Below are 41,313 nucleotides of genomic sequence, written 5' to 3'. Positions count from 1 at the left end.
CCTTCGGCACCACGGTCGGCGCCGTCAGCGCGAGTGCGGTCGGAGTCCCCTCCTCTCCGCCCCCCCCCCCCGCCCCCCCCCGCGCCCCCCCCCCCGCGCCACCCCGCCCCCCCGCCCCCCGCCCCCCCCCCCCCCCCCCCCCCCCCCCCCCCCCCCCGGGGCCGGCCCCCCCCCCCCCGGGCCCCCCCCCCCCCCGGGGCAGGACCGGCCCTGGACCGATCACCGTCGGCGTGAGCCGATACCCTGACCCCTGTCGCAGGCCGGTCGTACCGCCGCGGCAGGGGTCCGCCAGGCCCGCGGGCCTGGCCCACCACGCACGGACGAGACCGAACGTCACGGTCGCGGCGCCACGGCCGCGCCGAGGGGGAGCAGAGGACCATGAGCGAGCACGGCAACGCGGCGGTCGAGGGCTCCTCCCTGGGCAACGGCCGCTATGTGCTGCAGCGGCTGCTGGGCGAGGGCGGCATGGCCTCGGTGCACCTCGCGTACGACAGCGTGCTGGACCGGCAGGTCGCGCTGAAGAGCATGCACAGCGAGCTGGGCCGGGACGACTCGTTCAAGGAGCGGTTCCGCCGCGAGGCGCAGGCGGTGGCCCGGCTGGAGCACCCGAACATCGTCACGGTGTACGACAGTGGCGAGGACGTCGCGCCGGACGGCTCCAGCACCCCGTACATCGTCATGCAGCTGGTCGACGGCAAGGGCCTGCGCGAGGCGATCAACGAGGCGGTCGCCCAGTATGGCGCGATGCCGACCGAGGAGTCCCTGCGGGTCATCGTCGGCGTGCTGAACGCGCTGGAGGCCTCGCACGACATGGCCCTGGTGCACCGCGACATCAAGCCCGGCAACGTCATGTTCGACCGCAAGGGCAATGTCAAGGTCATGGACTTCGGCATCGCCCGGGCACTGGAACCGGGCGTCACGTCGATGACGCAGACCGGCATGGTGGTCGGCACCCCGCAGTACCTGTCGCCCGAGCAGGCGCTCGGCAAGCCGGTGGACGCCCGCTCCGACCTGTACTCGGTCGGCGTGATGCTCTTCGAGATGCTCACCGGGCAGCTGGTCTTCGACGGCGACTCGGCGTTCTCGATCGCCTACAAGCACGTCCAGGAGGAGCCGCCGGCGCCGTCCACCCTCAACCGGTCGGTCACCCCGGCGGTGGACGCCTTCGTCACCCAGGCGCTGCGCAAGGACCCGGCGCACCGGTTCCAGAGCGCGGCGGCGATGCGGGACGAGGCGGAGCGGCTGATCGCGGCCGCGAAGGGCGGCGGTAACGGGCACCCGTTGCAGGCCAGCACGCCGCTGGTGATCAACGAGGGGCCGCGCTCGGTCCACGCGGCGCCGCCGGCCCCGCCCACGCCGCAGCCGCAGTACCCGCAGCAGCCGCAGTACCGGACCCCGCCGCCGGCCTTCCAGCCGCCGCGTCCGCAGGGCCCGCAGACCCCGCACCCCCAGTACCTGCAGCAGGGGGCGCCGCCGCAGCCGCAGTACCAGACGCCGCCGGCCTTCCAGCCGCCGCGTCCGCAGGGCCCGCACACGCCGCACCCCCAGTACCTGCAGCAGGGGGCACCGCCGCAGCGGGCGCACACCCCGCCGCCGCAGCCGATGCCGCCGTACCAGCAGCCGAAGGCGCCCAGCGGCGGCGGCTGCTCGACGGCCGCGGTCGTCATCGGGATCATCGTCGGCGTGCTCGTGCTGGCCGGCATCATCATCGCGATCGTGGTCAACAAGGCGCAGGACGACAGGGCGCGGACCAAGACCGGGCACACCACCGGTGAGCGGCCCGCAGCGGTGCTGGTGGTGGACCTTCCGGCCGACCGGAATGGCCTGCTCTGACGCTTTCCGGCCGGTTCGGGCGTGCCACGGGTCCGCGCCGGAAGCGGTAGCGTTCGGGGATACGAAGCGACAGGGCACCGCGATCCGAGCGAACGCCCGGGGCGAGGAGCGATGGCACAGACGCAGCAGCCGGACGACGGAACGGGGGCCGGCGGCCCGCAGACCCCCGGCCGCGGCACCGCCGCGCCGTTGAGCACGGTCGGCGACGGCCGCTACCGGCTGACCCACCGGCTCGGCCGCGGCGGCATGGCCGAGGTGTTCGCGGCCGAGGACGTACGGCTGGGCCGGACCGTCGCGGTCAAGCTGCTCCGCGGTGAGCTGGCCCAGGACGACATCGCCCGGCTGCGGTTCACCCGCGAGGCGCACGCCGTCGCGGGGCTCAACCACCACTCGATCGTCGCGGTCTACGACACCGGCGAGGAGTACGCCGGGGACGAGTCCACGCCGTACATCGTGATGGAGCTGGTCGAGGGCCGGACCGTCCGCGAGCTGCTGGTGGACGAGGACGCGCCGCCGGTCGACCAGGCGCTGATCATCATCGCCGGGGTGCTGGAGGCGCTGGCCTACAGCCACCGGAGCGGCATCGTCCACCGGGACATCAAGCCCGCCAACGTGATCATCACGACCGCGGGCGCGGTCAAGGTGATGGACTTCGGCATCGCCCGGGCGCTGACCGGCACGGCCAGCACCATGACCCAGACCGGCATGGTCATGGGCACCCCGCAGTACCTCTCGCCCGAGCAGGCCCTCGGCAAGCCGGTCGACCACCGCTCCGACCTGTACGCGGCCGGCTGCATGCTGTACGAACTGCTGACGCTGCGCCCGCCGTTCACCGGTGACACCCCGCTCTCGGTGGTCTACCAGCACGTCCAGGACATGCCGGTGCCGCCCTCGCAGGCCAACGGCCGGGTGCCGGTCGGGCTGGACCAACTGGTGCTGCGCTCGCTGGCCAAGAACCCGGACGACCGGTTCCAGGACGCCGACGAGTTCCGCGCGCACCTCCAGCACGCGCTGCGCGAGATGCACGGCGCGGCCGGCGCGGGCTGGGCCGGCGCGGCGGCCGGGCTGGCCGCCGCGGGGCAGGGGAACACCGACGCCACCCAGGTGATCCGGCCCGACGCGACCGCGGCCACCGCGGCCTTCGGCGCGATCGGCCCCGGCGACCAGACCTCGGTGCTGCCCTACCAGGGGATGGGGGGCCCGGGCGGCCCGCACACCCCGGCGACGCCCTACCCGGGAGCCGGCGGCCCCTACGGCGGTGGCGGCGACGACGACGGCTCCGGCCGCCGGCGCGGCCCGTGGGGCTGGGTGGCCGGCGCCGTGGCCGTGCTGCTCGCGGCCGGGGTCGGCATGGCGTTCGCGTTCAGCGGCAATGAGCCGGGGAACTCACACGTCGTGCCGCCGACGCCGCTCCCGGCGGTCAGCACGACCGAGCCCAGCACGCCGCCCCAGAGCGGCTCCCAGAGCCCGCCCGCGTCCAACACCGGCAGCCGGCGCCCGACGCAGCCGACCGAGAACGGCAACAACAGCGGCAGCTACAACGGCGGCAACAACATGTCGCCGTCGCCGAGTTCGGGCAAGCACTCGATGACCGCGACGCCCAGCCAGCCCCCCAGCCACACGCAGCCGCCCACCACCGCGCCCGGCACGCCCAGCACGGTGCCGACCGCCCCGAGCACGGGAAGCGGCGGCAGCACGGGAGGGACCTCGCAGCCGCCGCCGAGCAAGTCGGCCCCGCCGGCGACCCAGCCGCCGGCGAGCCAGCCGCCGGCGACGCCCTGATCGGGCCGGGCTGACCCCGGTCAGTTGGCGAAGGCGTCCAGGACCTGCTCGTACTCCTGGCACCACCACGTCAGCTGGCCGGCCGAGGCGGGGTAGAGCGGGTCGGCCCGGTGGTCGGCCCGCTGGTAGCGCCACTGGAGCATCCAGAAGTCGTTCAGCCGCTCCCACCAGACCCGGTGGACGGCGGCGGCCAGGTGTTCGGCGGTGGCGGCCCCGGTGGCCCGGTAGGACTGCGAGTAGTGGCGGACCCGCACCAGGTCGAGCGTGCCGGACGTCCGATCGTTGAAGAGCAGGGTGGCGGCGCGGACGGCCTCCTCGGCGCGCGGCTGCGGGCCGAGCTTGTCCCAGTCCAGGACGGCCGCGACCGGGCCGCCGTCGGGGCCGTCGCCGTACAGCAGGTTGAGTCCGTGGAAGTCGCCGTGGGTCCAGCCGGTGGGTGGGGCGGTCTGCGGGGCGGGTCGGCGGTGGGCGTGCTCGGCGAGCAGTTCCAGCCGTTCGGCGAGCCGCCGTTCGACCAGCGCGTCCAGGTCGTCGTACGGGCGGTGGTCGCGGGCGCGGCGCCGCAGGTCGCGGGCGAGGTCGGCGCTGTCGAGGGGGTCGGCGGTGCGGTAGCCGGCGGGTTGCTCGAAGGGGGCGCACACGTCGTCGAGCGCGCCGTGCAGTCGGCCGAGCAGCGTGCCGAGCGCGTCGCACTGCGGCGGGGAGAGGTCGGTACCGTGCCGGTGTCGGCCATCCACCCAGGGGAACAGCGCGAACAGCCGGCCGCCGTAGCCGGCCACCGTGCCGGATCGTTCTGCGCAGGTCAGCGGGGGTGCGACGGGCAGCCCGAGGGCCTGGAGCCCGGCCATCGCGCGGTGGTGGGCGACGATCTTCGGGCGGCTGGCGGTGGCGGCGTCGACGTAGCACTTCAGGAAGTACGCGTCGGTCTCGGTGGTGACCCGGTACCCGCGGTTCAGCAGGCCTTCGGCGACCGGTTCGGTGGTCAGCAGCCCCCCCGCCCGGTAGCGGCCCAGGACCTCGGCGAGTGCGGCGCGCGGGACGGGCGGACTGAGAGTCCCTATCGGCGGCGCGGAGAGGTCGGGGCGGGCCGGGGAGCAGGAGAGGGTCTGGCTGAAAGTCACAGCCAGAGGTTAGGGCCCCCACGCGGGGGCCCTTGACAGGGCGTCAGATCTGTGCTCGGAGTTCTGATCAGTGCTGCTGGTCCGCCTGGTGCCGCGCCACGAAGGCCGCCGCCTGGGTGCGCCGCTCCATGCCCATCTTGGCGAGCAGACTGGAGACGTAGTTCTTCACCGTCTTCTCGGCCAGGTGCAACTCATTGCCGATCTGACGGTTGGTCATCCCCTCGCCGATCAGATCGAGGATCCGGCGCTCCTGCTTGGTGAGTTGGGCCAGCCGCTCGTCCTCCTTCTCGCCGCCGTCGCGCAGCCGGGCCAGGACCCGGCTGGTGGCGACCTGGTCGAGCAGCGACTTGCCGGCCGCGACATCCCGGACGGCGGTGATCAGGTCGGTGCCGCGGATCGCCTTCAGGACGTAGCCGGACGCGCCCGCCATGATCGAGTCGAACAGCGCCTCGTCGTCCGAGAACGAGGTCAGCATCAGGCACTTGATCTCCGGCAGCCGGGACCGGATCTCCCGGCAGACCTCGACCCCGTTGCCGTCCGGCAGTCGGACGTCGAGCACCGCGACGTCCGGGTGGACCGCCGGGATCCGGGTGAGGGCCTCGGCGGCGGTGCCCGCCTCGCCGACCACCTCGATGTCGTCCTCGACCGAGAGCAGATCGTGCACACCCCGCCGGACGACCTCGTGATCGTCGAGCAGGAATACCCTGATTCGTCCGTTATCAGTCACGTCCAAAGCCTCCCATATCACCGTACGAAAGGCCTATCGCCCCTGTCGCCGCGGTCGGGAGGCCGGGCCGGGGTGGTCCGAAACCGATACCGAGAACCCCCTTACGTACGGGCCCGCGCCCGGATAACGTGCGCTGGTGTCCTGAAGGCGCCTGAATTGAGAGCTGCGTCACGCGGTCCGTCACCCCCACCCTCCGACGGCGCGCTACCCGCGGCACCCTCGGGGTTGTAGGCCCTGAACAAGTAGGACGTCCTAGCGCAAGCGCGCCAAGGGCGGACGCTGGGTAACGTTCTCGTGAGGGACGCCGTCGGAACAGGATCACCACCTGCCCCGCAGTAGGTGCGCACACCCACGCGCGCCCCGCGAGGCGGTGACCGGACCGGTCACCGGCGACCCCGGGCGGCCGGACAGACCGAGGAGTGAACGTGACCGTCAAAAGCACGGCGAGGGCCCGCAAGAAGGCGGCTCCCGGCGTCCCTGACACCCTCCGCGCCACGGGGACGGACGCCCAGCCGGAGCTCGTACAACTGCTCACCCCGGAAGGCGAGCGGGTCGAGCACCCGGACTACCCGCTCACCATCACCCCGGAGGAACTGCGCGCCCTCTACCGCGACCTGGTGCTGGTCCGCCGGTTCGACGCCGAGGCCACCACGCTCCAGCGCCAGGGCGAGCTCGGCCTGTGGGCCTCGCTGCTCGGCCAGGAGGCCGCCCAGGTCGGCTCCGGCCGCGCCATGCGCACCGGCGACTACGCCTTCCCCACCTACCGCGAGCACGGTGTCGCCTGGTGCCGCGACGTCGACCCGCTCAACCTGCTCGGCATGTTCCGCGGCGTGAACCACGGCGGCTGGGACCCGAACGAGAAGAACTTCCACCTCTACACCATCGTGATCGGCTCGCAGGCCCTGCACGCCACCGGCTACGCGATGGGCATCGGCAAGGACGGCGCCGACGACGCGGTCATCGCCTACTTCGGCGACGGCGCCTCCAGCCAGGGCGACGTCAACGAGGCCTTCACCTTCGCCACGGTCTACAACGCGCCCGTGGTGTTCTTCTGCCAGAACAACCAGTGGGCGATCTCCGAGCCCACCACCACCCAGACCAAGATCCCGCTGTACCGCCGCGCCTCCGGCTTCGGCTTCCCCGGCGTCCGGGTCGACGGCAACGACGTACTGGCCTGCCTGGCCGTCACCCGCTGGGCGCTCGACCACGCCCGCAGCGGCAACGGCCCGGTGCTGATCGAGGCGTTCACCTACCGGATGGGCGCGCACACCACCAACGACGACCCCACCCGTTACCGGCCCACCGAGGAGACCGAGGCCTGGAAGGCCAAGGACCCGATCGCCCGGCTCCGCGCCCTCCTGGAGAAGGAGGGCCTGGCCGACGAGGAGTTCTTCGCCGCGATCGACGCCGAGAGCGAGCGGCTGGGGCTGCGGGTGCGCGAGGGCGTGCGCGGCATGCCCGACCCGGACCCGACCCTGATCTTCGACCACGTGTACAGCGAGCCGCACGCGCTGGTCGATGAGGAACGGGCCGAGTACGTCCAGTACGCGGCCTCCTTCGAGGCGGGGGAGAACCTCTGATGGCCGGTCAGCTCAGCATTGCCAAGGCGCTCAACGGGGCGCTGCGCAAGTCGCTGGAGAGCGACCCGAAGACCCTGCTGATGGGCGAGGACATCGGCAAGCTCGGCGGCGTCTTCCGGATCACCGACGGCCTGCAGAAGGACTTCGGCGAGGGCCGGGTGATCGACACCCCGCTCGCCGAGTCCGGCATCGTCGGTACCGCGATCGGCCTGGCCCTGCGCGGCTACCGCCCGGTGGTGGAGATCCAGTTCGACGGCTTCGTCTACCCGGCCTTCGACCAGATCGTCTCCCAACTGGCCAAGATGCACGCCCGCGCGCTCGGGCACGTCAAGCTCCCGGTCACCATCCGGATGCCCTACGGCGGCGGTATCGGCGCGGTCGAGCACCACAGCGAGTCGCACGAGGCGTACTTCGCGCACACCGCGGGCCTGCGCGTGGTCAGCCCGTCCAGCGCGCACGACGCGCACTGGATGCTGCGGCAGGCCATCGCCTCGGACGACCCGGTGATCTTCCTGGAGCCCAAGCGCCGGTACTGGGACAAGGGCGAGGTCGGCGACGCCGCCGACCTCGGACTGCACGACGCCCGGATCGTGCGGCCCGGCACCGACGCCACGCTGCTCGCCTACGGTCCGATGGTCAAGGTCTGCCTGGAGGCCGCCGCGACCGCCGAGGAGGACGGCCACCGGCTGGAGGTCATCGACCTGCGCTCGCTCTCCCCGGTGGACTTCACCACCCTGGAGGAGTCGGTCAAGCGCACCGGGCGGGCCGTCGTGGTGCACGAGGCGCCGGTCTTCCTGGGCATGGGCGCCGAACTGGCCGCCCGGCTCACCGAGCGGTGCTTCTACCACCTGGAAGCGCCGGTCCTGCGGGTCGGCGGCTACCATGCGCCGTACCCGCCGTCCCGCGTCGAGGAGGCCTACCTCCCCGACCTGGACCGCGTGCTCGACGCCGTCGACCGCGCACTCGCGTACTGACCCCGGGGAGCGAAGATGGCCACCGAAGTTCGCTCGCTCCGCGAGTTCAAGATGCCCGATGTGGGCGAGGGCCTGACCGAGGCCGAGATCCTCACCTGGTACGTGAAGCCGGGTGACACCGTCACCGACGGCCAGGTCTTCTGCGAGGTGGAGACCGCCAAGGCCGCCGTGGAGCTGCCGATCCCGTTCGACGGGGTCGTCGAGCGGCTCTTCTTCCCGGCGGGTGCGACGGTCGACGTCGGCACCGTGATCATTTCGGTCGCGGTCGCCGGAGAGGCCGGGGCCGCGGTTCCTGCCGCCGCGCCCGTCGCCGCCGCGCCGGCCGTCCCGGCCGAGCCCGAGCGGCGCGAGGTGCTGGTCGGCTACGGTCCGCGCACCGGTGCCACCCAGCGCCGGGCTCGGCGGACGACCACGACCACCGTCACGGCGACGCCGGCTCCGGCCGCGCCCGTCGTGCCGGCCGCACCGGTCGCACCGGCGCCGGTCGTGCCGGCCCCGTCCGCCGCGCCCGTCCTGGACGAACAGCCCACCGGGGAGCGGCCGTTGGCCAAGCCGCCGGTGCGCAAGCTGGCCAAGGACCTCGGCATCGACCTGCGTGCGGTCGTCCCGACCGGCCGGGACGGCGTGATCACCCGCGAGGACGTGCACGCCCACGCGTCGGCGCTGGCCGCCCCGGCGGTGGCGCCCGTCGAGGCCGGGTCGGTCGAGGCCGCGGTGCCGGTGCCGGTCACCGTGGCAGGCGACGTCCGGGTGCCGATCAAGGGCGTCCGCAAGGCGACCGCGCAGGCGATGGTGGCCTCGGCCTTCACCGCCCCGCACGTCACCGAGTTCGTCCAGGTCGACGTGACCCGCACGATGAAGTTCGTCCGCCGGCTCAAGGAGAGCGGCGAGTTGGGCCGGGACGTCCGGATCAGCCCGCTGCTGCTGGTCGCCAAGGCGCTGCTCACCGCGGTCAAGCGGCACCCCGAGATCAACGCGCAGTGGGACGAGGCGGCCCAGGAGATCGTCATCAAGGGCCAGGTGAACCTCGGCATCGCCGCGGCCACCCCGCGCGGCCTGATCGTCCCCAACATCAAGGACGCCGGCGGCAAGACCCTCACGGGCCTCGCCGTCTCGCTGGGCGAGCTGATCGACACCGCCCGCCAGGGCAAGACCTCGCCGGGCGACATGCAGGGCGGGACCATCACCATCACCAACGTCGGCGTCTTCGGCGTCGACACCGGCACCCCGATCCTCAACCCCGGTGAGGCCGCGATCCTCGCCGTCGGCACGATCCGGGACATGCCGTGGGTGCACAAGGGCAAGGTCGTCCCGCGCCAGGTGACCACGCTGGCGCTCTCCTTCGACCACCGCCTGGTGGACGGGGAGTTGGGCTCCAAGGTGCTGGCCGACGTGGCCGCGCTGCTGGAGCGCCCGAAGCGCCTGATCACCTGGGGCTGATGGCCCGGGAAGCCACGAACGGGAAGCCACGGAGGGGCCTTCCCCCACACCGCCGTGTGGGGGAAGGCCCCTCCGCTTCTGCCCGCCCGCCGGCTAGCGCCAGGGGCGAAGCCGGCGGACGGCGATCAGGGCGCCGCCTTGTCGGCGATCGCCAGGCCGAGGTCCGGCGCGGTCCTCGGGCTGTGGGCCCGGGTGAAGTCGACGATCGAGACGCCGAATCCGGTCCGGCCGCCGCCGGCGTCGAGCGTCGGCGTCGAGCGTCGGCGGGGTGCCGTACCGCTGGTCTCCGCAGGCCCAGGCGGTGTCGTCGGCGAGGACCTGGACACCGCCCGCGGTGGCGACGGTGGCGACGGTGCGGCGGCCGGAGCAGACGCGGTCATTCTTCGCAGGACGGCTGATAACGGACGTGCGCATGACGTGACTCCCAGGGTCATGGGTCTGGTGGTGTGTGAGCGAAGACGGCCGCCGGGCGGCTGGACGCGGCGCACACGGCGTCCTGGATCTGGGCGGTGGCCATCGGCAGCGGGCTGAGCGGCTTCGTGCTGAGCTGGTGGACCAGGACCCCGGTGATCACCGCCTGGTCCACCCCGGGCGCCGCGCTGCTGGTGACCAGCCTGGGCGCGTACCCGTACCGGGAGGCGGTGGGGGCGTTCCTGGTGAGCGCGGTGGTGGTGACGCTCTTCGGGGTGACCGGTTGGTTCGGCCGGCTGATCGCGGCGGTGCCGGCCGGGATCGTCAACGCGATGCTGGCGGGCATCCTGTTCTCGTTCGGTGCCGGGATCTTCGGCGCCGTGCACGGCGCGCCGGTGCTGGTGGTGGGCAGCCTCGCGGCCTTCCTGTTGGCCAAGCGGCTGGCCCCGCGGTACGCCGTCCCGGTGGCGCTGCTGGTGGGCGGGGTGCTGGCGGCGCTGACCGTCGGACTCCCGCTGCACCTGGGCTCGGGCGGGCCGACCCGGCCGGTGTTCACCGTGCCGGCGTTCTCCTGGGCGGCCACGGTGGGGCTGGCGCTGCCGCTCACGATCGTGGTGCTGGCCTCGCAGAACGCACCGGGCCTCGGGGTGATGCGGGCCTTCGGCTACCGGCCGGACGACCGGCTGCTGATCGGGTCGACCGGCGTGGTGTCGCTGCTGCTGGCGCCGTTCGGCTCGCCGGGGGTGAACCTGGCGGCGATCACGGCGGCGATCTGCTCCGGCCCGGAGAGCCACCCCGACCCGCGCCGCCGGTATGTCGCGGGGATGTCCTCGGGCGCGCTGTACGTGCTGGTGGGCAGCTTCGGCGGGGTGCTGGTGAGCCTGTTCACCGGCCTGCCGAAGGAACTGATCGCGGTGATCGCCGGGGTCGCCCTGCTGGCCTCGCTGCAGGGCAGCCTGGCGGCGGCGGTGGCGGACGAGCGGGGGCGGGACGCGGCGGTGGTGACCTTCCTGGCGAGCGCCTCGGGGATGAGCCTGTTCGGGATCGGCTCGGCCTTCTGGGGCCTGCTGTTCGGGCTCGGCACCCACCTGGTGCTGAACCTCCGTAGGCACTGACGAGGGGCTTGTCATTGGCTAGATTCCAGTCATTGGGATGACTGGTGTGGTGAGATTCATTCGGCCAGGTCGGTGACTTTTTCGACGCGCGGTAGGGGTGACACACCCGTCCGGGTACGTCTTCGCTCCACCACCCGGGCTACGCCGGGTGACCGGAACCCCGAGGACGCACCCGTATGCCACCTGGCAACCCTGGCCGTCTCGTTCGGAGTCTGGCCGCGCTCGTGCTGGTGTCCACCGCCGTACTCCCCGCCGCCCTGGAACTGGTCGGCCCCTCTCCGTTCGGCGTGATCGGGCCGGGCGCCCCCGCCGACCGGGCGGTCCCGCCGCACAGCGCACAGCGCGCCGACCGCCGGGCCGTCACGGCCGCCCCCACCGTCGACATACGCCGCACCGGGGACCCGGCCAACCGGATCACCCTGGTCCTGCTCGGCGACGGCTACACGGCCACCGAACAGGACCTGTTCCGACAGCAGGTCGACCGGACCTGGCACGCGCTGATGGACATCGAGCCGTTCCGCACCTACCAGGCGTTCTTCAACATACGGCGGGTCGAAGTGATCTCCCCGGTCTCCGGGATAGCCGAGACCGAGAGCCGCGGCCGCAATCCCGCCACCCCGCTCGGCATGCACTTCTGGTGCGAGGGCACCGCCCGGCTGCTCTGCGCCGACGAGGCCGCCACCGCCCGGTACGCGGGCGACAGCTCCGGGCCGCAGTACCTGATCGCCCTGGCCAACTCCAGCGAGTACGGCGGCGCCGGCGGCACCGGGGTGACCACCCTGGCCGGCGGCAGCCCGGACGCCGGGCGGATCATCCAGCACGAGATCGGGCACACCGTGGGGGACCTCGGCGACGAGTACGACAGCGCCCCGGACGACGCCGAATACCCGAACCTCGCCACCCTCGACGCCGACGACATGCGCAAGAAGCAGACCAAATGGTGGCGCTGGCTGGGCGCGGAGTCCCCGGACGGCGCCGGGACGGTCGGCGCCTACCGCAGTGCCAACGGCCTCTACCGGCCCACCCCCGACTCGGTGATGCGCACCCTGGGCAGCACCTACAACCTGCCGTCGCGCGAGGCGATCATCGAGGAGCTGTACCGCAGGATCCGGCCCACCGACGCCCCGACGCCGCCGCCCGGCGAGGTGACCGGGCACCCCCGGCTGAACGTCCGGCCGGTGCCGCTGACCGGCCCGCGACAGCTGAAGGTCGAGTGGAAGGTGGACGGCGTCCCGGTGGTGCCGCAGGGCGCCGGCGGAGCCTGGCTGGACACCGCCCAGCTGGGCCTGGCCCCGGGCCGGACCGCCACCGTCACCGCGACCGTCCGGGACACCACCGACTGGGTGCGGGACGAGGCCTTCCGGGACCGCTACATGACCCGGGCGGTGTCCTGGACGGTGACCGGCTGAGTCCGGTGATCGGCTGAGCCTGGTGATCGGCTGAGCCTGGTGACCAGCTGAGCCCGGAGACCGGCTGAGCCCCGAGACCGGCTGACGCCGGGTCCGGGGAGTCCCTGGTCCGTAGGCGATCGACCGCACCCCGCACTGGGCGTCCCATCATGGGATGACTAGTCTGGTCGCACTATGACCGTGGAGCCCGCCCGCTCAGCCGTACCCCTGTCCGTCCCCGCTCCCCGAACGGCCGCCGAGCCCCCGGCCGTCCCCGCGCCGTCCCCGCCCGGCGGGCGCGCGGCCTGGCTGGCCTGGTCCATCGGCGTCAGCGTCTACATCCTCGCGGTGATCCACCGCACCAGCCTCGGCGTGGCCGGACTGGACGCCGCCGACCGCTTCGGCATCGGCGCCTCCGCGCTCTCCACCTTCTCGATCCTCCAGGTGCTGGTCTACGCGGCCATGCAGATACCGGTCGGCCTGCTGGTCGACCGGATCGGGCCGCGCCGGGTCCTGCTGCTCGGCGTCGTCCTGCTGAGCGCCGGCCAGCTCGCCTTCGCGTTCAGCTCCTCCTTCGCCCCCGCACTGGCCTCCCGGGCGGTGCTCGGCTGCGGCGACGCGATGACCTTCATCAGCGTGCTGCGGCTCGCCGCCCGGTGGTTCCCCGCCGCCCGGAACCCGTTCGTGGCCCAGCTGACCGGCCTCGCCGGAATGGGCGGCAACCTGATCACCACCGTCGTGCTCGCGCAGGCCCTGCACCGCGAAGGCTGGACGCCCACCTTCACCGCGATCGCACTGCTCGGCGTCGCGGTCTTCGCGCTGGTCGCGCTCTTCCTCAAGGAGTCCCCGGCGGCGGCGGCCGTCCGGCCGGTCGAGCACCCGCCCGCGCCGCGGCCGAACGTCGGCCGGCAGGTCCGCGCGTGCTGGCGCGAACCGGGCACCCGGCTCGGGCTGTGGGTGCACTTCACCACCCAGTTCCCCGGCAACGCCTTCGGCCTGCTCTGGGGCCTGCCCTACCTGGTGGAGGCGCAGGGCCTCTCCCGGGCCGAGGCCGGCGGGTTGCTGACCCTGCTGGTGCTCAGCAACATGGCCTTCGGGTTCCTGTTCGGCCGGGTGCTCTCCGTCTCGGCGCGGGCCCGGATGCCGATCGTCCTCACCGTCATCACGGCCACCGCCCTCGGCTGGGCGCTGGTCCTGGCCTGGCCCGGCGGACACCCGCCGATCTGGCTGCTGTCCGCCATCATCGTGGTGATGGGCAGCAACGGCCCGGCCTCACTGGTCGGCCTCGACTACGCCCGCGCCAGCAACCCGGTGGAGCGCCTCGGCACCGCCTCCGGGATCGTCAACATGGGCGGCTTCATCGGCACGATGATCACCCTCTTCGGCATCGGCGTCCTCCTGGACGGCCTCTCCCCGGCCGGCACCGACTCCTACTCGGCCGACGCCTTCCGCTGGGCGTTCTGCTGGCAGTACGTCCCGCTGGCGGTCGGCACCGTGATGATCCTGCGCCTGCGCCGCAAGGTCGCGGCGGAGGAGAAGGGGCTCTGACCTGCGAAGGGCGTCGTAACCATCGCTTTTGGCGATGGTTTCCCGCCGCTACAGCCCGATGCCCCGGAGCACCTCGGTGATCTCTGGCGGCCGTCCGTAGAGCTGGACCCGGTCGATCACACAGAGCACCGTGCCCTCCGGCGGCATCATCGGTGTGCGAGCCGGATGCGCCCCCGGTCGGGTCGGCTGCTCGGCGGCTTCGCGCCGCATGCGGATCAGGTCCACCAGCTTCAGCTTGGGGCAGCCGGGGACGATTCGGCTGGCCCGGATTCCGACTCGTTCTTCGCCTGGGCAGGCGAAGTAGGCGCCGAACGGTGGTCCGCTGTCCTCTTCGCGGTTCGGTAGGTGGAGGACCATTTCGCCGTGCTGGCAGTGGACCGTTCCGTCCGAGTGGACGGTCAGGCCGGGCCAGTCCTCGTGGTCGATCTCGGCGACGATCCGTACCTGTTGTCCGATCGCCTCGGTCAGGGTCTCCGCCATCCGCCGCTGTTGGGTGGGGATGGCGGTGTCCCCACGGCGGATGGAGGGGAGGAGGTCTCGGGTGACCCAGTCCCTGAACGGCTGGGCGTCGGGCTTGCTCGACCTCATGATCAAGGTATACAAGCCCGCCTCGCTGATCACCCCGAGCAGCGGGTTTCCGCGCGCGTATGGTTTCCCACCTGCGGAAACGTCGTAACCATCGCTTTTGGCGATGGTTACCGACCGCAGGTCGACGGTGCGGTGCTGGTGGGTCTCCAACCTCTTGACGGCGTCGGGCGGATTACGCCGGCCCAGGACTCGGCACACGTCCGCCGTGACGAACCACGGCTCGCCGTCGATCATCACGACTCTGATCGGTTGCCCCGTGACCGGGAAGCTCGACCGGACCAGGACCATCTGCTGCTGTTCGTCGTCCATCGGGACGCACCCCCTCTTCCGGGTGATGGCTGGAGTGCCCGGAACAACGAGTTCGAACGGGTGAGGTGCTGGTGCTGGATTGACGCATGGACGCACGAGTGGTGCCGACTCGGCGCGCACTCGTGCGTGTACGCCGGGTGGTGTGCGCGAGGGGCTGGCTGGGGCGGCCGGGGTCAGATGGTGACCGCGAAGGAGGACAGGACGCGGTCGGCGAGTTCCTTGTCGCCGTCGATGGTGACCGGGCCGGGGCGGCCACGGCCGCAGGCGATCAGGGCTCCTGACTTGCGAAAACGTGATTAGTTTCGGAATTTCTGAGGGTGTGCCTCGTTTGAAGCGAGGCACACCGACGACGTAGCGCTCAGCGCTGGTATTCACGCAGTAGTTCGGCGAGCTGTGGCGCTGTGCCGTAGATGCGGTCGATGTGACCGTCATTCACTTCTGCGTGCATGAGCCCGCGATTGGGCTCGGGTTCACGGTCCGGCCTGGGCTGTGCTTCGCGCCGCATTCGGATCAGGTCCACCAGCTTCAGCTTGGGGCAGCCCGGGACGGTCCGGCTGGCCCGGATCCCGACCCGCTCTCCGCCGGGGCAGGCGAAGTAGGCGCCGAACGGTGGCCCGCTGTCTTCTTCCTGGCTCGGTAGGTGGAGGGTCATCTCCCCGTGCTGGCAGTGGACCGTCCCGTCCGAGTGCACGGTGAGCCCGGGCCAGTCCTCGTGGTCGATCTCCGCGACGATCCGCACCTGCTGCCCGATCGCCTCGGTCAGGGTCTCCGCCATCCGCCGCTGTTGGGTGGGGACGTCGGTGGCCCCACGGCGGATGGAGGGGAGGAGTTCGCCAGTGACCCACTCCTGGAATGGGCGGGCGTTGGGTTTGTTCGACCGCATGATCAGTGTGTACAGGCCAGACTCGCTGATCACGTTGCGCATCGGATTTCCGCGCTCGTAGGGTTTCTGACCTGGGGAAACACGATTAACCTTCCCAAGGGTTAGGTTAATCGTGCGCGAGTTGACGACCCGTGTGTGAGCCGGGTCGACGATCTGACGTACCCGGCTCGGGTTCAGCCTGCCGAGTGCGGCGCACACGTCCGCCGTGACGAACCACGGCTCGCCGTCGATCATCACGACTCTGATCGGTTGCCCCGTGACCGGGAAGCTCGACCGGACCAGGACCATCTGCTGCTGTTCGTCGTCCATCGGGACGCACCCCCTCTTCCGGGTGATGGCTGGAGTGCCCGGAACAACGAGTTCGAACGGGTGAGGTGCTGGTGCTGGATTGACGCATGGACGCACGAGTGGTGCCGACCCGGCGCGCACTCGTGCGTGTACGCCGGGTGGTGTGCGCGAGGGGCTGGCTGGGGCGGCCGGGGTCAGATGGTGACCGCGAAGGAGGACAGGACGCGGTCGGCGAGTTCCTTGTCGCCGTCGATGGTGACCGGGCCGGGGCGGCCACGGCCGCAGGCGAGGCGGAGGTAGGTCTCCCAGTCCATGGTGAGCTGGACGTCGGGGGCCAGGCTGATCGACTCGTCGACGGTGCCGCGGCCGGTCGAGTCGACCCGGACGGTGCGCAGGAACTCCACGCGGCCGGTGACGTCCAGGACCAGGGCCGTTCCGGCCGGGGCGCCCGCCCGGTGGGCGACGGCCTTGGGCAGCAGCTCCAGCAGGACGTCCCGGGCGATCAGGGCGGCCGGGGCGTCGAGGTTGCCGGGGGTGTCCAGGGCCCGGCGCAGGTCCTGCTCGTGCACCCAGACGTCGAAGGCCCGCAGGCGCAGCAGCTCGTGGTACGGCACGTCGCGGCTGTTCGGGCCGGCCGGCCAGCGCACCGGCTCCTGGGGCGTCTGCTTGGCGTTCCGCAGCGCCCGGGAGCGGCGGATGATCGTGTACTCCAGCTCGCTGGTCATCTCCAGCGCGGTGTGGCAGCGGCGCTTGTCGACCGGCAGTTCGACGTAGCGGGCGAAGTCGGTGGTGACGTGGCGAAGATCACGTGGCAGGGAGTGGATCGGGCGGGGGTCGCCGAGCAGTTCGGACTCGACCGCGATGATGTGCGAGACGACGTCCCGGACCGACCAGCCGGGGCATTCGGTGGCCCGGTTCCAGGAGCCCTCGGGGAGGGGGGCGACCAGCTCCGATATGGACTCGATGCTCTGGGCCCACGCCTCCGTGTAAGCCTGCACGGTCTGGTTGTCCGTCACGGGAATCTCCGGCCCTCCGTCAGCTTCCTTGCCCTCTGCGCCAGGCCTCCCCGGCCTCCCCGGTCGGCCGGGATGGTCCGGCTTCCGGGCGCACACGCTAACCGCACGTTACGCTGCCGGGAGACAGCTGGGCAGCGCTTTCGGGTGACGATCGTAGGTCTCTTGCCGTGGACGGTGGTACTGTGCGCGCTTCATTGATCCAACTCGGGGTCTCCGACGCCGAGCCGCCCGCCGAACGGCGGGCCCGGGCCGCCGCGCTGGTCCGGGCGCAGCAGGGTGCGGACCTGGTGGTCCTGCCGGAGCTGTGGCCGCTGGGCGGTTTCGCCTACGACCTGTGGTCGGACGGCGCCGAGACGCTGGACGGGCCCACTTCGGACGCGATGGCGGCGGCCGCGCGGGCGGCCGGGGTCTGGCTGCACGCCGGTTCGATCGTCGAACGCGACCCGGACGGGCCGATCTACAACACCTCGCTGCTGTTCGCCCCGGACGGCGAGCTGGTGCACACCTACCGCAAGATCCACCGCTTCGGTTTCGACAGCGGTGAGGCGGTGGTGATGGGCGCCGGGCAGGAGATCGTCACCGTGGCCACCGACTTCGCCACCCTGGGCCTGGCCACCTGCTACGACCTGCGCTTCCCGGAGCTGTTCCGGGCGCTGCTGGACGCCGGCGCGCAGCTGCTGGTGGTTCCGGCGGCCTGGCCGGCCCGGCGGCGCGAGCACTGGACGCTGCTGGCGCGGGCGCGGGCGGTGGAGGAGCAGGCGTTCGTGCTGGCCTGCAACACCGCCGGGACGCACGCCGGGGTCGAGCAGGCCGGGCACAGCATCGTGGTGGACCCGTGGGGCCGGGTGCTGGCCGAGGCCGGTACGGAGGAGCAGGTGCTGACCGTCGAGTTCGATCCGGCCGAGGTGGGCAAGGCCCGCGAGGAGTTCCCGGTGCTGCGGGACCGCCTGCTGGGGATCCCGGCGCCGGTCCAGCGCTGACCCGGGCCCCGGCCCGGGCGGGGGCGTCCCGGGGCGTCCGGGGGTGTCCCGGGGGGTTGGTTTGTACCTTCTCTGGGCGGGTTTGAGAAGATGAGCACTCGTCGTGTTCCCCGCCGCTCGTTGGCCGGTCCGCCGAGGGCGGCCTGATCGGCCCGCCCCAGGAGGTCGCGCGCATGCCCGGCAACGGCGCAGGCGACACCCGTCCCGTCATCCACCGCAACAGCCTGCGCGAGCAGATCGCCGGTGCGCTGCGCGAGGAGATGATGGCCGGCCGGCTGGCGGCCGGCCGCAACTTCACCGTCAAGGAGATCGCCGAGCTGTACGGCGTCTCGGCGACCCCGGCCCGCGAGGCGCTGGTCGACCTCGGTGCGCAGGGCCTGCTGCGGGCCGAGCACCACCGCGGGTTCACCGTGCCCGAGCTGGGCTGGGACGACTTCCTGGAGATCTTCGAGTCCCGGGTGCTGGTCACCGACAGTTACTACCGCCAGTTCTCCGCCCGCCGGGCGCTGCCGGACCTCGCCAGGCTGCCCTCGCTGCGCCGCCGGGCCGACGCGGCGGTCCGAGCCGCCCGGGCCGGGAACCTGGACGTGATGGTGGGCTGCGACCGCCGGTTCTGGCAGGAGGTCGCCGCGCTGATCGGCAACCGCCGGATCGGCGACTACCTGGACTGGCTGCGGGTGCAGTCGTGGATGTTCGCCGCGCCCTATCTGCGGGAGCTGCCCGTGCTGGCCGAGGTCTGCTGGGACCGCCACCTCGACCTGGTCGACGCCATCGGCGCGCGGGACCTGGTCGGCGCGCACCGGATCATCTGCGAGTACAACCTGTACACCGCCCGGCTGCTGGCCGGGCTGGCCGGGCGGCCGCTGGAGTCGGTGACGGTGCTGGGGCTGCTCACCGAACCCGTGGGCGGCGTACCCGTGGGCGGCGAACCCGTGGACGGCGAACCTGCGGACGGTGAGCCCGTGGACGCCGAGCCGGTGCCGCCGGCCCCGCCCGCCGAGGCCCCGTCGGCGCCGACCGAACCGGTTCCCGGCCAGGCGTCCGACCAGGCCGGGAGGGGCCGGCGCCGGCCGGGCGAGGATCTCGGCCGGGATCTCGGCCGCGAACTCGGGCTGGGCCTCGGCCTGGTGCCGCAGCCGCGCTCGGTGTCGTACGGCCGGTTCGGCCGGCGGCTGCCCGAGCCGCCCCCGGACGCACCGCAGGGACGGCCCGACCCGCGCCCCGCCCCGGGCCGGTAGGGTGGGCGGTCGTCGAACCGGGCGTCCCGTACAACGGCCGTCCGGGTACCGACCCCGCCCCCGTCGTCGTCCCGCTCTGCGGGCGACCCCGTCGCCCGGAGAGGAACTGCCGGCCATGGCCTGCGACCTCTGGCTCGTCCCGCTCGTGGACGTGCTGAGCCACAGCCCCGACAACCCCTTCCGGGACGATCTCGCCCTCTACAACGCCGTGTTGGCCTCGCGCGGGCTGCCCGAGGTGCCGGTCTACCAGTACGTCCCGGGGCTGAGCGGGGCGGTCGAGCCGATAGCCGCCTTCGACTACGACTCGCTGCACTTCCTGCGCCGCGCGTACCTGCTGGGCCTCACCGGGCTGGACATCACGCCGGTGGACTCGCTCGGGGGCGACTACGAGCAGTTGCTGGAGATGTTCGAGAGCAGCGCCGAACAGTCGCACCTGGTCTGGCACTTCGATCACGCGGGCGCCTACGTGCCGATAGAGTTCCCGGTGCCGCTGGTGGACGACGCACTGCTCGCCTCCGGCGGTCCGCTCGGCTCCAGCCACGGGCTGCTGCGCGAACTGCAGGCCGTCGCCCCGGCGCTGGGGCTCGACCCGCTCAACCCGCCGGACCCGACCCGGCCGCTCGGCCCGACCGGCCTGGAGCAGCCGTTCGGGCCGCCGCTGGACGACCTGCACCCCTTCGCCCGCGAGCGGCACGCCTGGGCGGGCCTGTACGCGGCGGCGACCCGCAGCCTCACCCAGGGCTCGATGGTCGTCTTCGCCTGAGGAGCCGGCCCGGCCGCCTCTTCGCCCGAGGCGTCCGCCCGCTGCACCTTCCCGCCCGCCACCGGCAGGCCGGGCCCTCCTTCCCGCCCGCCACCGGCAGGCCGGGCCCTCCTTCCCGCCCGCCACCGGCAGGCCGGCCCGCCCGCCACGGCAGACCCTTCCGCCCGCTACCGCAGCGGCCCCTCCGGCGGCCGCTGGCGCGGCATGGTGGGCCGGGTGCCCGGCGGCGGCAGCACCCGCACCTGGGCGCCCACCCCGCTCTCGCTGCGCCCGCCCCACGCCCCCGGGGCCTGGGTGGGCAGCTGGGTCATGGACGCGCGGAACTCCAGCATCCACTCCGAGGTCTCGGTGCGGACCATGTCCGAGACGTCCTCGCAGAACCGGCGCAGCACGCCGAGGCAGCGCTCGGCGGCCTCGCCCGCGGTGCCCTCGGTGGGGCCGAGCACCTCGCGCACGCACTCCGACGCCCAGTCGAACTGGAAGGCCTCCAGCCGGCGTTGCAGCGCCTGCGCGGTGCTGACGTCGCGCATCCAGCCGGAGGTGAGGCCGAACACCCGATCGGTGCCGTAGCAGGCGGCGGCGAGCGCCAGCCCGACGTAGCCCCAGCTGGTGCCGTGCGAGACCGCGCCGGTCAGGTCGACCAGCGGCGCGGTCACCCCGCCCACCGCGAAGCCGGCCGTGCCGAACCGCAGCACGCGGGCCCAGCGGCGCTTCCAGATCCGGTCCTTGCGGTACCACTCGATCGCCTCGACCGCCCGCTCCTCGGACCAGCGGTACAGCTCCTCCAGGCGCTCGGCGGGCTCGCCCCAGTCCCCGAGCGGAAACTGTCGAGTGCTCAGATCGGTCCGTCGGCGGGTGGACTCCTGGCGGGCGACGGTCGCGGCGGGCGGGTCCTCCTCGCCGATCTCCTTGCCCCAGGCACTCTCCTCGGGCTGCATTTCCGGCTGGCTCACCTGTGGGGCTCCCTGTGGCGGGCGGACTGCTGGGTCTGGCGGTCCATCGGCTGACGTGGCGTCTGCCGTTGGTTGTCCAACAGCACTTCTTACCGCCAAATGGCTGACCATGGGCCGCTTCCCCGGTGATCGTTACCGGATTCGGCCAGCGGAACCCGAGGTGGGAGGGATGCGGTGGTCGGCGAGATTTCACCCGTCCGAGGGAGGGCCCGGTGACCCGCCGTCCTGACCCGGGCACCCGGCGCGCACCGAGCCGGTCGGAGTTGGAGGTTCCTCCGACATCGTCGGCGTGCGGACCTCCCCGATTGGAGGATCGGACGGGACCGGAGAGCGGCCGGATCTGGCCACCGACTACCCTTGCCAAGCGTGAAGGTCCTCGTCATCGGCGGCGGCGCCCGCGAACACGCCCTGTGCCGCTCTCTGTCCCAAGATCCCGCCGTGTCCGAGCTGCACTGTGCCCCGGGCAACACCGGGATCGCGCAGGTGGCGACGGTCCACCCGGTCGACCAGCTGAACGGCGCGCAGGTCGCCGACCTGGCCGTGCGGCTCGGCGCCGCCCTGGTCGTGGTCGGCCCGGAGGCCCCGCTGGTCGCGGGCGTCTCCGACGCCGTGCGCGCGGCCGGCATCCCGGTGTTCGGCCCGTCCGCCGAAGCGGCCCAGCTGGAAGGCTCCAAGGCCTTCGCCAAGGACGTGATGGCCGCGGCCGGCGTGCCCACGGCCCGCTCCTACGTCTGCACCACCGCCGCCGAGGCCGCCGAGGCGCTGGACGCCTTCGGCGCGCCGTACGTGGTCAAGGACGACGGCCTGGCCGCCGGCAAGGGCGTGGTGGTCACCTCCGACCGCGCGGCCGCGCTGGCGCACGCCGCCTCCTGCGAGCGCGTGGTCATCGAGGAGTTCCTGGACGGCCCCGAGGTGTCGCTGTTCGCGATCACCGACGGCACCACCGTCGTCCCGCTCCAGCCCGCGCAGGACTTCAAGCGCGCGCTGGACGGCGACGAGGGCCCCAACACCGGTGGCATGGGCGCCTACTCGCCGCTGCCGTGGGCGCCCGCCGGGCTGGTCGAGGAGGTCCAGGAGAGCGTCCTGCAGCCGACCGTCGACGAGCTGCGCCGCCGGGGCACCGAGTTCTCCGGCCTGCTGTACGCGGGCCTCGCGCTCACCTCGCGCGGCACCCGGGTGATCGAGTTCAACGCCCGCTTCGGCGACCCGGAGACCCAGGTCGTGCTGGCCCGGCTGCGCACCCCGCTGGCCGCCGTCCTGCTGGCCGCCGCCACCGGCACCCTGGACCAGCTGGAGCCGCTGCGCTGGGACGAGGGTGCGGCCGTCACCGTGGTCGTCGCCTCCGAGGGCTACCCGGCCGCGCCGCGCACCGGCGACCCGATCGACGGCCTGGCCGAGGCCGAGGCCGACGGCACCGCCTTCGTCCTGCACGCCGGCACCAGGGCCGACGAGGACGGCCGGGTGCTGAGCGCCGGCGGCCGCGTCCTGTCGGTCACCGCGACCGGCACCGACCTGGTCGAGGCGCGCGACCGCGCGTACGCCGCCGTGGACCGGATCACGCTCAAGGGCGGCCAGCACCGCACCGACATCGCCCTGAAGGCGGCCACCGCCTAGCCCCCGCCCGCAGGGCGCTGCGCACCGTGGGATTTCCCCCCATGGACGCAGCGCCCTGCGGCGTTTCCGGGGCGGGAGTGACTCCGGGGGTCGGCGCACCGTTCGGCGGTCGGATTCCAGCCCATCGGGTGACAGCACCCGCATCCGGCTGACGTAACCGGGCGCCCGGCCTTATGGTGCGCTGGATCGCAGTGCGACGTGGCCGTGCGCCGGGGTCGCCGCCGGGTAGCGGCGTTCCCGCGGAGGGATGCTGGACGGCGTCCGGCCGGGCGGGTGCCCGGGTGCTTCGCACCGGACCGGTCGTGACCGTCCGGAATCCGGGCGGTGTCACCGGGACGAGTGGAAATCGGGGCGATCCGGAACACCCACCCGGGCCGGTGCGTCGAACATGGCAGAAGCGCCACACAGCATGCACTACCGGGGATCGGACGCCTCCGCTTCCCGGTCGGAACTGATCGTTTCGAGTCGGCTCAGGGCCCGTCGCCGGGCGCCCGAGGGCTCCGAAGGGGGTGCCGCACCGTATGGCCGCAGTCGACACCGCGCGCGCTCACGCCCAGGCGGTCCTGCGGGTCCGAGGTCTCGCCCTGGCCGCCGCCGTCATGCCCGCCGCCGTCGCGGTGGTCCTGCTCGCGGGCCGGTTCACCGGGCGGATCGGCGCACCCGGCTCCTCCGACGCCGCCGGGTGGGACGCCGCCCGCTGGGTGGTCTGCGTGGTCGCCGCGCTGACCCTCCTGGTGGCCGGACTGACCGCCCACGCCTACCGCCGGGCCGTCCCGCCCCGGACCCCGGCCGTCCCGCTGAAGCGCGCCGAGGCCCCCGAGCTGTACCGGCTGATCGACGAACTCGCCGACCGGCTGGACGTGCCCGCTCCCTCCGCCGTGGCCCTCACCCCGGACTGCGACAGCTGGCTGGAGGACGTGCCGCCGGTACGGCGGGCCCGCCCGTTCCGGCCGCACCCCGAGCCGCCCGGCCCGGTCCTGGTGATCGGCTCGCCCTTCCTGTGGTGGATGCGGGCCGGCGAACTGCGCGCCCTGCTCGCCCCCGTGGTGGCCGGCACCGCCGCCTCCGCCGACCCGGAGATCGCCGCCGCCCGCCGCTTCCTGCGCAGCCTGGACGCGAGCCTGGACTCCGGCCAGGGCGCGGCCCCCGGCCTCGGCGGCGGCACCCTGGCGAGCCCGCCCCGGCCGCCCCGCCGTGGCCCGGCCGCGCTCGCCGAGCGGATCACCCGCAGGATCACCCGCCGGCTGCTCGGCGCCTGCCGCGGCTACGCCGCCGAGTTGGAGCGCTCCGTCGCGAGCTGGGCCTCCGAGCAGGCCAGGACGGTCGACTACGGCCTGCGGATCGCCGCCCAGGAGCAGGTCGGCCTGGCCTACGCGGGCTGGGACCGGCTGCTCACCCGGGTCGCGCTGCCCGCCTGGCGGCTCGGCCGCCACCCCGCCCACCTCAACGCCGGCGTGGTCGCCGCCCTCACCGAGCTGTCCCGGCGCGACCGCCTGGCCGACGGCTACGGCAGCCGGCTCGGCGACCGCCCCGCCTGCGACCTGCTGGAGGAGCCCGGCACCGTCGACCGGGCGGTCTCCCGGCTCGCCGCCGAACTGTTCTTCGGCAGCCCGGCCGCCGGCGCCTGGCACGAGCTGGAGTGGACCGACTACCCGGCCGACGTGGTGGACGCCGGCTGGCGGGCCCGCGCCGCCGCCCTGCAGACCGCCCTGGACCGGCTCGCCCCGCAGGCCCGACCCGGTTCCCCGACGCTCACCCGGCTGCTGTTCCGGCTCGCCGAGGGCGACGGCGAGCGGCTGGCCTCCGCGCTCGCCGCCCAGCTGGCCCGCACCACCGCCCCGGTCCCGCTGCTCGAAACCGCCCGCAGCGGCCGCGACCTGCTGGTCGACCACGTCACCGCGATGGTCTGCTGCGCCGCCGTCGACACCGCCGGCGCCGCGCCGGGCCTGGACTGGCTGGACGGCCCGGTGCTGCTGCTGGGCGGGGTCCGCCGCACCGACCTGGCCGGGCCGGTGGCCCAGGCCGTCGAGCAGGGCCAGGACGGCCCGCTGCGGGCCTGGCTGGACGCCGCCGACGTCCGACTGGAGAAACCCGTCCGGTTGTGAGCCGGACAGGCGGCGCTCGGCGCTCCGGCGCGCGCCCCCAAACGGACCGGCGGGCGGCCGTCTCCGCAGGCCGGAGGCCCGGCCGGGGGAGGGCGCGAGATTCCCGGCACCAATTGCGACCGCAGGGTGACGGAGCGCCAGCACTCTGTGGTGTATTAGACCGCACGCACATCCGGGGGGCACGTGCCAACCGGGCGGAAGTGCACCTGGGAGGGGCGCGTGGGCACCGAACTCAACCGCCGCTGGGAGTCCGGAACGCACGCTTACAGCGTCTCCGACCCCTTCGGCCAGGGCCCGCTGCCCTGGCTGCGCAGCCCGGACCAGTACCTGGCCGGCGCCGAGGGCGCCGTCCCCTGGTACGTCTCGGTGGACGCGCCCGGCCAGCGGCCGCTGGCGGCCGGCGCCCGGCCCAAGCCGCCGGTCGGCACTCCGCAGAGCGCCAACGACGTGGACCAGCAGATCAAGGGCTTCGCCTCGGCCGGGGTGATCCGCCCGGGCGGTTCGGTGGACTTCCGGGTCACCGTCAACCCGCCCCGCGAGTTCACCGTGGACGTCTACCGGATCGGCCACTACGGCGGTGACGGCGCCAGCCACATGACGTCCAGCCCGCTGATCGCCGGGCTGGCCCAGCCCGCCCCGCTGGTGGTCGAGCGGACGGTCTCCTGCCACCACTGGTGGCACTCCTGGCGGTTGCAGATCCCGGTGCACTGGAAGCCCGGCGCGTACGTCGCCGTGCTGACCACCGCGGACATGCTGCACCGCAGCCACATCCCGTTCACCGTCCGGGACTTCGAGGACCGGGAGCACGCCGCCGAACTGCTCCTGGTGGTCCCGGACGTGACCTGGCAGGCCTACAACCTGTTCCCCGAGGACGGCCGCAGCGGCGCCAGCCTCTACCACGCCTGGGACGGCCGGGGCGGCCTGGTCGGCGAGCCGGAGGCGGCCGTCACGGTCTCCTTCGACCGCCCGCACGCCACCGCCGGGCTGCCGCTGCACGTCGGCCACGCGTACGACTTCATCCGCTGGGCCGAGCGCTACGGCTACGACCTCTCCTACGCCACCGCCACCGACCTGCACGCGGGCCTGGTCGACCCGGGGCGGCACCGGGCGCTGATCTTCCCGGGCCACGACGAGTACTGGTCCGAGCCGATGCGCCGGGCCGTCGAGCAGGCCAGGGACGACGGCACCTCGCTGGTGTTCCTGTCCGCCAACACCATGTACTGGCGGGTCGAGCTGACCGCCGCCCCCTCCGGCGAGCCCAACCGGCTGCTCAACTGCCGCAAGCGGCAGAAGGTCCGGCCGGGCAGCCCGGCCGCCGGGGTGTCCGGTTCGGCGAGCGCGCTGTGGCGGGACGCCGGCGAGCCCGAGCAGCACGTGCTGGGCCTGCAGTACTCGGGCCGGGTCGCCGCGCCCGTCCCGCTGATCGCCCGGCACACCGCGCACTGGCTCTGGGACGGCACCGGCCTGCAGGAGGGGGACGAACTGCCCGGCCTGGTCGCCGGCGAGGCCGACCGCTACTACCCGAAGGTGGCGCTGCCCGAGCACACCGAGCGGGTGCTGCTCGCGCACTCCCCGTACCAGGACCTCGCCGGCCGCACCCGCTACCAGGAGACCTCGCTGTACCGGGCGCCCAGCGGCGCGTACGTGTTCGCGGCCGGCACCTTCGCCTGGTCGCCCGCGCTGGGCCGCCCCGGCCTCACCGACGAGCGGATCCAGCGGGCCACCGCCAACCTGCTCGACCGCCTCGGCAAGAATGAGGCCTCCCTCGGCAGGATCGAGGCCTCCCTCGGCAGGAACGGGGCCTCCCTCGGCAGGAACGGGGCCTCCCTCGGCAGGAACGGGGCCTCCCTCGGCCGGAAACGGGGCCTCGGGGGTTCGTGAAAGACTGCGGGGGCAGTGACCTCCCCTTTCGCGAGCCCCACGCCCGCGAACGACCCCTGAGGACTGAGACACCGTGAGCGGATTTGTCACCAAGCCCGAGCCGGTCCAGGTGCCCGGCCTGGTCCACCTGCACACCGGCAAGGTGCGCGACCTCTACCGGACCGAGTCGGGCGAGCTGGTCATGGTCGCCAGCGACCGGATGTCCGCCCACGACTGGGTGCTGCCGAACGAGATCCCCGACAAGGGGCGCGTCCTCACCCAGCTGTCCCTGTGGTGGTTCGAGCGGATCGCCGACATCGTCCCCAACCACGTGATCTCCACCGAGGTCCCGTCCGGCGCCCCCGCCGACTGGAAGGGCCGCACACTGATCTGCCGCAGCCTGGACATGGTCCCGGTCGAGGCGGTCGCCCGCGGCTACCTGGCCGGCTCCGGCCTGGCCGAGTACCAGGAGAACCGCACGGTCTGCGGCATCGCCCTGCCGGAGGGCCTGGAGAACAGCTCCGAGCTGCCCGCCCCGATCTACACCCCGGCGCTCAAGGCCGAGGTCGGCGAGCACGACGAGAACGTCTCCTACGAGGAGACCGCCCGCCGGATCGGCGCCGACCTGGCCGCCCAGCTGCGCCAGACCACCCTGAGCGTCTACGGCCGGGCCCGGGACATCGCCCGCGACCGCGGCATCATCCTGGCCGACACCAAGTTCGAGTTCGGCCTGCTGGACGGCGAGCTGCTGATCGGCGACGAGGTGCTCACCCCGGACTCCTCCCGGTACTGGCCGGCCGACGAGTGGCAGCCGGGCCGCTCGCAGCCGTCCTTCGACAAGCAGCTGATCCGCGACTGGCTGGTCTCCCCGGCCTCCGGCTGGGACCGCTACAGCGAGCAGCCGCCGCCGGAGCTGCCGACCGAGGTGGTCGAGCAGACCCGCGCCAAGTACATCGAGGTGTACGAGCGGCTGACCGGCACCACCTGGTCCTGACGCCCACCCGCCCGCGGGCCCGGGGCTGGATCTAGGGCACGCCCTAGATCCAGCCGTGCTCGCGGGCGATCCGCACCGCCGCGTGCCGGTTCTCGGCACCCAGCTTGCCGGCCGCCGAGGACAGGTAGTTGCGGACGGTGCCGGGGGACAGCGCCGCCCGTTCGGCGATCTCGGTGATCGAGGTGCCGTCGGCGGCCAGCTCCAGGACGTCCGTCTCGCGCGGGGTGAGCGGGGTCTCGCCCGCGCTGATCGCGTCCGCGGCCAGCTCCGGGTCCACGTACCGGCCGCCGGCCCGGACGGTCCGGATGATGCCGGCCAGGTCGGCCGCCGAGACGGTCTTCGGCAGGAAGCCGCGCACCCCGACCTCCAACGCCCGCTTGAGGTAGCCGGGGCGGCCGTGGCCGGTGACGATCATGCAGCGGCAGTCCGGCAGCAGTCGGCGCAGTTCGGTGGCCACCTCGATGCCGTCCTTGCCGGGCATCTGGAGGTCCAGCACCGCGATGTCCGGGCGGTGGGCCTGCGCCATCGCCAGTGCCTCCGGGCCGGAGCCGGCCTCGGCGATCACCGTGATGTCGTCCTCCAGGGAGAGCAGCGCGGCCAGCGCGCCCCGGATCAGGTGCTCGTCGTCGGCGAGCAGGACGCGCACGGGTGCGGGGTCGTTCATCGGGCGGTCCTCCGTCGGTGGGTGCGGGTCAGAACGGGACGGCGGCGAGCACCCGGAAGGTGCCCGGTGCGGACTCCGGGACGGTCAGCTCGCCGTGGTGGGCGACCAGCCGCTCGCGCAGCCCTCGCAGTCCGGTGCCGCCGCCCTGTGAGGGGAGCGGGACGGCGGGCACCCCGTCATTCTCCAGCTCCAGTACGGCCCGGCCGTCCTCGCGGCGCAGCCGGATCAGGCAGTGGGCGGCCTCGCTGTGCCGCAGCACGTTGGTGGTGGCCTCGCGGATCACCCAGCCGAGCACCGACTGGACCGGGGGCGGCAGTTGGTCGGCGTCCTCGCCGAGGTCGATCTCGCAGGCGACGTCGGCACTGCGGAGCACCGCGCGGGCGCCGATCGCCTCGGCGTGCAGGTCGGCGGTGCGGTAGCCGCGGATGACGTCCCGGACCTCGCGCTGCGACTCCTGGGCGATCCGTTGGACCTCGGCCATCTGGTCGGCGGCCTCCGGGCGCCCGCGGCGGGCGAACTGGACGGCGAGTTCGCTCTTGAGCGCGATGGTGGTGAGGTTGCGGCCCATCACGTCGTGCAGGTCGCGGGAGAAGCGCAGCCGCTCCTCGGCGACGGCCAGCCGGGACTGGGCCTCGCGGGCGGTCTCCAGTTCCCAGATGATCGCGGTCACCCAGGCGAAGCTGCGGCAGGTGCCGACGAGGAAGACCAGGCTGATCGCCGCCCCGACCGCCAGCCCGGCCGTGGTGGCGGGGCTCATCCCGGTCAGCAGCATCGCCGGGGCGATCAGCAGGATCAGGCCGAGTCCGGCGGCGAAGACCTGGCGCAGCGGCAGGCCCACGCTGATCGGACCGATGGCGGCGCACAGCATGGCGATGGCGACCGCTGCGGTGAACGGCGTCCCGCCGGGCTGCCCGGGTTCGGCGGAGGACGGGCCCAGCAGCAGGACGGCCCAGGAGCCGGCCACCGAGAGTGCGCTGTTGACGATCAGCCAGCGCAGGTGCTCGGTGGGGCGGTGCAGGTAGTGGTCGAGCGAGGTGCGGAACGCCCGGAGGCAGAGCAGGGTGGAGGCGAGCGAGACGACCAGGGTGACCCGGACGGCGTCGACCGACTGGTCGATGTCCGCGACGGAGGAGGCGCTGAACACCAGGTTCACCGGAATGATGCACCAGGCCACCATGTAGAGCGACCAGCGGAAGTACAGCTCGGCGCGTTGGGGCTTGCCGAAGCCCTTCCATCTGCGAACCGGCCCCTGGACGGCCATCGAATCGCTCCCCGTTTCGATCAAGATCGTGTCGCTACCTTCATATCAGAGGTGGAACGGGGGTCTGGCCTTCGCACTTCCAGCGGGCGCCGTCCGGGGCGTCAGCGGCGGGACTCCCAGCGGAAGTAGCGCACCGCGCCCCAGACCGCCAGGCCGAGCCAGACGGCGCCGGTCACCAGGTGCGGGGCGGCGGTGGACCAGGTGCCGGCGAAACCGATGGCGGCGGCCGAGCCGTCGGTGCCGGTCCAGCCGATCCGGATCAGCTGGAAGGCCGGGGTGGTGGGCAGCAGGCGGCAGAAGTCGGCCAGTCCGGAGGGCATGATCTCCAGCGGGATGAGCAGGCCGGAGCCGAACTGGGAGACCAGCAGCACCGGGAGCGTGGTGATGCCGGCGGTCTCGACGGTCTTGGTGAAGGCGCTGGAGACGGCGGCCAGGGCGATGAAGACGGCGATGCTCAGGACCAGTCCGACGGCCAGCAGCAGCGGGTTCACCGGCGTGCTGAGCTTGAGGAAGGCGGCGGCGCCGACGGAGACCACGGCGCACATCATCAGGGCGAGACTCACCGAGGGCACCGCCGTGCCGGCCAGGATCTCGATGTCCCGGGCCTCGCCGGTGCGCAGCCGCTTGAGCACCAGCTCGTTGCGGCGGGCGACGTACGCGGCGGTCAGGTTGTAGTAGACGACGAAGGCGAGGATGCCGCCGATGGTGCCGGTGATCAGCAGCGTGTCGACGTCCAGTCCGGGGTGGGACTCGGCCTGCTGCTTGAGCATGTTGTGCCGGCCGGCGATCAGCAGCAGCGGCAGCAGCAGGGCGGTGAACAGGGCGGAGCGGTTGCGCAGCAGCAGGGTGGCCTCGGCGCGGCCGAGGGAGAGCAGCCGGCGGGCGGTGGTGCTCTGCGGGCCGGCGGCGGCGGTCTTGGCGGCGGTGGCGGTGGTCATCGGGCGGATCCGATCAGGCGGCGGCGGCGGGCGGTGCGGGCGGTGCGGGCGGTGCGGGCGGCGGGCGACTGCGGCGGGGCCTGGTGGGCGGCCTCGGAGGCGATGGCGAGGAAGGCCTCCTCCAGCGAGGCGCTGCGGGCGTCCAGGGAGTCGAGCGTGATCCCGTGCTGCTGGGCCCAGCCGAGCAGTTCGAAGAGGGTGTGCTGGAGGCCGCCGGTCTGCACGGTGACCTTGCGGCCGTCGACGGCGATCTCGGTGCCGGCGAGGACCGGCAGCGCGGTCCCGGTGAACTCGGGGAGTTCGAAGCTGATCCGGGAGGGCCGGCCGGCGATCACCTCGGCGACGGTGCCGGTGGTGACGACCCGGCCGCCGTGCATGATGGCCAGCCGGTCGGCGAGCTCCTCGGCCTCCTCCAGGTAGTGCGTGGTGAGCAGCACGGTGGTGCCCTGGGCGCGCAGTTCGCGGACCAGCCGCCAGACGGCGGCGCGCGCCTCCGGGTCGAGGCCGGTGCTGGGTTCGTCCAGGAAGAGCACCTCGGGGCGGCCGAGCAGGGCCATCGCGAGGTCGAGCCGGCGCCGCTCGCCGCCGGACAACTGCTTGACCCGGACGTCGCGGCGGTGGCCGAGGCCGACCAACTCCAGGGCCTCGTCGACCGGGCGGGCGCCGCTGGTCATCCCGGCCCAGCTGCGGCCGGTCTCGGCGATGGTGAGGTCGCCGGGGAAGCCGCCCTCCTGGAGCATGATGCCGATCCGCGGGCGGACGGCGGCGCGCTCCCGGTAGGGGTCGTGGCCGAGCACCCGGATGGTGCCGCCGGTGGGGGCGGCCAGGCCCTCGATGAGCTCCATGGCGGAGGTCTTGCCCGCCCCGTTGGTGCCGAGCAGGGCGAACAGCTCACCGCGGCCGACGGTCAGGTCGACGCCGCGGACGGCGTGGTAGCCGGTGGTGCCGGTGCCGTAGTGGCGGTGCAGGTCGGTGACCTCGATCACGCTGTCGCCGGGGCGGAGGGGCTGGCTCGTTTCCATGCCTCAAGCCTTCCGCCTCCCCGGCCGGGCGGGCAGTGCGCGCCGTCATGAGCCGGGGGTGGGGATCCACGGGTCGGCGATGACAAATGTCATGGGCCGGGATCGCCGTGGGGCGGGAATGCCGAAAGGCCCCCTCGATCGAGGGGGCCTTTCGCTGTGGAGCGGACGACGAGATTCGAACTCGCGACCCTCACCTTGGCAAGGTGATGCTCTACCAACTGAGCCACGTCCGCAGGTCAAACTATGGAGTTGTGCTGTGCTCGCGCACTGCGAGCGGACGACGAGATTCGAACTCGCGACCCTCACCTTGGCAAGGTGATGCTCTACCAACTGAGCCACGTCCGCACGGTGCCTGGTGGGGCACCCGCCGCCTCTTCGGATCTCTCCGTTGCGGCGACGAGGATTACTCTACAGCATCGTTCGGGGTGGTCGCCCCACCCTTCCGGTCCGGGCGGGCGGGGCGACCAGGGGTGTCCGGGGCGGTCAGTTCGCCTCGGCGAACTGCTCGTACACGTGCTTGGGGATGCGTCCGCGGGCCGGCAGTTCCATGCCGCGCGACAGGGCCCAGGCGCGGACCGCGGCCGGGTCCGGGGTGAGCGCGGTGCGGCGGAAGGACTTTCCGGTGCGGCTCTGGCGGCGGCCGGCCGCGACGAACGGAGCGAGGGCCTCCCGCAGCTTTTCCGCGTTGTCCACGGACAGGTCGATCTCGTACGACTTCCCGTCGACGCCGAAGTGGACGGTTTCCGCCGCAGCGCCGCCGTCCAGGTCGTCGGAGAGCGTGACAACTACACGCTGAGCCATGGGTGTCAATCCTCTCGGGCAATTCGGCCGCTGGTCCGCGGGGTGCGTCCGGGGGCCTGATGTGCACCACTCGCGCAAGCGCATACGGGCAGGCCTGGTGGCCCGCCGGATACGCAGCACTTGCCGCGACAGGTGGCCCTATTCTGCACCCGAAGGGGGCCGAAATCGAAGAGTCCGGCATTCTTTTCCGGATATTCACGTGTCTTCGCCGGAGTGCCGGATACCGGAGAGCGGGACGGGTCGATCTGTCCCGGAGTGCCGTATTCGGGTGTTCTTCGGGTGTTCTCGTTCCGGGGGCCGAATCCGTGGAAACCGTTCGGCCCGGGCGGGGGTTCACGGGCCTGGATCCCTTGCCGCGTAAGGGTCTCGGGTCTACGCGCGTCGCCTGCCCCGGCCAGCAATCCTGCCCGAAACCCCCGGTAGTCTGGAGCTCCCCCCGCCTCACCGAAGACACCACCGGGAGTGCCAGTGGCACGCGTCGTAGTCGACGTCATGCTCAAGCCGGAGATCCTCGACCCCCAGGGCCAGGCGGTGCAGCGTGCACTGCCCCGTCTCGGATTCACCGGGATCGCCGACGTCCGCCAGGGCAAGCGTTTCGAGCTGGAAGTGGAGGGCCCGGTCGACGACGCCGCGCTCGCCCGTATCCGCGAAGCCGCCGAGACCTTTCTCGCCAACACCGTGATCGAGGACTTCACCGTCCGCGTCGAGGAGGCGGCGAAGTGACCACCCGCGTGGGCGTCGTCACTTTCCCCGGCTCCCTCGACGACCGTGACGCCCAGCGCGCGGTCCGCCTGGCCGGCGCCGAGCCGGTCGCCCTCTGGCATCGTGACAAGGATCTCCACCAGGTCGACGCCGTCGTCCTGCCGGGCGGATTCAGTTACGGCGACTATCTGCGCTGCGGCGCGATCTCCCGGTTCTCGCCCGTGATGGACACCATCATCGAGCAGGCGAAGCTGGGAATGCCGGTCCTCGGTATCTGCAACGGCTTCCAGGTGCTCTGCGAATCGCACCTGCTGCCCGGTGCACTCACCCGCAACGACTCGCTGCACTTCGTCTGCCGCGACCAGAAGCTGCGCATCGAGAACACCGGTACCGCCTGGACCCGGGATTACTCGGCGGGCCAGGAAATCGTCGTTCCGCTGAAGAACGGCGAGGGCCGGTTCGTCGCCGAGGAGCGCGTCCTGGACCAACTGGAGGCGGAGGGCCGGGTGGTGGCCCGTTACCTGGCCCGCGGCGACGCCGCTGACGGGTACGGTAACCCGAACGGTTCGTACCGCGACATCGCCGGCATCACCAACGCCGCCGGCAATGTCGTCGGCCTGATGCCGCACCCGGAGCACGCCGTGGAGCCGCTCACCGGTCCGACCACCGACGGCCTGGGCTTCTTCACTTCCGTCCTGAAGCAGCTGGTGAACGCCTGATGAGCCTCGACACCGTCAAGAACGCCGAGCAGACCCCGGACGTCGCCCAGCCCTGGGCCGAACTCGGCCTCAAGGAGGACGAGTACACGCGCATCCGCGAGATTCTCGGCCGCCGCCCGACCGGCGCCGAACTCGCGATGTACTCGGTCATGTGGTCGGAGCACTGTTCGTACAAGAGCAGCAAGGTCCACCTGAAGCAGTTCGGCGAGAAGAAGCCCGACTCGGACGCGATGCTCGTCGGCATCGGCGAGAACGCCGGTGTGGTCGACGTCGGCCAGGGCTACGCCGTGACCTTCAAGGTCGAGTCGCACAACCACCCGTCGTACATCGAGCCCTACCAGGGCGCGGCCACCGGCATCGGCGGCATCGTGCGCGACATCCTGGCGATGGGCGCCCGCCCGGTCGCCGTGATGGACCCGCTGCGGTTCGGCGCGGCCGACCACCCGGACACCCGGCGCGTGCTGCCCGGGATCGTCGCGGGCATCGGCGGCTACGGCAACTGCCTGGGCCTGCCGAACATCGGCGGCGAGGTCGTCTTCGACTCCTGCTACCAGGGCAACCCGCTGGTCAACGCGCTGTGCGTGGGCGTCATGAAGCACGAGGACATCCACCTCGCGCAGGCCTCCGGCGCCGGCAACAAGGTCATCCTGTACGGCGCCCGCACCGGCGGCGACGGCATCGGCGGCGTCTCCGTGCTCGCCTCCGAGACCTTCGACGACAGCAAGCCGGCCAAGCGCCCGGCGGTCCAGGTCGGCGACCCGTTCCAGGAGAAGCTCCTGATCGAGTGCACCCTGGAGATCTTCCGGGAGAAGCTCGTCAAGGGCATTCAGGACCTGGGCGGCGCGGGCCTGTCCTGCGCGACCTCGGAGCTGGCGAGCGCCGGCTCCGGCGGCATGCGGGTCGAGCTGGACACCGTGCCGCTGCGCGACAACACGCTCTCGCCCGAGGAGATCCTCATGAGCGAGTCGCAGGAGCGCATGTGCGCCATCGTCGAGCCCGACAAGGTCGACCGCTTCCTGGAGATCTGCGAGAAGTGGGACGTCATCGCCACCGTCATCGGTGAGGTGACCGACGGCGAGCGCCTGGAGATCTTCTGGCACGGCGAACTCGTCGTCGACGTGCCGCCGCGCACCGTCGCCCACGAGGGCCCGACCTACCAGCGCCCGTACGCCCGCCCGAGCTGGCAGGACGCGCTGCAGGCCGACGCCCCCACCGGCGAGCGGCTGGCCCGCCCGACCACCGGCGAGGGCCTCAAGGCCGACCTGCTGAAGGTCGCCGGCTCCCCGAACCAGGCCTCCAAGTCCTGGATCACCGACCAGTACGACCGCTACGTGCTCGGCAACACCGTGCTCTCGGTCGGCGAGGACTCGGGCATGATCCGGATCGACGAGGAGACCAACCTCGGCGTCTCGGTCGCCACCGACGGCAACGGCCGCTACACCAAGCTGGACCCGTACACCGGCGCCCAGCTGGCCCTCGCCGAGGCCTACCGCAACGTCGCGGCCGGCGGCGCCAAGCCGCTCGCGATCTCCGACTGCCTCAACTTCGGCTCCCCCGAGGACCCGGACGTGATGTGGCAGTTCGCCGAGGCCACCCGCGGCCTGGCCGACGCCTGCCTGGTCCTCGGCACCCCGGTCACCGGCGGCAACGTCTCGCTGTACAACCAGACCGGTGAGGTCGCCATCCACCCGACCCCGGTGGTCGCGGTGCTCGGCGTCATCGACGACGTCACCCGGCGCACCCCGGCTGCCTTCGCCGAGGAGGGGCAGCTGCTCTACGTGCTCGGCGACACCGCGGACGAACTCGGCGGCTCGGCCTGGTCGCAGGTCGTCCACGACCACCTCGGCGGTCTGCCGCCCAAGGTCGACCTGGAGCGCGAGCGGCTGCTCGGCGACATCCTGATCGCCGCCTCGCGCGACGGCATGATCGACGCCGCGCACGACCTCTCCGACGGCGGCCTCGGCCAGGCGCTCGTGGAGAGCTGCCTCAAGGGCGGCCACGGCGCGCGGATCATCGTGCCCGAGGGCGCGGACCCGTTCGTGTTCCTGTTCTCCGAGTCGGCCGGCCGCGCCGTCGTGGCGGTGCCGCGCAGCGAGGAGCTCCGGTTCAACGACATGTGCACCGCGCGCGGCCTGCCGGCCACCCGCATCGGTGTCGTGGACGGCGAATCCCTGGACGTCCAGGGCCAGTTCACCGTCTCGCTGGCCGAGCTGAAGGACGCCCACACCGGCGTCATCGAGGCTCTGCTCGCCTGACCCGCGCGGTTCGAGGGGCGGACGGTCCGACGGGGCCGTCCGCCCCTCGGCGTGTGCGGGGCTGTCCGCCCCTCGGCGTATGTTGGGGCCATGCCTCCGAAGCCCCGTACCTACCAGCCGCAGAAGGTGCGCGCCGCGCTCGCGGCGCAGACCGGCGCGCTGCGCGACGCCGTCCGGCGGCTCTGTGAACGCCCGGACGCGGAGCAGTGGTTGGCCCGGCCGACCAGGCTGGGGGAGTGGACGGTCCGCGAGCTGATCGCGCACCTCGCCGTCCAGCTCGACTTCGTCCCCGAGCACCTCGACGATCCGCTGGAGGGGCGGGCGCCGTTGGACCTGCCGGGGTGGGTGGCCGCGGTCGGCACGGTCGCGCCGCTGCTCGACGAGCAGGCCCGGGCGCGGGCCGCGGGCGACTTCGGCGGGGGCGCGGCCTCGGTGGCGGAGGCCTTCACCCGGGCCGCGGACGCGCTGACCGGTTTGCTGGACCGGCCCGAAGTCGCCGACCCGGTACGGCGGTTCGAGATCCGGCTCGGCTCGATGACGCTCGCCGACATGCTGGTGACCAGGCTGGTGGAGACCGTCGTGCACGCCGACGACCTGGCCGCCGCGCTCGGCCTCGACGGCTTCCCGCACGACCGCCAGGCCGTCGCCGCCGTCACCCGGCTGCTGGCCGACGCCTTCGCCGACCGCGCCCCCGGCGGCGCCGTCGAGCTGCGGATCCCGCCGTACGCCGTGGTGCAGGCCGTCGAGGGGCCCCGGCACACCCGGGGCACCCCGCCGAACGTGGTCGAGACCGACCCGCTGACCTGGATCCGGCTGGCCACCGGCCGGGCCGACTGGGCGGCCGCGGTGGACGCCGCGGCGGTCTCCGCCTCCGGCGAGCGCAGCGATCTGCGGGAGTACCTGCCGGTGCTCGGGTAGCCGCGTCCCAGGGGGCGTCCTACGGCACCGACGGCCCGCTGAGGTAGGTGCCGTTCTCCGAGTACGGCCAGGCGTTCGGCCCGCAGCCCTTGAGCCCGTAGATCTGCTGCATCATCGCGGGCGCCGGCTTGCCCGGGCCGGGGCAGCCCTCGTGCCCGTGGCCTATCCGGTGGCCGACCTCGTGGTTGATGATCAGTGCCCGGTACTCGTCGAGCGGGCCGCTGAACTGTGGTGAACCGGTGTTCCAGCGCTTGGAGTTGACGAGCACCTGGTTGCCGACGTTGCAGTTCACCTCACCGTGGGTGTCCAGGCCGGAGGCGCCGCAGATCCGGTCCACGGTGGCCGGCGAGGCGATCTTCACGGTGAAGTCGTACCCGCCGCCGGCGACCAGCTGGAAGCCGTTCCTGCGGTCGTTGGTCCAGCCGCGCTTGTCGCCGAGGAAGCCGTGGATCTGGGTGGCGGCGGCCGAGGCGTCGATGCCTATGCCGTCCTCGACCTCCACCCGGTAGCGGCGCACGGTGCCGCGTCCGACCGGCTGGGCGGTGGCGGCGGCGACGCTGAAGGTGCCCGCGCCCTTGGCCGGGCCGGGGTCGGGCGAGGTGGGGGTGGATGCCGGGGGCGGGGCGGGTGGCTCGCTCGGGGTGTCGGCCGGGGTCGGCGACGGCGTCGGGGTGGCGGGCGCGGGGGTCTGCTCGGTCGGCGGGGCGATCCGGGCCTGGGCGGTCGGCCCGGCGTCGGGCGCGTCGGAGGAGCGGGTCAGCACGACCGCCGTGCCGCCCAGCACCGCCACCGCCGTGACCAGCGCCGCGAGCATGCCACGCCCGAGTCGGCGCCGCGGCCGTCGGCGTCGGCGGCCGCCGCGGGCATCGCTGCTCCTGGCGGCGGATCTGGCTGCGGGCATGATCGACACCCTGGCACGGCGAACGGGTGAATGTCCACGTACCGGGTATGCAGGCGCTCGGCGGCCGGTGCCGATCCAGGGACGGCGGTTGACCCTGGCGTCTCGGGTGGCAGACTGCCTGCATGGCGATTCACCGGAATCTTCTCGACGGCCCCGACCCGACCCTTCTGCCGGAGGACGAGCAGCCCTACCGCATGCTGGCGGAGGAATCGGCCTCACCCACCCAGGTGGCCGCCGACTTCCCGACCTTCTGCCTCGCCTGGGCGATGCTCGCCGACGACGCCTACGCGGCCGGCCGCTACGTCGAGTCCTACGCCTACGCCCGTACCGGCTACCACCGCGGCCTGGACGCGCTGCGCCGCAGCGGCTGGAAGGGCCACGGCCCGGTGCCGTGGGAGCACCGCGGCAACCGCGGCTTCCTGCGCTGCCTGGCGGCGCTCGCCCGGGCGGCCGGCGCGATCAAGGAGACCGAGGAGGAGGCCCGCTGCTGGCAGTTCCTGAAGGACAGCAGCGCGGAGGCCTACGCGGAGCTGAAGCAGTAGACCCGCACAGGTGCTGGAGCGTTAGACCCGCACGGCTGTCGAAGCAGCAGACCCACACACGGGTGCGCCCCCCGGTGAAGTCCACCGGGGGGCGCACCCGCGTTCACGCGGTGGCCGGGTTCGAGCCCGGCCACCGGGCTCACTTCAGGCGGTTGCCGGCCGAGCGCAGCTGCTGCGCGGCCTCGACCACGCGCGAGGCCATGCCCGCCTCGGCGAGCTTGCCCCAGGTGCGCGGGTCGTAGGTGTTCTTCTTGCCGACCTCGCCGTCGACCTTCAGCACACCGTCGTAGTTGCGGAACATGTGGTCCACGACCGGGCGGGTGAAGGCGTACTGGGTGTCGGTGTCCAGGTTCATCTTCACGACGCCGTTCTCCAGCGCGGTGGCGATCTCCGCCGCGGTCGAGCCCGAACCTCCGTGGAAGACGAAGTCGAACGGGTCGGTCTTGCCGTACTGCTTGCCGATCGCGTCCTGCAGCTCGCGCAGCAGCTCCGGCTTCAGCACGACGTTGCCCGGCTTGTAGACGCCGTGCACGTTGCCGAACGAGGCGGCCAGCAGGTAGCGGCCCTTCTCGCCCAGGCCCAGCGCCTCGGCGGTGCGCACGGCGTCGTTGACGGTGGTGTACAGCTCGTCGTTGATCTCGTGCGTGACGCCGTCCTCCTCGCCGCCGGTCGGGGTGATCTCGACCTCAAGGATGATCTTGGCGGCGGCGGCCTGGGCCAGCAGCTCCTGGGCGATCGCCAGGTTGTCGGCGAGGGTCTCGGCCGAGCCGTCCCACATGTGCGACTGGAACAGCGGGTTCTGGCCCTTGGCCACGCGCTCGGCGGAGACCGCCAGCAGCGGGCGGACGTAGCCGTCCAGCTTGTCCTTCGGGCAGTGGTCGGTGTGCAGCGCGACGGTGATGTCGTACTTGGCGGCGACGATGTGCGCGAACTCGGCCAGCGCCACGGCGCCGGTCACCATGTCCTTGTTGTGCTGGCCGCCCAGGAACTCCGCGCCACCGGTCGAGATCTGGATGATGCCGTCGCTCTCGGCCTCGGCGAAACCACGCAGTGCGGCGTGCAGGGTCTGCGACGAGGTGACGTTGATGGCCGGGTAGGCGAACTTGCCCGCCTTGGCCCGGTCCAGCATCTCGTTGTAGACCTCGGGAGTTGCGATGGGCATGCGATCCGCTCCTGTCGGGTTGCGGCGTACGGACGGTGCTGTCCGACGCTGTGTACGCCTTCGGTACGACTCCGTGCCGGCCGCCGACGCGCGGCGCTGCGGTGTGGCTCTCCGGCACCAAGGTTCGAGGCGACCTCCGCGGTACGGCGATGAGGGTGGTGTGCCGCTGCGGACCGGACGCCCGTGCCATCCTCCCAGACTCGTGCCCGCAGGTCAGCAGGAGCCCGCCAGTCGGACCGTCGCCGCCGCCGGTGCGGACGACCCCCTCCTGCAACGTTCGGCGGACACCGGATACACCCGCCAGGCGAAGCCTCCGTACAGAACGGCCCGCTATCCTGCGGCCGTGGACTACAACCAGCTGGCCGTCAACCTGCTCGACGCCAAATCACTGATCTCGTCCCTCGGCGCCATCGGGCTGATCGCGATCATCTTCGCGGAGACCGGCCTGCTGGTCGGCTTCTTCTTCCCGGGGGACTCACTGCTGATCATCGCCGGCGTCGCGGCCTCGAACGCCGCCTCGTCGGTGCTCGGCGACGGCGCCAAGCTGCCGATCGCCGCCCTGCTCATCGGCGCCCCGGTGGCCGCGATCGCCGGTGCCCAGCTCGGGCACCTGATCGGGGTCAAGGTCGGGCCGAAGATGTTCGACAAGCCCGAGTCGAAGATCTTCCGCCGCGAGTACGTGATGAAGGCGGAGGAGTACTTCAACAAGTTCGGGCCCGGCAAGGCCGTGGTGCTGGCCCGCTTCATGCCGATCGTCCGGACCTTCCTCAACCCGGTCGCCGGCACCCTGGAGATGCCCGCCCGGACGTTCTTCCTGTGGAACGTCATCGGCGGCGTGCTCTGGACCGAGTCCATGCTGCTGATCGGCTACTTCTTCGGCGACGCGCTCGCCCCGGTGATCGACAAGTACCTGATCCCGGCGGTGCTGCTGATCGTCCTGCTCTCGATCTCGCCGATCCTGATCGAGGTCCTGCGCGAGCGCAAGAAGCGGAAGGCCGGCGGCGCCGTGGAGAGCGTCGAGGCCGACGTCGCGCAGACCGGCGGCCGCCACCGGCGGGGCTGAGCGTCCGGGCTGCCGGGCTCCCCGCAGCACGCGCGAAGGGGCCGGGTCCCGTCTCACGTTTCACGTGAAACGGGACCCGGCCCCTCGTGCCGTCAGATCCGGCCGGGCTCAGAGGCCCAGGTCGTCCAGGGTGTAGGCGGTCACGTACGGCAGGCCCTGCGCCTCGACCGCGGCCGCGCCGCCGCGCTCCACGATCACCGCGACGCCGACGACCTCGGCGCCCGCCTCGCGCAGCGCCTCGACGGCGGTCAGCACCGAGCCACCGGTGGTGGAGGTGTCCTCGACCGCCAGCACCCGGCGGCCCTTGACCTCCGGGCCCTCGATCCGGCGCTGCAGGCCGTGCGCCTTGCCCGCCTTGCGGACCACGAAGGCGTCCAGCTCACGCCCGCGCGCGGCGGCGGCGTGCAGCATCGCGGCGGCCACCGGGTCGGCGCCCAGGGTCAGACCGCCGACGGCGTCGTACTCCAGGTGCGAGGTCGCGTCCAGCATCACCCGACCGACCAGCGGGGCGGCCTGGCCGTCCAGCGTGATCCGGCGCAGGTCGACGTAGTAGTCGGCCTCCTTGCCGGAGGAAAGGGTGACCTTGCCGTGTACGACGGCCTTGTCCTTGATCTGTGCCAGCAGGGCGTCGCGGTCGTTGCTCATGAGCGTCCAGTCTAGGCCCTCTCCCACGGGTCAGCGGCGACGCAAGGCCCTGACCAGCACCACGGCGCCACCCAGCAGCGCGACTCCGCCGCCGATCACCCACGGCACCGCGCTGCGGCCGCCCGCACCCGGCACCACGATCCCGCCGGCCTCGCCGCCCCAACGGGACGCCGCCCGGGCCCGGGCACTACGGGCCGGCAGCGCCGGGGC

The 41,313-nt window shown here is 72.8% G+C and carries 37 protein-coding genes and 2 tRNA genes (1 of these 39 only partly in view); 21 read left to right on the top strand and 18 right to left on the bottom strand.

The window, feature by feature from the left end; translation table 11 throughout:
* Positions 1 to 378 precede the first annotated feature (378 nt).
* Both ACIPLC_RS03390 and ACIPLC_RS03385 read left to right on the top strand, forming a co-directional pair.
* Positions 379 to 1,833, top strand: a complete 1,455-nt coding sequence (locus ACIPLC_RS03390) for a protein kinase (protein ID WP_400470599.1) — start codon at positions 379 to 381, stop codon at positions 1,831 to 1,833.
* A 111-nt stretch (positions 1,834 to 1,944) separates the two neighbouring features.
* On the top strand, positions 1,945 to 3,615 hold the full coding sequence (locus tag ACIPLC_RS03385; protein WP_400470597.1) for a protein kinase: 1,671 nt from the start codon (positions 1,945 to 1,947) through the stop codon (positions 3,613 to 3,615).
* A 20-nt stretch (positions 3,616 to 3,635) separates the two neighbouring features.
* Here ACIPLC_RS03385 and ACIPLC_RS03380 read toward each other — a convergent pair whose 3' ends face one another.
* Both ACIPLC_RS03380 and ACIPLC_RS03375 read right to left on the bottom strand, forming a co-directional pair.
* A complete protein-coding gene (locus ACIPLC_RS03380; RefSeq protein ID WP_400470595.1) occupies positions 3,636 to 4,736 on the bottom strand; it encodes a phosphotransferase in 1,101 nt (366 codons plus the stop codon).
* Positions 4,737 to 4,803: 67 nt separating this feature from the next.
* Positions 4,804 to 5,463 carry a response regulator gene (locus ACIPLC_RS03375; RefSeq protein WP_400470593.1) on the bottom strand — a complete coding sequence of 220 codons (660 nt, stop codon included), beginning with the start codon at positions 5,461 to 5,463 and terminating at the stop codon, positions 4,804 to 4,806.
* 425 nt (positions 5,464 to 5,888) lie between these two features.
* Here ACIPLC_RS03375 and pdhA point away from each other — a divergent pair, with 425 nt between their 5' ends.
* Genes pdhA through ACIPLC_RS03360 form a run of 3 tightly spaced genes read left to right on the top strand, consistent with a single transcriptional unit; the run spans position 5,889 to position 9,457 of the window.
* Complete coding sequence (gene pdhA / locus ACIPLC_RS03370) at positions 5,889 to 7,043, top strand: pyruvate dehydrogenase (acetyl-transferring) E1 component subunit alpha (RefSeq protein WP_400470591.1); 1,155 nt, start codon at positions 5,889 to 5,891, stop codon at positions 7,041 to 7,043.
* Positions 7,043 to 8,017, top strand: a complete 975-nt coding sequence (locus ACIPLC_RS03365) for an alpha-ketoacid dehydrogenase subunit beta (protein WP_400470589.1) — start codon at positions 7,043 to 7,045, stop codon at positions 8,015 to 8,017. The genes pdhA and ACIPLC_RS03365 overlap by 1 nt, the downstream gene beginning before the upstream one ends.
* Positions 8,018 to 8,032: 15 nt before the next feature.
* A complete protein-coding gene (locus ACIPLC_RS03360; RefSeq protein ID WP_400470588.1) occupies positions 8,033 to 9,457 on the top strand; it encodes a dihydrolipoamide acetyltransferase family protein in 1,425 nt (474 codons plus the stop codon).
* Positions 9,458 to 9,582: 125 nt separating this feature from the next.
* Here the strand turns inward: ACIPLC_RS03360 and ACIPLC_RS03355 are convergent, their stop codons facing one another.
* Positions 9,583 to 9,783 (bottom strand): hypothetical protein, encoded by a 201-nt coding sequence (locus ACIPLC_RS03355; RefSeq protein ID WP_400470586.1) that lies wholly within the window; start codon positions 9,781 to 9,783, stop codon positions 9,583 to 9,585.
* A 147-nt stretch (positions 9,784 to 9,930) separates the two neighbouring features.
* Here ACIPLC_RS03355 and ACIPLC_RS03350 point away from each other — a divergent pair, with 147 nt between their 5' ends.
* The 3 genes from ACIPLC_RS03350 (at position 9,931) to ACIPLC_RS03340 (ending at position 13,919) form a co-directional block, all read left to right on the top strand.
* Positions 9,931 to 10,983 carry a benzoate/H(+) symporter BenE family transporter gene (locus ACIPLC_RS03350; protein ID WP_400470642.1) on the top strand — a complete coding sequence of 351 codons (1,053 nt, stop codon included), beginning with the start codon at positions 9,931 to 9,933 and terminating at the stop codon, positions 10,981 to 10,983.
* A 230-nt stretch (positions 10,984 to 11,213) separates the two neighbouring features.
* Positions 11,214 to 12,392, top strand: a complete 1,179-nt coding sequence (locus tag ACIPLC_RS03345) for a M64 family metallopeptidase (protein WP_400470584.1) — start codon at positions 11,214 to 11,216, stop codon at positions 12,390 to 12,392.
* A 174-nt stretch (positions 12,393 to 12,566) separates the two neighbouring features.
* Positions 12,567 to 13,919 (top strand): nitrate/nitrite transporter, encoded by a 1,353-nt coding sequence (locus ACIPLC_RS03340; RefSeq protein ID WP_400470582.1) that lies wholly within the window; start codon positions 12,567 to 12,569, stop codon positions 13,917 to 13,919.
* Positions 13,920 to 13,967: 48 nt separating this feature from the next.
* On the opposite strand, the gene ACIPLC_RS03335 is transcribed toward ACIPLC_RS03340, so the two are convergent.
* The 3 genes from ACIPLC_RS03335 to ACIPLC_RS03325 all read right to left on the bottom strand — a co-directional run bounded on the left by ACIPLC_RS03335 (position 13,968) and on the right by ACIPLC_RS03325 (position 17,003).
* A complete protein-coding gene (locus ACIPLC_RS03335) occupies positions 13,968 to 14,816 on the bottom strand; it encodes a Bro-N domain-containing protein (RefSeq protein WP_400470580.1) in 849 nt (282 codons plus the stop codon).
* A 358-nt stretch (positions 14,817 to 15,174) separates the two neighbouring features.
* On the bottom strand, positions 15,175 to 16,008 hold the full coding sequence (locus ACIPLC_RS03330) for a Bro-N domain-containing protein (protein WP_400470578.1): 834 nt from the start codon (positions 16,006 to 16,008) through the stop codon (positions 15,175 to 15,177).
* A gap of 173 nt (positions 16,009 to 16,181) precedes the next feature.
* A complete protein-coding gene (locus ACIPLC_RS03325; protein ID WP_400470576.1) occupies positions 16,182 to 17,003 on the bottom strand; it encodes a maleylpyruvate isomerase family mycothiol-dependent enzyme in 822 nt (273 codons plus the stop codon).
* A 182-nt stretch (positions 17,004 to 17,185) separates the two neighbouring features.
* Here ACIPLC_RS03325 and ACIPLC_RS03320 point away from each other — a divergent pair, with 182 nt between their 5' ends.
* The 3 genes from ACIPLC_RS03320 (at position 17,186) to ACIPLC_RS03310 (ending at position 19,984) form a co-directional block, all read left to right on the top strand.
* Positions 17,186 to 17,983, top strand: a complete 798-nt coding sequence (locus ACIPLC_RS03320) for a carbon-nitrogen family hydrolase (RefSeq protein ID WP_400470574.1) — start codon at positions 17,186 to 17,188, stop codon at positions 17,981 to 17,983.
* A gap of 173 nt (positions 17,984 to 18,156) precedes the next feature.
* Positions 18,157 to 19,221, top strand: coding sequence for a GntR family transcriptional regulator (locus tag ACIPLC_RS03315; RefSeq protein WP_400470572.1), 1,065 nt, complete (start codon positions 18,157 to 18,159; stop codon positions 19,219 to 19,221).
* Between the two features lie 115 nt (positions 19,222 to 19,336).
* Positions 19,337 to 19,984, top strand: coding sequence for a hypothetical protein (locus tag ACIPLC_RS03310; protein ID WP_400470569.1), 648 nt, complete (start codon positions 19,337 to 19,339; stop codon positions 19,982 to 19,984).
* 167 nt (positions 19,985 to 20,151) lie between these two features.
* Here the strand turns inward: ACIPLC_RS03310 and ACIPLC_RS03305 are convergent, their stop codons facing one another.
* On the bottom strand, positions 20,152 to 20,937 hold the full coding sequence (locus tag ACIPLC_RS03305) for an SLATT domain-containing protein (protein WP_400470566.1): 786 nt from the start codon (positions 20,935 to 20,937) through the stop codon (positions 20,152 to 20,154).
* Positions 20,938 to 21,303: 366 nt separating this feature from the next.
* Here ACIPLC_RS03305 and purD point away from each other — a divergent pair, with 366 nt between their 5' ends.
* The 4 genes from purD (at position 21,304) to ACIPLC_RS03285 (ending at position 27,510) form a co-directional block, all read left to right on the top strand.
* Positions 21,304 to 22,551 carry a phosphoribosylamine--glycine ligase gene (gene purD, locus ACIPLC_RS03300; RefSeq protein WP_400470563.1) on the top strand — a complete coding sequence of 416 codons (1,248 nt, stop codon included), beginning with the start codon at positions 21,304 to 21,306 and terminating at the stop codon, positions 22,549 to 22,551.
* A 521-nt stretch (positions 22,552 to 23,072) separates the two neighbouring features.
* Positions 23,073 to 24,656, top strand: a complete 1,584-nt coding sequence (locus ACIPLC_RS03295; RefSeq protein ID WP_400470560.1) for a hypothetical protein — start codon at positions 23,073 to 23,075, stop codon at positions 24,654 to 24,656.
* A gap of 219 nt (positions 24,657 to 24,875) precedes the next feature.
* The gene (locus ACIPLC_RS03290; protein WP_400470557.1) at positions 24,876 to 26,537 is read left to right on the top strand and encodes a N,N-dimethylformamidase beta subunit family domain-containing protein; all 1,662 of its coding nucleotides are present in this window, start codon (positions 24,876 to 24,878) and stop codon (positions 26,535 to 26,537) included.
* Between the two features lie 73 nt (positions 26,538 to 26,610).
* Positions 26,611 to 27,510 carry a phosphoribosylaminoimidazolesuccinocarboxamide synthase gene (locus tag ACIPLC_RS03285; RefSeq protein ID WP_400470554.1) on the top strand — a complete coding sequence of 300 codons (900 nt, stop codon included), beginning with the start codon at positions 26,611 to 26,613 and terminating at the stop codon, positions 27,508 to 27,510.
* Positions 27,511 to 27,553: 43 nt separating this feature from the next.
* On the opposite strand, the gene ACIPLC_RS03280 is transcribed toward ACIPLC_RS03285, so the two are convergent.
* The 7 genes from ACIPLC_RS03280 to ACIPLC_RS03250 form a co-directional block, all read right to left on the bottom strand.
* Complete coding sequence (locus tag ACIPLC_RS03280) at positions 27,554 to 28,174, bottom strand: response regulator (protein ID WP_400470551.1); 621 nt, start codon at positions 28,172 to 28,174, stop codon at positions 27,554 to 27,556.
* 28 nt (positions 28,175 to 28,202) lie between these two features.
* A complete protein-coding gene (locus tag ACIPLC_RS03275; RefSeq protein ID WP_400470548.1) occupies positions 28,203 to 29,435 on the bottom strand; it encodes a sensor histidine kinase in 1,233 nt (410 codons plus the stop codon).
* A gap of 101 nt (positions 29,436 to 29,536) precedes the next feature.
* The gene (locus ACIPLC_RS03270; protein WP_400470545.1) at positions 29,537 to 30,373 is read right to left on the bottom strand and encodes an ABC transporter permease; all 837 of its coding nucleotides are present in this window, start codon (positions 30,371 to 30,373) and stop codon (positions 29,537 to 29,539) included.
* Entirely contained in the window at positions 30,370 to 31,395 is a 1,026-nt protein-coding gene (locus tag ACIPLC_RS03265; protein ID WP_400470543.1) for an ABC transporter ATP-binding protein, read from the bottom strand. The genes ACIPLC_RS03270 and ACIPLC_RS03265 overlap by 4 nt, the downstream gene beginning before the upstream one ends.
* Positions 31,396 to 31,552: 157 nt before the next feature.
* Positions 31,553 to 31,628: transfer RNA gene (locus tag ACIPLC_RS03260), tRNA-Gly, on the bottom strand.
* A gap of 39 nt (positions 31,629 to 31,667) precedes the next feature.
* A tRNA-Gly gene (locus ACIPLC_RS03255) sits at positions 31,668 to 31,740 on the bottom strand.
* Positions 31,741 to 31,878: 138 nt separating this feature from the next.
* The gene (locus ACIPLC_RS03250; protein WP_063348519.1) at positions 31,879 to 32,196 is read right to left on the bottom strand and encodes an Lsr2 family protein; all 318 of its coding nucleotides are present in this window, start codon (positions 32,194 to 32,196) and stop codon (positions 31,879 to 31,881) included.
* 468 nt (positions 32,197 to 32,664) lie between these two features.
* Here ACIPLC_RS03250 and purS point away from each other — a divergent pair, with 468 nt between their 5' ends.
* From purS to ACIPLC_RS03230, 4 genes are all read left to right on the top strand, one after another.
* The gene (purS, locus tag ACIPLC_RS03245; RefSeq protein ID WP_045692676.1) at positions 32,665 to 32,919 is read left to right on the top strand and encodes a phosphoribosylformylglycinamidine synthase subunit PurS; all 255 of its coding nucleotides are present in this window, start codon (positions 32,665 to 32,667) and stop codon (positions 32,917 to 32,919) included.
* Positions 32,916 to 33,617, top strand: a complete 702-nt coding sequence (gene purQ / locus ACIPLC_RS03240; protein ID WP_400470540.1) for a phosphoribosylformylglycinamidine synthase subunit PurQ — start codon at positions 32,916 to 32,918, stop codon at positions 33,615 to 33,617. Before purS ends, purQ begins: the two co-directional genes overlap by 4 nt.
* Positions 33,617 to 35,872: a phosphoribosylformylglycinamidine synthase subunit PurL gene (purL, locus tag ACIPLC_RS03235; RefSeq protein ID WP_400470537.1), complete on the top strand. Its 2,256-nt coding sequence runs from the start codon at positions 33,617 to 33,619 to the stop codon at positions 35,870 to 35,872. The genes purQ and purL overlap by 1 nt, the downstream gene beginning before the upstream one ends.
* Before the next feature lie 90 nt (positions 35,873 to 35,962).
* The gene (locus ACIPLC_RS03230) at positions 35,963 to 36,790 is read left to right on the top strand and encodes a sterol carrier family protein (RefSeq protein WP_400470535.1); all 828 of its coding nucleotides are present in this window, start codon (positions 35,963 to 35,965) and stop codon (positions 36,788 to 36,790) included.
* A 19-nt stretch (positions 36,791 to 36,809) separates the two neighbouring features.
* On the opposite strand, the gene ACIPLC_RS03225 is transcribed toward ACIPLC_RS03230, so the two are convergent.
* On the bottom strand, positions 36,810 to 37,691 hold the full coding sequence (locus ACIPLC_RS03225) for a DUF3152 domain-containing protein (protein WP_400470532.1): 882 nt from the start codon (positions 37,689 to 37,691) through the stop codon (positions 36,810 to 36,812).
* Positions 37,692 to 37,813: 122 nt separating this feature from the next.
* Here ACIPLC_RS03225 and ACIPLC_RS03220 point away from each other — a divergent pair, with 122 nt between their 5' ends.
* Positions 37,814 to 38,233, top strand: a complete 420-nt coding sequence (locus tag ACIPLC_RS03220) for a DUF3151 domain-containing protein (RefSeq protein ID WP_400470529.1) — start codon at positions 37,814 to 37,816, stop codon at positions 38,231 to 38,233.
* Between the two features lie 139 nt (positions 38,234 to 38,372).
* Here ACIPLC_RS03220 and fbaA read toward each other — a convergent pair whose 3' ends face one another.
* The gene (gene fbaA, locus ACIPLC_RS03215; protein ID WP_400470527.1) at positions 38,373 to 39,395 is read right to left on the bottom strand and encodes a class II fructose-bisphosphate aldolase; all 1,023 of its coding nucleotides are present in this window, start codon (positions 39,393 to 39,395) and stop codon (positions 38,373 to 38,375) included.
* Between the two features lie 343 nt (positions 39,396 to 39,738).
* On the opposite strand from fbaA, the gene ACIPLC_RS03210 reads away from it, so the two are divergent.
* A complete protein-coding gene (locus ACIPLC_RS03210; RefSeq protein ID WP_400470524.1) occupies positions 39,739 to 40,458 on the top strand; it encodes a DedA family protein in 720 nt (239 codons plus the stop codon).
* Positions 40,459 to 40,566: 108 nt separating this feature from the next.
* Here the strand turns inward: ACIPLC_RS03210 and pyrE are convergent, their stop codons facing one another.
* Positions 40,567 to 41,103, bottom strand: coding sequence for an orotate phosphoribosyltransferase (pyrE, locus tag ACIPLC_RS03205; protein ID WP_280673778.1), 537 nt, complete (start codon positions 41,101 to 41,103; stop codon positions 40,567 to 40,569).
* Between the two features lie 30 nt (positions 41,104 to 41,133).
* Positions 41,134 to 41,313 carry the final stretch of an SRPBCC family protein gene (locus ACIPLC_RS03200; RefSeq protein WP_400470521.1) on the bottom strand. Its footprint extends 828 nt past the window's final position, so only the last 180 of its 1,008 coding nucleotides appear in the window; its start codon lies beyond the right edge, outside the window — the gene reads right to left on this strand; it ends in the stop codon at positions 41,134 to 41,136.

The sequence above is a fragment of the Kitasatospora sp. NPDC086801 genome (assembly GCF_044745805.1).
Lineage (GTDB): Bacteria > Actinomycetota > Actinomycetes > Streptomycetales > Streptomycetaceae > Kitasatospora.
Note: the sequence above shows the minus strand (reverse complement) of the source record. Positions and strands in the feature narration are given on the sequence as shown.

Bases quoted from the DNA above. Each gene is read 5' to 3' on its own strand.
- ACIPLC_RS03390 (WP_400470599.1), top strand. From the start codon at position 379: ATGAGCGAGCACGGCAACGCGGCGGTCGAGGGCTCCTCCCTGGGCAAC.
- ACIPLC_RS03385 (WP_400470597.1), top strand. From the start codon at position 1,945: ATGGCACAGACGCAGCAGCCGGACGACGGAACGGGGGCCGGCGGCCCG.
- ACIPLC_RS03365 (WP_400470589.1), top strand. From the start codon at position 7,043: ATGGCCGGTCAGCTCAGCATTGCCAAGGCGCTCAACGGGGCGCTGCGC.
- ACIPLC_RS03360 (WP_400470588.1), top strand. From the start codon at position 8,033: ATGGCCACCGAAGTTCGCTCGCTCCGCGAGTTCAAGATGCCCGATGTG.
- ACIPLC_RS03340 (WP_400470582.1), top strand. From the start codon at position 12,567: ATGACCGTGGAGCCCGCCCGCTCAGCCGTACCCCTGTCCGTCCCCGCT.
- ACIPLC_RS03335 (WP_400470580.1), bottom strand. From the start codon at position 14,816: ATGGACGACGAACAGCAGCAGATGGTCCTGGTCCGGTCGAGCTTCCCG.
- ACIPLC_RS03330 (WP_400470578.1), bottom strand. From the start codon at position 16,008: ATGGACGACGAACAGCAGCAGATGGTCCTGGTCCGGTCGAGCTTCCCG.
- ACIPLC_RS03315 (WP_400470572.1), top strand. From the start codon at position 18,157: ATGCCCGGCAACGGCGCAGGCGACACCCGTCCCGTCATCCACCGCAAC.
- ACIPLC_RS03310 (WP_400470569.1), top strand. From the start codon at position 19,337: ATGGCCTGCGACCTCTGGCTCGTCCCGCTCGTGGACGTGCTGAGCCAC.
- ACIPLC_RS03295 (WP_400470560.1), top strand. From the start codon at position 23,073: ATGGCCGCAGTCGACACCGCGCGCGCTCACGCCCAGGCGGTCCTGCGG.
- ACIPLC_RS03280 (WP_400470551.1), bottom strand. From the start codon at position 28,174: ATGAACGACCCCGCACCCGTGCGCGTCCTGCTCGCCGACGACGAGCAC.
- ACIPLC_RS03275 (WP_400470548.1), bottom strand. From the start codon at position 29,435: ATGGCCGTCCAGGGGCCGGTTCGCAGATGGAAGGGCTTCGGCAAGCCC.
- ACIPLC_RS03270 (WP_400470545.1), bottom strand. From the start codon at position 30,373: ATGACCACCGCCACCGCCGCCAAGACCGCCGCCGCCGGCCCGCAGAGC.
- ACIPLC_RS03265 (WP_400470543.1), bottom strand. From the start codon at position 31,395: ATGGAAACGAGCCAGCCCCTCCGCCCCGGCGACAGCGTGATCGAGGTC.
- ACIPLC_RS03250 (WP_063348519.1), bottom strand. From the start codon at position 32,196: ATGGCTCAGCGTGTAGTTGTCACGCTCTCCGACGACCTGGACGGCGGC.
- purL (WP_400470537.1), top strand. From the start codon at position 33,617: ATGAGCCTCGACACCGTCAAGAACGCCGAGCAGACCCCGGACGTCGCC.
- ACIPLC_RS03230 (WP_400470535.1), top strand. From the start codon at position 35,963: ATGCCTCCGAAGCCCCGTACCTACCAGCCGCAGAAGGTGCGCGCCGCG.
- ACIPLC_RS03225 (WP_400470532.1), bottom strand. From the start codon at position 37,691: ATGCCCGCAGCCAGATCCGCCGCCAGGAGCAGCGATGCCCGCGGCGGC.
- ACIPLC_RS03220 (WP_400470529.1), top strand. From the start codon at position 37,814: ATGGCGATTCACCGGAATCTTCTCGACGGCCCCGACCCGACCCTTCTG.
- fbaA (WP_400470527.1), bottom strand. From the start codon at position 39,395: ATGCCCATCGCAACTCCCGAGGTCTACAACGAGATGCTGGACCGGGCC.
- pyrE (WP_280673778.1), bottom strand. From the start codon at position 41,103: ATGAGCAACGACCGCGACGCCCTGCTGGCACAGATCAAGGACAAGGCC.